The sequence below is a fragment of the Pseudomonas sp. HR96 genome (assembly GCF_034059295.1).
Classification (GTDB): Bacteria; Pseudomonadota; Gammaproteobacteria; order Pseudomonadales; family Pseudomonadaceae; genus Aquipseudomonas.
The window spans coordinates 112,276-169,335 of record NZ_CP139141.1; the positions used below are offsets into that span (position 1 = coordinate 112,276).

At 62.7% G+C, this 57,060-nt stretch carries 54 protein-coding genes (1 of these 54 only partly in view); 34 read left to right on the top strand and 20 right to left on the bottom strand.

The features are described 5' to 3' along the window. Both aroE and hemF read right to left on the bottom strand, forming a co-directional pair. Positions 1-237 carry the start of a shikimate dehydrogenase gene (gene aroE, locus SFA35_RS00535; RefSeq protein ID WP_320574055.1) on the bottom strand. Its footprint begins 585 nt before the window's first position, so 237 of the gene's 822 nt are visible here — the first part of the coding sequence; the start codon lies at positions 235-237; its stop codon lies beyond the left edge, outside the window. Positions 238-278: 41 nt separating this feature from the next. Further along, positions 279-1,193, bottom strand: coding sequence for an oxygen-dependent coproporphyrinogen oxidase (hemF, locus tag SFA35_RS00540; protein WP_320574056.1), 915 nt, complete (start codon positions 1,191-1,193; stop codon positions 279-281). A gap of 184 nt (positions 1,194-1,377) precedes the next feature. On the opposite strand from hemF, the gene SFA35_RS00545 reads away from it, so the two are divergent. Continuing rightward, a complete protein-coding gene (locus SFA35_RS00545; protein WP_320574057.1) occupies positions 1,378-2,352 on the top strand; it encodes an NADPH:quinone reductase in 975 nt (324 codons plus the stop codon). Here the strand turns inward: SFA35_RS00545 and SFA35_RS00550 are convergent. From SFA35_RS00550 to SFA35_RS00560, 3 genes are all read right to left on the bottom strand, one after another. Further along, a complete protein-coding gene (locus SFA35_RS00550; RefSeq protein ID WP_320574059.1) occupies positions 2,349-2,903 on the bottom strand; it encodes an L-threonylcarbamoyladenylate synthase in 555 nt (184 codons plus the stop codon). The genes SFA35_RS00545 and SFA35_RS00550 overlap by 4 nt on opposite strands. A 43-nt stretch (positions 2,904-2,946) precedes the next feature. After that, the gene (gene dprA, locus SFA35_RS00555; RefSeq protein ID WP_320574061.1) at positions 2,947-4,047 is read right to left on the bottom strand and encodes a DNA-processing protein DprA; all 1,101 of its coding nucleotides are present in this window, start codon (positions 4,045-4,047) and stop codon (positions 2,947-2,949) included. Positions 4,048-4,160: 113 nt separating this feature from the next. Further along, positions 4,161-5,189, bottom strand: coding sequence for a LysM domain-containing protein (locus SFA35_RS00560; protein ID WP_320574062.1), 1,029 nt, complete (start codon positions 5,187-5,189; stop codon positions 4,161-4,163). Between the two features lie 129 nt (positions 5,190-5,318). Between SFA35_RS00560 and def the strand changes: the two genes are divergently transcribed. The 3 genes from def (at position 5,319) to rsmB (ending at position 8,133) form a co-directional block, all read left to right on the top strand. After that, a complete protein-coding gene (gene def, locus SFA35_RS00565) occupies positions 5,319-5,822 on the top strand; it encodes a peptide deformylase (RefSeq protein WP_320574064.1) in 504 nt (167 codons plus the stop codon). A gap of 71 nt (positions 5,823-5,893) precedes the next feature. After that, complete coding sequence (gene fmt / locus SFA35_RS00570; protein WP_320574066.1) at positions 5,894-6,826, top strand: methionyl-tRNA formyltransferase; 933 nt, start codon at positions 5,894-5,896, stop codon at positions 6,824-6,826. Next, positions 6,823-8,133, top strand: coding sequence for a 16S rRNA (cytosine(967)-C(5))-methyltransferase RsmB (gene rsmB, locus SFA35_RS00575; protein WP_320574067.1), 1,311 nt, complete (start codon positions 6,823-6,825; stop codon positions 8,131-8,133). Before fmt ends, rsmB begins: the two co-directional genes overlap by 4 nt. Positions 8,134-8,166: 33 nt before the next feature. Here rsmB and SFA35_RS00580 read toward each other — a convergent pair whose 3' ends face one another. Both SFA35_RS00580 and SFA35_RS00585 read right to left on the bottom strand, forming a co-directional pair. Further along, positions 8,167-9,477: an LLM class flavin-dependent oxidoreductase gene (locus SFA35_RS00580; RefSeq protein WP_320574070.1), complete on the bottom strand. Its 1,311-nt coding sequence runs from the start codon at positions 9,475-9,477 to the stop codon at positions 8,167-8,169. After that, a complete protein-coding gene (locus SFA35_RS00585; protein ID WP_414058447.1) occupies positions 9,477-11,711 on the bottom strand; it encodes a TonB-dependent receptor in 2,235 nt (744 codons plus the stop codon). The genes SFA35_RS00580 and SFA35_RS00585 overlap by 1 nt, the downstream gene beginning before the upstream one ends. A gap of 238 nt (positions 11,712-11,949) precedes the next feature. On the opposite strand from SFA35_RS00585, the gene SFA35_RS00590 reads away from it, so the two are divergent. Continuing rightward, positions 11,950-12,996, top strand: a complete 1,047-nt coding sequence (locus tag SFA35_RS00590; RefSeq protein WP_320574072.1) for a LacI family DNA-binding transcriptional regulator — start codon at positions 11,950-11,952, stop codon at positions 12,994-12,996. A 109-nt stretch (positions 12,997-13,105) separates the two neighbouring features. Here SFA35_RS00590 and SFA35_RS00595 read toward each other — a convergent pair whose 3' ends face one another. Together SFA35_RS00595 and SFA35_RS00600 are read right to left on the bottom strand one after the other, a co-directional pair. Continuing rightward, the gene (locus SFA35_RS00595; protein ID WP_320574074.1) at positions 13,106-13,993 is read right to left on the bottom strand and encodes a lysophospholipid acyltransferase; all 888 of its coding nucleotides are present in this window, start codon (positions 13,991-13,993) and stop codon (positions 13,106-13,108) included. 39 nt (positions 13,994-14,032) lie between these two features. Beyond that, positions 14,033-14,584, bottom strand: a complete 552-nt coding sequence (locus tag SFA35_RS00600) for a DNA-3-methyladenine glycosylase I (RefSeq protein ID WP_320574076.1) — start codon at positions 14,582-14,584, stop codon at positions 14,033-14,035. A gap of 82 nt (positions 14,585-14,666) precedes the next feature. Between SFA35_RS00600 and glyQ the strand changes: the two genes are divergently transcribed. From glyQ to SFA35_RS00620, 4 genes are read left to right on the top strand one after another with little or no spacing between them, the layout of a single operon-like run. Further along, positions 14,667-15,614, top strand: a complete 948-nt coding sequence (gene glyQ, locus SFA35_RS00605; RefSeq protein WP_320574078.1) for a glycine--tRNA ligase subunit alpha — start codon at positions 14,667-14,669, stop codon at positions 15,612-15,614. Further along, on the top strand, positions 15,611-17,665 hold the full coding sequence (gene glyS / locus SFA35_RS00610; RefSeq protein WP_320574080.1) for a glycine--tRNA ligase subunit beta: 2,055 nt from the start codon (positions 15,611-15,613) through the stop codon (positions 17,663-17,665). Before glyQ ends, glyS begins: the two co-directional genes overlap by 4 nt. A gap of 3 nt (positions 17,666-17,668) precedes the next feature. Further along, a complete protein-coding gene (gene gmhB / locus SFA35_RS00615; protein ID WP_320574082.1) occupies positions 17,669-18,202 on the top strand; it encodes a D-glycero-beta-D-manno-heptose 1,7-bisphosphate 7-phosphatase in 534 nt (177 codons plus the stop codon). Between the two features lie 30 nt (positions 18,203-18,232). Beyond that, a complete protein-coding gene (locus SFA35_RS00620; protein ID WP_320579232.1) occupies positions 18,233-19,003 on the top strand; it encodes a lysophospholipid acyltransferase family protein in 771 nt (256 codons plus the stop codon). A 187-nt stretch (positions 19,004-19,190) separates the two neighbouring features. On the opposite strand, the gene SFA35_RS00625 is transcribed toward SFA35_RS00620, so the two are convergent. From SFA35_RS00625 to dnaA, 6 genes are all read right to left on the bottom strand, one after another. Then, complete coding sequence (locus SFA35_RS00625) at positions 19,191-20,813, bottom strand: MFS transporter (RefSeq protein ID WP_320574084.1); 1,623 nt, start codon at positions 20,811-20,813, stop codon at positions 19,191-19,193. Positions 20,814-20,933: 120 nt separating this feature from the next. Continuing rightward, the gene (locus SFA35_RS00630) at positions 20,934-22,607 is read right to left on the bottom strand and encodes a GMC family oxidoreductase (protein WP_320574086.1); all 1,674 of its coding nucleotides are present in this window, start codon (positions 22,605-22,607) and stop codon (positions 20,934-20,936) included. A 176-nt stretch (positions 22,608-22,783) separates the two neighbouring features. Then, positions 22,784-25,201, bottom strand: a complete 2,418-nt coding sequence (gene gyrB, locus SFA35_RS00635) for a DNA topoisomerase (ATP-hydrolyzing) subunit B (protein WP_320574088.1) — start codon at positions 25,199-25,201, stop codon at positions 22,784-22,786. A gap of 4 nt (positions 25,202-25,205) precedes the next feature. Then, a complete protein-coding gene (gene recF, locus SFA35_RS00640; RefSeq protein WP_320574090.1) occupies positions 25,206-26,309 on the bottom strand; it encodes a DNA replication/repair protein RecF in 1,104 nt (367 codons plus the stop codon). Between the two features lie 18 nt (positions 26,310-26,327). Then, positions 26,328-27,431, bottom strand: a complete 1,104-nt coding sequence (dnaN, locus tag SFA35_RS00645) for a DNA polymerase III subunit beta (RefSeq protein ID WP_320574092.1) — start codon at positions 27,429-27,431, stop codon at positions 26,328-26,330. A gap of 38 nt (positions 27,432-27,469) precedes the next feature. Then, positions 27,470-28,996 carry a chromosomal replication initiator protein DnaA gene (gene dnaA / locus SFA35_RS00650; RefSeq protein ID WP_320574098.1) on the bottom strand — a complete coding sequence of 509 codons (1,527 nt, stop codon included), beginning with the start codon at positions 28,994-28,996 and terminating at the stop codon, positions 27,470-27,472. A gap of 634 nt (positions 28,997-29,630) precedes the next feature. Between dnaA and rpmH the strand changes: the two genes are divergently transcribed. From rpmH to mnmE, 5 genes are all read left to right on the top strand, one after another. Then, positions 29,631-29,765 carry a 50S ribosomal protein L34 gene (gene rpmH / locus SFA35_RS00655; protein ID WP_043192020.1) on the top strand — a complete coding sequence of 45 codons (135 nt, stop codon included), beginning with the start codon at positions 29,631-29,633 and terminating at the stop codon, positions 29,763-29,765. A gap of 16 nt (positions 29,766-29,781) precedes the next feature. Beyond that, positions 29,782-30,183 (top strand): ribonuclease P protein component, encoded by a 402-nt coding sequence (gene rnpA / locus SFA35_RS00660; protein WP_320574115.1) that lies wholly within the window; start codon positions 29,782-29,784, stop codon positions 30,181-30,183. Beyond that, complete coding sequence (yidD, locus tag SFA35_RS00665; protein ID WP_320574116.1) at positions 30,176-30,421, top strand: membrane protein insertion efficiency factor YidD; 246 nt, start codon at positions 30,176-30,178, stop codon at positions 30,419-30,421. The genes rnpA and yidD overlap by 8 nt, the downstream gene beginning before the upstream one ends. A 2-nt stretch (positions 30,422-30,423) precedes the next feature. Then, on the top strand, positions 30,424-32,109 hold the full coding sequence (gene yidC / locus SFA35_RS00670) for a membrane protein insertase YidC (RefSeq protein WP_320574119.1): 1,686 nt from the start codon (positions 30,424-30,426) through the stop codon (positions 32,107-32,109). Positions 32,110-32,202: 93 nt separating this feature from the next. Beyond that, a complete protein-coding gene (gene mnmE, locus SFA35_RS00675; RefSeq protein WP_320574121.1) occupies positions 32,203-33,573 on the top strand; it encodes a tRNA uridine-5-carboxymethylaminomethyl(34) synthesis GTPase MnmE in 1,371 nt (456 codons plus the stop codon). 28 nt (positions 33,574-33,601) lie between these two features. Here mnmE and SFA35_RS00680 read toward each other — a convergent pair whose 3' ends face one another. Then, positions 33,602-35,059 (bottom strand): HAMP domain-containing sensor histidine kinase, encoded by a 1,458-nt coding sequence (locus tag SFA35_RS00680; protein WP_320574123.1) that lies wholly within the window; start codon positions 35,057-35,059, stop codon positions 33,602-33,604. Further along, entirely contained in the window at positions 35,056-35,778 is a 723-nt protein-coding gene (locus SFA35_RS00685; protein ID WP_320574124.1) for a response regulator transcription factor, read from the bottom strand. The genes SFA35_RS00680 and SFA35_RS00685 overlap by 4 nt, the downstream gene beginning before the upstream one ends. Before the next feature lie 166 nt (positions 35,779-35,944). Here SFA35_RS00685 and SFA35_RS00690 point away from each other — a divergent pair, with 166 nt between their 5' ends. The 19 genes from SFA35_RS00690 (at position 35,945) to SFA35_RS00780 (ending at position 54,084) form a co-directional block, all read left to right on the top strand. Continuing rightward, complete coding sequence (locus tag SFA35_RS00690; protein WP_320574127.1) at positions 35,945-36,205, top strand: pentapeptide MXKDX repeat protein; 261 nt, start codon at positions 35,945-35,947, stop codon at positions 36,203-36,205. 50 nt (positions 36,206-36,255) lie between these two features. After that, positions 36,256-36,942, top strand: coding sequence for a peptide-methionine (S)-S-oxide reductase MsrA (gene msrA, locus SFA35_RS00695; protein ID WP_414058448.1), 687 nt, complete (start codon positions 36,256-36,258; stop codon positions 36,940-36,942). 434 nt (positions 36,943-37,376) lie between these two features. After that, the gene (gene mnmG, locus SFA35_RS00700) at positions 37,377-39,275 is read left to right on the top strand and encodes a tRNA uridine-5-carboxymethylaminomethyl(34) synthesis enzyme MnmG (protein WP_320574129.1); all 1,899 of its coding nucleotides are present in this window, start codon (positions 37,377-37,379) and stop codon (positions 39,273-39,275) included. Next, on the top strand, positions 39,272-39,919 hold the full coding sequence (gene rsmG / locus SFA35_RS00705; RefSeq protein ID WP_320574131.1) for a 16S rRNA (guanine(527)-N(7))-methyltransferase RsmG: 648 nt from the start codon (positions 39,272-39,274) through the stop codon (positions 39,917-39,919). Before mnmG ends, rsmG begins: the two co-directional genes overlap by 4 nt. An 18-nt stretch (positions 39,920-39,937) precedes the next feature. Continuing rightward, positions 39,938-40,729 carry a ParA family protein gene (locus tag SFA35_RS00710; RefSeq protein ID WP_320574132.1) on the top strand — a complete coding sequence of 264 codons (792 nt, stop codon included), beginning with the start codon at positions 39,938-39,940 and terminating at the stop codon, positions 40,727-40,729. A gap of 8 nt (positions 40,730-40,737) precedes the next feature. Continuing rightward, on the top strand, positions 40,738-41,628 hold the full coding sequence (locus SFA35_RS00715; protein WP_320574134.1) for a ParB/RepB/Spo0J family partition protein: 891 nt from the start codon (positions 40,738-40,740) through the stop codon (positions 41,626-41,628). 158 nt (positions 41,629-41,786) lie between these two features. Further along, a complete protein-coding gene (locus SFA35_RS00720; protein WP_320574135.1) occupies positions 41,787-42,194 on the top strand; it encodes a F0F1 ATP synthase subunit I in 408 nt (135 codons plus the stop codon). Between the two features lie 16 nt (positions 42,195-42,210). Beyond that, positions 42,211-43,080, top strand: coding sequence for a F0F1 ATP synthase subunit A (gene atpB / locus SFA35_RS00725; protein ID WP_320574136.1), 870 nt, complete (start codon positions 42,211-42,213; stop codon positions 43,078-43,080). 140 nt (positions 43,081-43,220) lie between these two features. After that, positions 43,221-43,478 carry a F0F1 ATP synthase subunit C gene (atpE, locus tag SFA35_RS00730; RefSeq protein WP_002555987.1) on the top strand — a complete coding sequence of 86 codons (258 nt, stop codon included), beginning with the start codon at positions 43,221-43,223 and terminating at the stop codon, positions 43,476-43,478. A gap of 57 nt (positions 43,479-43,535) precedes the next feature. Continuing rightward, positions 43,536-44,006: a F0F1 ATP synthase subunit B gene (locus SFA35_RS00735; RefSeq protein WP_320574140.1), complete on the top strand. Its 471-nt coding sequence runs from the start codon at positions 43,536-43,538 to the stop codon at positions 44,004-44,006. A gap of 15 nt (positions 44,007-44,021) precedes the next feature. Beyond that, positions 44,022-44,558 carry a F0F1 ATP synthase subunit delta gene (locus SFA35_RS00740; protein ID WP_320574142.1) on the top strand — a complete coding sequence of 179 codons (537 nt, stop codon included), beginning with the start codon at positions 44,022-44,024 and terminating at the stop codon, positions 44,556-44,558. Positions 44,559-44,579: 21 nt separating this feature from the next. Continuing rightward, entirely contained in the window at positions 44,580-46,124 is a 1,545-nt protein-coding gene (gene atpA, locus SFA35_RS00745; protein ID WP_320574145.1) for a F0F1 ATP synthase subunit alpha, read from the top strand. 50 nt (positions 46,125-46,174) lie between these two features. After that, positions 46,175-47,035 carry a F0F1 ATP synthase subunit gamma gene (gene atpG / locus SFA35_RS00750; RefSeq protein WP_320574147.1) on the top strand — a complete coding sequence of 287 codons (861 nt, stop codon included), beginning with the start codon at positions 46,175-46,177 and terminating at the stop codon, positions 47,033-47,035. Between the two features lie 27 nt (positions 47,036-47,062). Next, the gene (gene atpD, locus SFA35_RS00755; protein ID WP_320574149.1) at positions 47,063-48,442 is read left to right on the top strand and encodes a F0F1 ATP synthase subunit beta; all 1,380 of its coding nucleotides are present in this window, start codon (positions 47,063-47,065) and stop codon (positions 48,440-48,442) included. A gap of 44 nt (positions 48,443-48,486) precedes the next feature. Further along, positions 48,487-48,912 (top strand): F0F1 ATP synthase subunit epsilon, encoded by a 426-nt coding sequence (locus SFA35_RS00760; protein WP_320574151.1) that lies wholly within the window; start codon positions 48,487-48,489, stop codon positions 48,910-48,912. Between the two features lie 129 nt (positions 48,913-49,041). Beyond that, positions 49,042-50,409: a bifunctional UDP-N-acetylglucosamine diphosphorylase/glucosamine-1-phosphate N-acetyltransferase GlmU gene (gene glmU, locus SFA35_RS00765; protein ID WP_320574153.1), complete on the top strand. Its 1,368-nt coding sequence runs from the start codon at positions 49,042-49,044 to the stop codon at positions 50,407-50,409. 63 nt (positions 50,410-50,472) lie between these two features. After that, complete coding sequence (locus SFA35_RS00770) at positions 50,473-51,249, top strand: DeoR/GlpR family DNA-binding transcription regulator (RefSeq protein WP_320574155.1); 777 nt, start codon at positions 50,473-50,475, stop codon at positions 51,247-51,249. A gap of 3 nt (positions 51,250-51,252) precedes the next feature. Further along, entirely contained in the window at positions 51,253-53,088 is a 1,836-nt protein-coding gene (gene glmS, locus SFA35_RS00775) for a glutamine--fructose-6-phosphate transaminase (isomerizing) (RefSeq protein ID WP_320574157.1), read from the top strand. A gap of 333 nt (positions 53,089-53,421) precedes the next feature. Then, entirely contained in the window at positions 53,422-54,084 is a 663-nt protein-coding gene (locus tag SFA35_RS00780) for a response regulator transcription factor (protein ID WP_320574159.1), read from the top strand. A 20-nt stretch (positions 54,085-54,104) separates the two neighbouring features. Here the strand turns inward: SFA35_RS00780 and SFA35_RS00785 are convergent, their stop codons facing one another. Together SFA35_RS00785 and cls are read right to left on the bottom strand one after the other, a co-directional pair. Then, complete coding sequence (locus SFA35_RS00785) at positions 54,105-54,404, bottom strand: hypothetical protein (RefSeq protein WP_320574161.1); 300 nt, start codon at positions 54,402-54,404, stop codon at positions 54,105-54,107. A gap of 145 nt (positions 54,405-54,549) precedes the next feature. Next, positions 54,550-55,989, bottom strand: coding sequence for a cardiolipin synthase (cls, locus tag SFA35_RS00790; RefSeq protein ID WP_320574162.1), 1,440 nt, complete (start codon positions 55,987-55,989; stop codon positions 54,550-54,552). Positions 55,990-56,129: 140 nt separating this feature from the next. On the opposite strand from cls, the gene SFA35_RS00795 reads away from it, so the two are divergent. Then, positions 56,130-56,663, top strand: coding sequence for a DUF3617 domain-containing protein (locus tag SFA35_RS00795; RefSeq protein WP_320574163.1), 534 nt, complete (start codon positions 56,130-56,132; stop codon positions 56,661-56,663). A gap of 29 nt (positions 56,664-56,692) precedes the next feature. Here the strand turns inward: SFA35_RS00795 and SFA35_RS00800 are convergent, their stop codons facing one another. Then, the gene (locus SFA35_RS00800) at positions 56,693-57,052 is read right to left on the bottom strand and encodes an NADH:ubiquinone oxidoreductase (protein ID WP_414058450.1); all 360 of its coding nucleotides are present in this window, start codon (positions 57,050-57,052) and stop codon (positions 56,693-56,695) included. Between the last annotated feature and the right edge of the window lie 8 nt (positions 57,053-57,060).

The window sequence follows — 57,060 nt, forward strand, 5'->3', positions numbered from 1 at the left end:
CTGGGCGCGCTCGGTCAGCCGGTCGGCGAGACGATAGGCCTCTTCCTTGAACGGTACGGTGACGTTGGCGCCCAGGCCGCTGGTGAAGAAGCCCAGGGCGCAGTTGTCGAAGTCTTCCAGCGGCGCGAGCAGGGTGGTGTAGCTCAGCTGCTCGCCGGTCTGCTCGGCGAACAGGCGGTGGATGACCGGCGACTTGCTGTGGCCGATGGGGTTGCCGAATACGACGTAGCTGTCCATTGAAGGCGGTTCCAGTGGTGAGTCTCTGTTGTGATCGGGGGTCAGACCAACCCCAACCAGTCGCGATCCTGCAGATAGTACTCGGTCAACCGTGCCTCTTCGCTGCCGGCCACCGGTTGCCAGTCGTAGCCCCAGCGCACCTGCGGCGGCAGCGACATGAGGATCGACTCGGTGCGCCCGCCCGATTGCAGGCCGAACAGGGTGCCGCGGTCGTAGACCAGGTTGAACTCCACGTAGCGGCCGCGGCGAAATTCCTGGAACTCCCGTTGCGCCGGTGTCCAGGGCAGGGCCTTGCGCCGTTGCACGATGGGCAGGTAGGCGTCGATGTAGGCGTCGCCGATGGCGCGCATGAAGGCGAAGCTGGTGTCGAAGTCCCACTCGTTGAGGTCGTCGAAGAACAGCCCGCCGATACCGCGCGGCTCGCCACGGTGCTTGAGGTGGAAGTAGCGATCGCACCAGGCCTTGTAGCGCGGATAGACCTCGGCGCCGAACGGCGCGCAGGCGCGTTCGGCCACGCGGTGCCAGTGCACGCAGTCTTCTTCGTTGCCGTAGTACGGGGTCAGGTCGAAGCCGCCGCCAAACCACCACACGGCCTCTTCACCCTCCTTTTCAGCGATGAAGAAGCGCACGTTGGCATGGGACGTGGGCACATGCGGGTTGTGCGGGTGAATCACCAGCGACACTCCCAGCGCCTCGAAGCCTCGCCCGGCCAGTTCCGGTCGGTGCGCGCTGGCCGAGGGCGGCAAGCCGCTGCCGAACACATGGGAGAAGTTCACCCCGCCTTTTTCGATGACCTGGCCGTTCTCGATCACCCGCGTGCGCCCACCGCCACCGGCCGGACGAGTCCAGGCGTCTTCGACGAAACGCGCACCGCCGTCCTCGCTTTCCAGCGCCTGGCAGATACGTTCTTGCAGGTCGAGCAGATAGGCCTTCACAGCCTCGGTGCGGGTACTCATGGGGTCACCTTCGTCACGGCGGTCACGCTCGCTCGGGGCGGCGGCACCGGCCCGGCGGCAAATTCGGCGCACAGCATAGCACCCGGCGCCCCCTATCCACAGTTGAGGCAGCGCCACAGTTGACGCAGGGCAAGCAAAGGCGTCCGATAGAGCTTTTTCCAGCCAGGATCCAGGGAGAGTGCAGATGGCAAAGCGTATCCAGTTCAGCAGCAACGGCGGCCCCGAAGTGCTCGAGTTCGTCGACTACACCCCGGCCGAACCCGGCCCGCAGCAAGTCCGCGTGCGTAACGAGGCGATCGGCCTGAACTACATCGACACCTATTTCCGCAGCGGGCTGTACCCGGCGCCGTCGTTGCCCTCGGGGCTCGGCACAGAGGGCGCCGGCGTTGTCGACGCGGTGGGCAGCGAGGTCAGCGGCTTCAAGGTGGGTGATCGCGTGGCCTACGCCGGCGGCCCGTTGGGCGCCTACAGCCAGCTGCATGTGCTGCCGGCGTCCAACCTGGTGCACCTGCCCGAGGCGGTCAGCTTCGAACAGGCGGCGGCGGTGATGCTCAAGGGCCTGACCGTGCAGTACCTGTTTCGCCAGACCTACGAGTTGCAGGCCGATGAAATCATTCTGTTCCACGCCGCCGCCGGCGGGGTCGGCTCGCTGGCCTGCCAGTGGGCGCGCGCGCTTGGCGTGCGGTTGATCGGCACGGTCAGTTCGCCGGAGAAGGCCGCACGGGCCAAGCAGCTGGGCGCCTGGGAAACCATCGACTACAGCCATGAGAATGTCGCCCAGCGGGTGCTGGAACTGACCGCCGGGAAGAAATGCCCGGTGGTCTACGACGGCGTGGGCAAGGACACCTGGGAGACCTCGCTGGACTGCGTCGAACCGCGCGGCCTGCTGGTCAGCTTCGGCAATGCCTCGGGCGCGGTCAGCGGGGTCAATCTCGGGGTGCTCGCGCAGAAAGGTTCGCTGTACGTGACCCGCCCTACATTGGCCACCTACGCAGTAGGGCCGGCGTTGCAGGCCATGGCTGACGAAGTGTTCGAGATGATCGCCAGCGGCAAGCTGGTGGTGGACATCAGCCAGCGTTATCCGCTGGCCGATGCGGCCAAGGCGCACACCGAGCTGTCCGGGCGCAGGACCGTGGGCTCGACGGTGTTGGTGCCTTAAGGCCGGATCACTTCCCCGGTCACCAGGTCGCGAATGACGCTCGGGCTCTTGCGCCCGCCCAGCGCACCGCCCAGCACCACGTCCAACTGGCCGCGGAAGTACTGTTCGATGCGCAGGCGCGAGCGCGCCGGGGGGCGGCCCTGGGGGTTGGCCGAGGTGGAAATCAGCGGCCCGACCAGCGCGCACAGTTCTCGCACCTGGGGGTGGTCGCTGACCCGCACTGCCACGGTGTCGTGCTCGCCAGTGACCCACTCCGGCAACAAACCCTGGTGGGGCACCAGCCAGGTGTTGGGCCCCGGCCAGGTGGCAGCCATGCGGTCGAGCCACAGCTCGGGAAAGTCCTCGAACAGGAAATCGAACTGGCGGATGTTGTCGGCCACCAGAATCAGGCCCTTGTGCACCGGCCGCGACTTGATCGCCAGCAGGCGATCGACCGCTTCTTCGTTCCACGGGTCGCAACCCAGCCCCCAGACCGCCTCGGTTGGGTAGGCAATCACCGCGCCCGCGCGGATCTCGCGCGCCGCTTGTTGCACTCGCCAACTGTTCACCATCGTTGTCACTCCACATACTCATGAGGGCATGCACGCAGTGTACTTACGTGACCCGCGCAAACCAACGCCCAGCCTCGTTGACCACACGACTTTGCAGTTCCAGTTCGGTCAATTCGCTCAGCACCCGAGTGATTTCCCAACCGCTGGCGCGCGCCAGCGCTTCGCTGCTCTGTGGCGCGGCCAGCAGCAGGGCGAACAATGGGTGTGCATCTGCCGCAGTGGCCGTGCCGAGCGACGGCTGCTGCCAGCCGCGCAGTGCCTGCATGATGTGCTCGATGCTCTCGACCAGCACTGCGCCGTCGCGGATCAGCTGGTGACAGCCCTTGGCCCCGGGATGATGGATGGAGCCGGGAATGGCGTACACCTCGCGGCCCTGCTCGGCGGCCAGCCGCGCGGTGATCAGCGAGCCGCTGGCCAGGCTGGCTTCGACCACCAGCACGCCGAGCGACAGGCCGCTGATGATGCGGTTGCGTCGGGGGAAGTTGGAAGGCCCTGGCGGGGTGTGCAGCGGAAACTCGGAAAGCACCGCGCCGCCGCCGGCGATCATGTCCTCTGCCAGGCGCTTGTGGCGCTGTGGATAAAAGTTTTCAAGGCCGGTGCCCAGCACCCCCACGGTCAGCCCGCCGACTGCCAGCGCGCCGGCATGCGCCGCGCCGTCGACCCCGAGAGCGAGGCCGCTGGTGACGACGAAACCACCCCCGGCGAGGCTGCGGGCGAAGGCTGCGGCGGTGTCCATGCCCGGGCGCGAAGCGCGGCGGCTGCCGACGATGGCCAGCTGTGGCCGTTCGAGAATGCCGGGGTCGCCGGCCACGAACAGCAGCGGCGGTGCGGCGTCTGTCTGCGCCAGCAACGCCGGGTAGGCAGGGCTGTCGAGCATCAGCAAATGCTGGCCGGGATGCTCTAGCCAGCGCATCGTGGCGTCTACCCGGGCCTCGATGGCGGGGTCACTCAGGCCGCCATGGGCGCCTGCGCGCACCCCCGCTGCGCGCCACGCCTGGGCCGAGGCACGGCAAGCCTGCTCGGCGCTGCCGAAGGCCTGGAGCAGACGCTGGTAATGTTGTGGGCCGACATCGGGCAGCTGATGCAGGCGCAGACGGGCTTGCAGCTCGGCGCTGCCAAGGGTGGGACTGAGCGGTAGGGGCATCGGATCTTCCTTGATCGATGGGGCTCCCCGGGCAGCGGAACAAGCTGTGGATAACTCTGTTGACAAGTTGCCTGGCAGTTGCTTCGCCAACTAACCTTTTCAGCGGCGCAATCTCAGGGATTGCGCACCTTGTCGAGCACCGCCAGGGAGCGATTGGCGTTGAGCACCAAACCATAGCTGAGCTTTTCGTAGGTGCGGAAAATCATTAGTAACCCGGAGCGTACGTCGGGGATTTTCACCTGCTCGCCGGTGACTCGGTCGCGCACTGTCTCGCCGGTCTTGTAGATCGCCAGGACGTTGCCTTCGGCCAGTCCGTCGCGGCGGCCACGGTCGACGGTGACCACGTCATACTTGCCGATCTGGGTAACACCGCGTGGCACATCGATGATAGTGCCCTTGATGGGCGAGGCCGGCGCGCTGGGCAGGTAGGTAGAATTGACCGCGCGCTCCTCGCTGATGAACAGGCGATCGCCCAGGCGCACTTCCTCGCGCGAGCGCTGCAGGTTGACCGTGGCGATGTCGCCTTCCAGCGCGGTGATTTCACCGGCGCCCATGGCGTCGCCGTTGATGCCGAGAAACTCGTGGGTGACCGGGTCGGTGTAGGTCTTGCCCTGGCGGAAGATGCCGTAGGTGGTGTTCAGCGGGCCGAACCGGCCACGGGCGTAGATCACGTCGCCTCGGCCGCTGAGCACGCGCTCGGCGTTGCCGGCGACGATGTACGGCGCGGCGTCGAAATCCTCGGGGTGGTCGATGATGCGGTTGTTGAGCAGAAAGGCGTTGATCGACTCCAGCGGAATGCTCGGAATGGCGTTGGCCACCGGCGTGCTGCGGATACGCGGCGAGAGCTTGATGGTGCCGCGCGAGGCGCCGCGTTCCAGGGTGATCTGCGGCTGGCCGTCAGGGCCGTAGCCGAGCACCAGCGAGTCACCGGGGTAGATCAGGTCGGGGTTGGCCACCTGCGGGTTGGCATGCCAGATGTGCGGCCACTCCCACGGCTGGTCGAGGAATTTGCCGGCAATGTCCCACAGCGTGTCGCCCTGCACCACGGTGTAACGCTGCGGCGAGCCGTCCCTGAGCTGCACTTGCGCCTGCGCCAGGCCGGCGCATGCCAGCAGCAGCAGGGCGAGTAGTGATTTCCTCATACTGCGAATCCCTTTATCATGTGAGCTCACGTGTAACGCCGCCATGCCTCTGCGCCACGCAGGGCGCTCCCCGCGCCGCTGCGGCGACCGCTACCTTTGACTTTACCTCACAGTGCAGTACATACGCATATGGCTATTTTAAACATTCTCGAATTTCCTGATCCGCGCCTGCGTACCCTCGCCAAACCGGTTGCGGTGGTGGACGACGAGGTCCGCCGGTTGGTCGACGACATGTTTGAAACCATGTACGACGCGCCTGGTATCGGCCTGGCCGCGACCCAGGTGAACGTGCACAAGCGCATCGTGGTCATGGACCTTTCCGAAGATCGTAGCGAGCCGCGGGTGTTCATCAACCCCGAGTTCGAGTCGCTGACCGACGAGATGGGCCAGTACCAGGAGGGCTGCCTGTCGGTGCCCGGCTTCTACGAGAACGTCGACCGCCCGCAACAGGTCAAGGTCAAGGCCCTGGACCGCGACGGCAAGCCCTACGAGCTGATTGCCGAAGGCCTGCTGGCGGTGTGCATCCAGCACGAATGCGATCACCTGAACGGCAAGCTGTTCGTCGATTACCTGTCTACGCTCAAGCGCGACCGGATCAAGAAGAAGCTCGAGAAGCTTCATCGCCAGGCCTGATCGGCCCATGCTTGCAAGGCTTGCTCCGGCAAGCCTTTTTATTTCCAAGCGATTCATAGCGAGACCACTGCATGCGCATCGTTTTTGCGGGTACGCCCGAGTTTGCCGCCGAACACCTCAAGGCGCTGCTGGCCAGCGAGCATGAAGTGATCGCCGTCTACACCCAACCGGACCGCCCGGCCGGGCGTGGCCAGAAACTGATGCCCAGCCCGGTCAAGCAGCTGGCCCTGGACGCCGGCATCCCGGTGTTGCAACCGCCGACCCTGCGCGCCGCCGAGGCCCAGGCCGAACTGGCCGCCCTGCAGCCCGAGCTGATGGTGGTGGTGGCGTACGGCCTGATCCTGCCCCAGGCGGTGCTCGACATCCCGCGCCTGGGCTGCATCAACAGCCATGCCTCGCTGCTGCCACGCTGGCGTGGCGCGGCGCCGATCCAGCGCGCGGTGGAGGCTGGCGACGCCGAGAGCGGCGTCACCGTGATGCGCATGGAGGCAGGGCTCGACACCGGGCCGATGCTGCTCAAGGCCCGCACGCCGATCAGCGCCAGCGACACCGGCGGCAGCCTGCACGACCGCCTCGCCGAGCTCGGCCCGCCGGCGGTGTTGCAAGCCATCGCCGGCCTGGCTGCCGGCTCCTTGCCCGGTGAGGTGCAGGACGACAGCCTGGCCACTTATGCGCACAAGCTGAACAAGGACGAAGCGCGCCTGGACTGGACCCGCCCGGCCGTCGAGCTGGAGCGGCAGATCCGCGCGTTCTTCCCCTGGCCGGTCAGCCACAGCCTGCTGGGCGGCGAAGCGCTCAAGGTGCTCGGCGCCGAACTGGCCGAAGGCCAAGGTGCCCCGGGCACCGTTCTGGCCGCCAGCAAGGACGGCCTGCTGGTCGCCTGCGGCCAGCAGGCGCTGCGCCTGACCCGCCTGCAATTGCCGGGCGGCAAGCCGCTGGGCTTCGCCGACCTGTTCAACAGCCGACGTGAGAAGTTTGCCCTCGGCACGGTGCTCGGCCAATGAACCCTCGCCTCGCTGCCGCCCGCGCCCTGGCCGCCGTCCTCAATGGCAAGGCCTCGCTGAACAGCTCCCTGCCGCGCGAGATGGAAAAGGTCGAGAGCCGCGACCGCGGCCTGACCCAGGACCTCGCCTTCGGCACCGCGCGCTGGCAGCCACGCCTGGCGGCGTTGGCCGAACGCCTGCTGCAAAAGCCGTTCAAGGCGGCGGACGCCGACGTCGAGGCCTTGCTGCTGGTGGGCCTCTATCAACTGCTATACACGCGCATCCCGGCCCACGCCGCCATCGGCGAAACCGTGGGCTGCGCCGACAAGCTCAAGAAGCCCTGGGCCAAAGCCCTGCTCAATGCCGTGCTGCGGCGAGCCCAGCGTGAAAGCGAGGCGATCTTCGCCGAACTGGAGCGTGATCCAGTGGTGCGCACCGCCCACCCGCGCTGGTTGCAAAAGGCCCTGAAAGCCTTCTGGCCCGAGCAGTGGGAAGCCATCTGCGCGGCCAACAACGCCCACCCGCCGATGATTCTGCGGGTCAACCGCCGTCACCACTCCCGTGACGCCTACCTTGCCCTGCTGCACGAGCAAGGCATCGCGAGCGCTGCGACGGTCTACAGCCGCGACGGTATCGTGCTCGAGCAGGCGATGGATGTGCGTGAACTGCCGGGCTTCGCCCAAGGCTGGATCAGCGTGCAGGACGAGGCCGCGCAACTGGCCGCCGACCTGCTCGACCTGGCCCCCGGGCAGCGCGTGCTGGACGCCTGCTGTGCCCCCGGCGGCAAAACCTGCCACCTGCTCGAAGCCGAGCCTGCTTTGAAGCAGCTGGTGGCCGTGGACCTGGAAGCCAAGCGCCTGCTGCGCGTGCGTGAGAACCTGGACCGCCTGGGCCTCGACGCGCAACTGATCGCCGCCGACGGGCGCGACACCGCCAGCTGGTGGGACGGCCAGGCGTTCGCGCGGATCCTGCTCGACGCGCCGTGTTCGGCCACCGGGGTGATCCGCCGCCACCCGGACATCAAGCTGACTCGCCAGCCCGACGACATCCAGGCCCTGGCCACCTTGCAGGGCGAACTGCTCGATGCGCTGTGGCCGACGCTGGAAGTCGGCGGCGTGCTGCTCTACGCCACCTGCTCGACCTTGCCGACGGAGAACACAGACGTCATCGCCGCCTTTCTCGCACGCACCTCGGGCGCTCGCGAGCTGGATCTGGCCACCAGCGCCGGAATCAGGCAGCCCCATGGCCGCCAGCTGCTGGCGCAGGAGGGCGGGCATGATGGGTTCTATTACGCCAAGCTGATCAAGATCGCTGCCAGTCGGGGATGATTGACATACCTGCCAATCGGCATTGATGCCTATCTACGGCACCGGCAATCCCAGATGCTCGCGCAACGTGCTCCCCGCGTACTCACGGCGAAACAGCCCGCGGCGCTGCAGCTCGGGCACCACCTGGTAAGCCACATCCTCCAGCCCACCGGGCAGATGCGGCACCAGGATATTGAAACCATCGGCTGCCTCACCCTCGAACCATGCCTGCATCTGGTCGGCGACGTCGCCCGCAGTGCCGATCACGCTGAAGTGCCCGCGGCCACCGGCAATCCGCCGGCCCAATTGCGCCAGCGTCAGGTTCTCTTCGCGCGACAGCTGCGTCAGCAGGCGCTGCCGGCTCTGCTGGCCGCTGTCGGTCAGCGGCAGCTCGGGCAACGGCTGGTCCTGCGGATAACCCGACAGATCGAAATTGCCGAGCATGCGGCCCAACAGGGCGATGCCCACCTCGGGGAGCACCAGGTCCTGGAATTCGGCGAACTTGTCCTCGGCCTCGGCTCTGCTGGCGCCCACCACCACGAACAGCCCGGGCATGATCTTCAGCGCCTCGGGCGCGCGGCCCAAGCGCGCCGCACGGTTTTTCAGGTCGCGGTAGAAAGCTTGGGCATCGGCCAGAGAGGTCTGCGCGGTAAACACCACTTCAGCGGTTTCGGCGGCCAGTTCGCGGCCTGTTTCGGATGAGCCCGCCTGCACGATCACCGGATACCCCTGGGGCGACCGGGCGACGTTGAGCGGCCCCTTGACCTGGAAGTGCTCACCGTGATGATCCAGCACCTGGCATTTGCCCGGTTCGAAATAACGCCCGCTGGCCTTGTCGCGCACGAAGGCATCGGGCGACCAGCTGTTCCACAGGCCGCGCACCACCTGCTCGAACTCCCGCGCACGGCTGTAGCGTTCGGCATGCCCCAGATGGGCCTCGCGGCCGAAATTCAAGGCCTCGGCGGCGGCATCCGAGGTCACCAGATTCCAGCCGGCGCGGCCGCCGCTCAAATGGTCCAGCGAGGCGAACTTGCGCGCCACGTGGTACGGCTCGTTGTAGCTGGTGGTGGCTGTGGCGATCAGGCCGATGCGGTCGGTCACCGCGCTCAGCGCCGCGAGCAGGGTCAAAGGCTCGAAGTGATCGGAGCGGGCCATGCGACTGGCCTGCTCGCCAGTGGCTGCGGCAACGCTGTCGGCGACGAACAGCGCGTCGAATCTGGCCGCCTCGGCCACCTGCGCCAGGTGTTTGTAATGCTGGAAATCCAGCCCGGCGTCGGCGGGCACGTCCGGGTGGCGCCAGGCCGCCACATGATGCCCGGTGGCCATGAGGAACGCGCCCAGCTTGAGTTGGCGAGGAGCGCTCATCAGAAGTCCTTGCGCAGCTGGATGCCGACATAGCGCTGATCGTCACGCGGCACGGTGCGGTAGATATAGCCCGTGCCGCTGGCCAGCAGTGGCGAATAGGACTTGTCGGTAAGGTTCTTGGCCAGCAGGCCGACGCGCCAGCCGTTGCTGTAGTCGGCCAGGGCCACGCTCGCGTTCCAGATGCCGTAGGCGCCTTGCTTGGTGTCGGGGTTCTGGCTGATGTCGTACTGCACTTCGCTCTGCCAGTTGTAATCGGTGCTCAGCTCTACATCCAGGCCGTTGTCCAGCGGGATGTCGTAATCGGCCCGCACGTAGCTTTTCCAGTCCGGGCTGAACGGCAGGGTCTTGCCGTTGACGTCGCAGGAGGCCGCCGCGCCCGCCGGGCAGTTGAACTGATCGATGCGCGCGCGGGTGTAGGCCAGGGCGCCGGAGAACTTCAGGTTGCGCGTGGCTTGCAGCGCGTAATCGGCCTCGACACCTTCGGTGCTGACGGTGCCGGCGTTGATCAGGCGGGTCACCACTTGCCCGGCGACGGTGTCATAGAAGTTGGCCTGGTAGTTGTCGTACTCGCTGTGGAACAGCGCCAGGTTGGTGGTCAGGCGGTTGTCCAGGCTGCTGGCCTTGAGGCCCAGCTCCCAGTTGTTGGAGGTTTCCGGCTTGAGCGCTTCGGTGTCGCGCGGCTGCATGTTGAAGAACACGTTGTAGGCCGGGCCCTTGTAGCCACGCGAATAGGTCAGGTAGGCCATGACGTTGTCGGTCAGGTCGTACTGCAGGCCCAGGCGGCCGGAGCGGCCGACGGCGTCGGTGGAGCCGGAGCTGCTGGTGCCCGGCTGGATGCCGCTGACCGTGGTCGCCGAAGTGGAAACGCGGTCGTGATCGTATTCCAGGCTGTCGTGGGTCCAGCGCAGGCCGACGATGCCGCGCAGCCGCGAAGTGAAGTTGAGGGTGGTCTCGCCGAAGGCCGAGTAGCTGTCGCTGGTGGTGCTGTAGTCGGCGATGCCACGGGCGGCCGAGGTGGGCGTGGTCAGGGTGCGCTGGTAGCTCTCCTGGTCCTTGCCATGCATGTAGAACAAGCCGCCGACATACTCGAGGAACTGGCCCTTGGGCGAAGCCAGACGCAGCTCCTGGGAGTACTGGTCGTATTGCAGGTCGCCCTTGTCGGCCGTGCCGGGGAAGGCCGCGCTGACCGTGGCCAGGCGATCGCCGTCCTGCCACTGGGTGTTGTCCCAGCCGCGCCAGGCGGTGATCGAAGTCAGGGTGTAATCGCCCAGGTTCCAGTCCAGCTGCGCCGACAGGCCCTTGTTGATGTCGTCGACGTGGGTGCGGTAGTCACTCTCGATATCACGGTTGTCGCTGCTGGCATGCACCGGTGCCAGGGCATTGGCGAAGCCCGGGGTCAGGCTCTGGCTGACCACGCCGTTGGGCGCGTCGCTGCTGTTGTGCATGTAGTCGGCGATCAACGTCAGCTTGACGTCGCTGTTGGGGGTGAACTCCAGCTTGCCGCGCGCGCCCTGGCGGTCGTAGCCATTGAGTTCCTGGCCATTGGCCTTGTTGTGTACGTTGCCGTCGTAGTTGCCGAACAGCGTGGTCAGCGAGCCCTTGAGGGTGTCCGGGACCAGGGTGCCGCCGATGCCGAAGCGGGTGCGCGACTCGTTGCCGGTGTACCACGACTGGTCGATGTAGCCGTGGGTTTCGGCGCTCGGCTCCTTGGTCACGATGTTGAGCACGCCGGCCGAGGCGTTCTTGCCGAACAGCGTGCCCTGCGGGCCGCGCAGCACTTCGATGCGCTCCAGGTCGAGCAGGTCGAGGGTGGCCTGGCCGGGGCGGCCATAGACCACGCCGTCGACCACGGTGGCCACAGTCGGCTCGACGCCGGGCGAGGTGGAAATGGTGCCGACACCACGAATGAACAGCGAGCTGTCCTTGTTCGACGCGCCGGGGCGGAAATTCAGGGTCGGCACCTGCTGGGCAATGGCCGACACGTCGGTGCGGTTGTCGCGCTCCAGTTGCTCACCGTTGATGACGCTGACCGCCACCGGCACCTTCTGCAAGGGTTCGGCACGGCGGGTGGCGGTCACGGTGACGGCCTGCAGGGTCGGGGCGGCGCTGCTGTCGGCGGATTGCACATCTCCCGCATAGGCAGCGGCGCCGCTCAGGGCACAGGCAGCTGCGACCGCCTGGGCCAGGCGAGTGGGGCGAGTCGGGAGCAGGAAGCTGGCGATGATGGAATGCATGTCGAGGCTCGTTGGGTGAATGCCGGAGCTGCCAGGCTTCTGCGACCTTTGCAGCGGATCGTTGCGCGGAGTGTCGGGGCATTCGCTCATGCGAGTAGCTGATGAAACACTGCTTCGAGGGCTTTCGTTAGCGCTAACACTGCAAGTATCATCAAGCCGTGCATAGATCGTCAAATACTCAAAAATTTGCTGGTTATATCTTTTATCACCAGTCGCCAAGCCTTCAGGAGTCTTGCCCTTGAGCAGCAGCAAAGCACCCCCGCGCAAACGCCGCTCGGCCGGGCGCACCACCCTGACGGCAGTGGCCGCCCACGTCGGCGTGTCGACCATGATGATCTCCCGATATTTCAACCAGCCCGATCAGGTATCACCCGAGCATCGGCAGAAAATTGCTGCCGCAGTGGCCGAACTGGGCTATGTGCCCAACCTGGTGGCTGGCGGCCTGGCCTCGGCGCGGGGGCGCATCGTCGGCATGGTGGTGCCGAACATCTCCGGGCCGATCTTCGCCCACACCTTGCAGGCCTTCAGCGACACCCTCGGCGAATATGGCTACCAGACCTTGCTGGCCTCCAGCTATTTCGATACGGCCAAGGAAGAGAGCGCCGTGCGCGCCTTCCTGGGCTGGTCGCCGGCAGCCCTGGTAGTCACCAGCCGCTTCCACAGCGCGGCCACCGAGAAAATGCTCGCCCAGGCGGATATCCCATTGATCGAAACCTGGGATTACCAACCCGAGCGCGAGCCGATCCAGATCGGTTTCTCGCATCATCAGGTCGGTATGCAGAGCGCTCGGTATCTGCTCGACAGAGGCCATCGCCGCATCGCCTACGTGCTCAACAGCGCCCCGGGTGACCTCAGCGCCGTGGAGCGCTGCGACGGCTATCGCGCGGTTCTCGCCGAGCTCGGCCTGGCGCCCCAGGTGTACACCCCGGACGCCAGCCTGGCCCCGTTCGAGGCGGGCAAGGCGGCAATGCACTGGCTGATGAACAGCGCCGAGCCGCCCCAGGCGATCATCTTCGCCAACGACAACCTGGCCGCCGGCGGCCTGCTGGCCGGGCAACGGGCCGGGCTGCGGATCCCCGAGGACTGCGCGGTGCTGGGGTTCGGCGACTTTCCCTTCGCGCAAATGCTCCTGCCGAGCCTGAGCACCTTCAAACCGCCGGCCCGGGAGATCGGCGAGTTGGCAGCGCTGAGGGTGCTGGAGAGCCTGGGAGTGGTGCACATAGAGGGGGAGGTGCAGCGCTTGAATCTGTTGCAGTGTGAATTGCGGGTGCGGGAGAGTGGCTGAGGGCACAGTTCACACCGTGGGAGGGGGCGAAGACCCCGAGAGGCCGTCAGGCCGGTTTGATCTTCCTGGCACCTGACGACATGTTCAATATGGATTGAATTACAAAACCTCAATACCAGCGCTTCTCACCCTCGGGCCGTTTCTTGAAGCGCTTCATGCTCCACATGTACTGGCTCGGATAGGCTCGCACGTAACGTTCGATCACGCCGCTCATGGCGGCGACCGAGGTGGCGGTGTCGGTGCTGTACATGGCTTCGGGGGCCGCTTCGAGGATGACTCGGTAGCCTGAGCCGTCGGGCAGGCGCAGGGCATGCAGGAACACGCCCACGGCCTTGCCGCCGGCAAGCATGTTGGGCACGAACTTGCTGGTCAGTGCGGTGGTGCCGAGGAAGGGCACGAAGACCCCGGCCGATTCTGCCGGCTCGGGGTCGGCGGGGATGCCCACCTGGCCGCCCTTGCGCACTTCCTTGATGATGCTGAGGATGCCTTCCTTGGTCGATGCGGCCACCCGGTTGCCCAGCTGCACGCGCTGCTTGCGCAACAGGTCGTCGACTGCCTTGAGCTTGGGTGGGCGGTAGAAGATGATCGGTTTGCACTGGTTGCAATAGAAGTGATTGAGCACTTCCCAGTTGCCCAGGTGGCTGGTGATGCCGACCACACCCTTGCCCGAGGCCAGTGCCTGGTGCAGCACTTCCAGGCCCTGCACCTCGCGCACCAGGTCGAGGGAGCGCTGGGCCGGCCAGATCCACGCACAGGCGCTCTCGGTGAACGAGCGACCAATGTCCATCAGCGATTGCCCGGTGAGGCGTTGCAGCGCCGCTTCGTCCAGCTCCGGAAAGCACTTGCCGAGGTTGATCCGAACGATCTCCCGGGAACGGTTCGGCAGCTTCCACATCAGCCAGCCGATGGCGCCGCCCACCCCTTGCACGGCCCGCCAGGGCAGCAGGGCGAACAACCGCAATGCGCCGACCATCAGCGCGCCTTTGAACTTATCCACAGAGAATTCCTTGTTGGCCCAAGCCGGCCATTGTAACCGTCACGGCCGCAATGCAGCATAGCGATCGCAGTCGCGAGTGTGGTCCATGACCATGCCCGAGGCCTGCATGAAGGCGTAGCAGATGGTCGGCCCGACGAAGGTGAAGCCGGCCTTCTGCAACGCCTTGCTCATGGCCTGGGCCTCGGCGGTGACGGCAGGCACCTGGCTGCGATCGGCAAAGTCGTTGACCTTGGGTTGCCCGCCCACGAACGACCAGAGAAAACCCACCGGGTCGTCGAGCTTGAGCCAGGCCTGAGCGTTGCGCCGCGCAGCGTTGAGTTTGAGGCGGTTGCGCACAATGCCAGGGTCCTGCATGAGCTGTTCGAGATACTCATCGCTCATCGCCGCCAGCGCCTGCGGGTCGAAAGCGAACAGCACTTGGCGATAGCGCTCGCGTTTCCTGAGGATGGTGAACCACGACAAACCGGCCTGGAACCCTTCGAGCACAAGCAACTCGAACAACGCGTCCGCCTCGCGCAGCGGCACGCCCCATTCCTTGTCGTGGTAGTCCTGGTAGAGGGGGTCTTGAGTGCACCAAAAGCAGCGAGGCATAGGGCTCCATGGGTAGAGGCGCCGCGGAATCGCGGTATACTCCCGCTCTTTATATTCGCAGCCCCAGATACAGGTGAATTTCGTGAGCCAGCCTACGCCAGCCGTGCGTACCTTCCAAGACTTGATCCTCGCCCTGCAGCAATACTGGGCCGAGCAAGGTTGCGTGGTACTTCAGCCCTACGATATGGAAGTAGGCGCCGGCACTTTCCACACCGCTACTTTCCTGCGCGCCGTCGGCCCGGAAACCTGGAACGCCGCCTACGTGCAGCCCAGCCGTCGTCCGGCTGACGGCCGCTACGGCGAGAACCCCAACCGTCTGCAGCATTACTATCAGTTTCAAGTGGTGCTCAAGCCCAACCCGGAAAACTTCCAGGAGCTGTACCTGGGCTCGCTCAAGCGCATCGGCCTGGACCCGCTGGTCCACGACATCCGCTTCGTCGAAGACAACTGGGAATCGCCTACCCTGGGCGCCTGGGGCCTGGGTTGGGAGATATGGCTCAACGGCATGGAAGTGACGCAATTCACCTACTTCCAGCAGGTCGGCGGTATCGAGTGCTACCCGGTCACCGGCGAGATCACCTACGGCCTGGAGCGCCTGGCCATGTACCTGCAGGGCGTGGACTCGGTGTACGACCTGGTCTGGACCGACGGCCCGTTCGGCAAGGTCACCTACGGTGACGTGTTCCACCAGAACGAGGTGGAGCAGTCGACCTACAACTTCGAACACGCCAACGTCGACAAGCTGTTCGAGCTGTTCGATTTCTACGAAAGCGAAGCCAACCGCCTGATCGAGCTGGAGCTGCCGCTGCCGACCTATGAAATGGTCCTCAAGGCTTCGCACACCTTCAACCTGCTGGACGCCCGCCGGGCCATCTCGGTGACCGCGCGCCAGCAGTACATCCTGCGCGTGCGCGCCCTGGCGCGCGCCGTCGCACAAAGTTATCTACAGGCCCGCGCCAAGCTGGGCTTCCCAATGGCGGCCCCTGATCTGCGTGATGAAGTGTTGGCCAAGCTGGAGGCGGCACAATGAGTGCGCAAGATTTCCTGGTTGAACTGGGCACCGAAGAGCTGCCTCCCAAGGCGCTGAACAGCCTCGGCGAAGCCTTCCTGGCCGGCATTGAAAAAGGCCTGCAGGCCGCCGGCCTGAACTTCACCACCAAGCGCTACTTTGCCGCGCCACGCCGCCTGGCCGTGCTGATCACCTCGCTGGACACCCAGCAGCCGGACCGCAGCATCAACCTCGACGGCCCGCCAGTACAGGCCGCGTTCGATGCCGAAGGCAAACCGACCCAGGCCGCCCTCGGCTTTGCCAAGAAGTGCGGGGTTGACCTCAGCGAGATCGACCAGAGCGGCCCCAAGCTGCGCTACAGCCAGAGCATCAAGGGCAAGCCGACCGCCAGCCTGCTGCCGACCATCGTCGAGGATTCGCTCAACGACCTGCCGATCCCCAAGCGCATGCGCTGGGGCTCGCGCAAGGTCGAGTTCGTGCGCCCGACCCAATGGCTGGTCATGCTGCTGGGCGATCAGGTGGTCGACTGCACCATCCTCGCCCAGAACGCCGGCCGTGAATCGCGCGGTCACCGCTTCCACCACCCGGAAGCGGTGCGCATCAGCTCGCCAGCCAACTATCAGGAAGACCTGCGCAAGGCCTACGTGCTGGCCGACTTCGAGGAGCGCCGGCTGCTGATCAGCAAGCGCATCGCGGAGCTTGCGCTGCAACAGGAAGGCACCGCGATCGTGCCGGCCAACCTGCTCGACGAAGTGACCGCGCTGGTCGAGTGGCCGGTGCCGCTGGTGTGCTCGTTCGAGGAACGTTTTCTGGAAGTGCCGCAGGAAGCGCTGATCACCACCATGCAGGACAACCAGAAGTATTTCTGCCTGCTGGACGCCGAGGGCAAGCTGCTGCCGCGCTTCATCACTGTGGCCAACGTCGAGAGCAAGGACCCCAGCCAGATCGTCCAGGGCAACGAGAAAGTCGTGCGCCCACGCCTGACCGACGCCGAATTCTTCTTCAAGCAGGACAAGAAGCAGCCACTGGAAAGCTTCAACGAGCGCCTGAAGAACGTGGTGTTCCAGGAAAAACTCGGCAGCGTCTACGACAAGGCCGTGCGCGTTTCGCGCCTGGCCGCGTTCATCGCCCCGCGCATCGGCGGCGACGCCCAGCGTGCGGCGCGTGCCGGCCTGCTGTCCAAGTGCGACCTGGCCACCGAGATGGTCGGCGAGTTCCCCGAGATGCAAGGCGTGGCCGGCTACTACTACGCAGTCAACGACGGTGAGGCCCAAGACGTCGCCCTGGCCCTCAACGAGCAGTACATGCCGCGCGGCGCCGGCGCCGAACTGCCGACCTCGCTGACCGGCGCGGCAGTGGCCATCGCCGACAAGCTCGACACCCTGGTCGGGATCTTCGGTATCGGCATGCTGCCGACCGGCAGCCGTGACCCCTATGCCCTGCGCCGCGCGGCACTGGGTGTACTGCGGATTCTGATCGAGAAGGGCCTGGACCTCGACCTGACCCAGGCCGTGGCCTTCGCTGTGTCCGAGTTCGGCACCCAGGTCAAGGCTCCAGGCCTGGCCGACCAGGTGCTGGAGTTCATCTTCGACCGCCTGCGCGCCCGTTACGAAGACGAGGGCACCGACGTCGCCACCTACCTCTCGGTGCGCGCCCTCAAGCCGGGCTCGGCGCTCGACTTCGACCAGCGCGTGCAGGCCGTGCAGGCCTTCCGCAGGCTGCCTGAAGCTTCGGCCCTGGCCGCGGTGAACAAGCGCGTGTCGAACCTGCTGAGCAAGGCCGATGGCCAGGTGGCACACACCGTGGAGCCGAAGTACTTCGACAACGCCAACGAGTTCTCGCTGTATTCGGCGATCCAGCAGGCCGACCAGGCCGTGCAGCCGCTGGCTGCCGAACGCCGTTACGCCGAGACCCTGGCCCGCCTGGCTGCCTTGCGCGAGCCGGTCGATGCCTTCTTCGAGGCGGTGATGGTCAATGCCGAGGACGCCAAGGTGCGCGCCAACCGCTACGCGCTGCTGGCGCGCCTGCGCGGCCTGTTCCTCGGCGTCGCCGACATCTCGTTGCTGGGGTAAGCCTTGAAGCTGCTGATACTGGACCGCGACGGGGTCATCAACGAAGACTCCGACGCCTACATCAAGTCGGTGCAGGAATGGATTCCCATCCCCGGCTCGGTCGCCGCTATCGCAGCGTTGAGCCGTGCTGGCTGGACGGTGGCCGTGGCCACCAACCAGTCCGGCATTGCCCGCGGTTACTACGACCTGGCCACCCTTGACGCCATGCACCAACGCCTGCGCGCGCTGGTGGCGGCCGAGGGCGGCGAGGTCGGCCTGATCGTCTACTGCCCGCATGGCCCGGATGCCGCCTGCGACTGCCGCAAACCCAAGCCGGGAATGCTGCAGACCATCGCCCGGCATTACGCCTGCGGATTGGCGGGTGTATGGTTTGTCGGCGATAGTCTGGGTGACCTGGAGGCCGCCGTGGCCGTCGACTGTCAGCCCGTTCTGGTAAAAACCGGAAAGGGCCCGCGTACCCTGGGCAAGACTCTGCCCGCCGGTACATTGATTTTCGAGGACCTGGCAGCCATCGCCAGAGAACTTATCCACAATTAGGACGTTCTGTCCGTCATGGTAAAAGCCACTATGTCGACCCTGCAGGCCCTCAGGATTTTTTTCTTTTACCTGCTCCTGGGCACCAGCTCCTTGCTCTGGTGCACCCTGAGCTTTTTTATCGCGCCCTTTCTCAGCTTTCCAGCGCGCTATCGGTTCATCAACGTCTACTGGTGCCGCTGCGCGCTGTGGCTGACCCGCCACATCCTCAACATTCAGGTCAAGATCACCGGCGCCGAACATGTGCCCAGTCAGCCTTGCGTGATCCTGTCCAACCACCAGAGCACGTGGGAGACCTTTTTCCTCTCGGCGTACTTCCAGCCGCTGAGCCAGGTACTGAAGAAAGAACTGCTGTACGTGCCGTTCTTCGGCTGGGCCATGGCCATGCTGCGGCCTATCGCCATTGATCGCGACAACCCCAAGGCTGCGTTGAAGGAAGTGGCTGCCAAGGGCGACCGGCTGCTCAAGGACGGCGTCTGGGTGCTGATCTTTCCCGAAGGCACCCGCGTGCCCTTCGGCCAGATCGGCAAGTTCACCCGCAGCGGCTCGGCGCTGGCGGTGAATGCCGAACTGCCGGTGCTGCCGATCGCCCACAACGCCGGCAAGTACTGGCCCAAGGAAGGCTGGGGCAAACGGGCAGGGGTGATTGAGGTCATCATCGGCGAGCCGATGTATGCCGAGGGAAGCGGGCCACGCGCTATCGCCGCTCTGAACGACCGCTACGCCAAGTGGAACGAGGACATGCAGCGCAGCATGGGCTCACTACCTGTAACGGCACATGTCGACACCGAAAGCGTGGCCTGATTCTGTGGATAACTTGTGTATTGTTTTTCCTGACGCTTCTTGAATACCTCCGTAAATATATGATTAACAAAGAGAATTTTTTTTGTTTTGAGCACCTTTAAAACGTGCATAAGTTTTTCAGGTTCACAAAAAACCGGCGCTTTCAGGCGCCGGTTTTTGTTGTCCGCATAATCTTCCTGGCTCCGCTTCACACCGTGTCCAGATCCACCTGACGGGTTTCCTTCAGGCACAGCAGCCCGACGATCAGGCTGCCCCCGGTGACCAGCACCGGGTACCAGAGCCCATAGAAGATATCGCCGGTATACACCACCAGTGCGAACGACACCGTCGGCAGGAAACCGCCAAACCAGCCGTTGCCAATGTGGTAAGGCAGCGACATCGAGGTGTAGCGGATGCGGGTCGGGAACAGCTCGACCATCACCGCCGCCAGTGGACCATAGGTCATGGTGGCAATAAGGATCAGGGCGAAGATCACCGCGACCACCATCGGCTGGTTGACGCTCGCCGGGTCAGCCTTGGTCGGGTAGCCCGCCTGAGCCACGGCTGCGCGCAGTGCCGACTCGTCGTAGCCGGTAATCTTCGTCTCACCGACGCTGACCACCACATCGCTACCAGCGACCTGGGAGGCCGAGCTGTAAGGGACGCCCTGCTTGACCAGCAGGGTCTTGACCTTGTCGCAGGGGCTGTCGAATTTGGCTTTGCCTACCGGGTCGAACTGGAAGGTGCAGGCCTTGGGATCGGCCATCACCACAACGGGCGCCTGGCTGCTGGCCTGGGAGATCTGCGGGTTGGCGTAGTGGCTCAGCGCCTTGAACAGCGGAAAGTAGAACACCGTGGCCAGCAGCAGCCCGGCCATGATGATCGGCTTGCGGCCAATGCGATCGGACAACCAGCCGAAGAACACGAAGAACGGCGCGCCGAGCACCACGCTGATGATCAGCAAGGTATTGGCCTGAGCCGGGTCCATCTTGAGGATCTGGGTGAGGAAGAACAGCACGTAGAACTGCGCGGTATAGAAGGTCACCGCCTGGCCACCATTGATGCTGAACAGCGCAATCAGCACGATCTTGAGGTTTTCCCAGTTGCCAAACGACTCGCGGATCGGCGACTTGCTGACCTTGCCCTGGGCCTTCATCTTCACGAAGGACGGCGACTCGTGCAGGCTCATGCGAATCCAGGTGGAGATCGCCAGCAGCACGATCGACAACAGAAATGGAATGCGCCAACCCCAGACTTCGAACTGATCACCGGTCAAATAGCGCGTGGCCAACACCACCAGCAGCGACAGCAGCAGCCCCAGGGTTGCGGTGGACTGAATCCAGCCGGTATGGGCGCCACGCTTGTCCGCTGGCGCATGTTCAGCCACGTAGGTGGCCGCGCCGCCGTACTCACCACCGAGTGCCAGGCCCTGCAGCATGCGCAGGCAGATAAGGATCACCGGCGCTGCGAGGCCGATGCTGGCATAGGTTGGCAGTAGCCCAACGCCGAAGGTGGACAGCCCCATCAGCACGATGGTCATGAGGAAGGTGTATTTGCGGCCGATCATGTCGCCCAGCCGGCCGAATACCAGCGCGCCGAACGGGCGCACCAGAAAGCCTGCGGCAAAGGCCATCAGCGCGAAGATAAACGCCGTGGTGTCGTTGACCCCAGCGAAGAACTGCTTGCTGATCACGGCAGCCAAGGCGCCGTACAAGAAAAAGTCATACCACTCGAACACCGTCCCGAGGGATGACGCGAAGATGATCTTGCGGTCTTCCTTGGCGGAAGACCCCAGGGTAACAGGGGAGTGCGGATGGATCACGTCGGTCATCGCTGTAGTCCTTGGGCCCTGCGGGCACAGTGATTATTGTTGTTGTTCCACTGTCGGCCGTGCCTGACTGCCTGCACGGCCCCTTGCTTGCTCTGTCCTGTCCTGCGCCCTGACGTCTCCTCAGGCTGCGGGCAGGGCCGGCTCGCGGGCCGGTGCCTGCTCCCTGCTCGACGCCGGCGCCAGGCTGTCACGAATGAACTGCGCGGCCATCTCGCCAATCATCAAGGTCGGCGAACAGGTGTTGCCCGAGGTGATGGTGGGCATGATCGAGGCGTCTGCCACGCGCAGGCCGTCGATACCGTGCACCCGCAGCCGCGCGTCCACCACCGCCAGCCCATCGCTGCCCATGCGGCAGGTGCCTACCGGGTGGAAGATCGTGGTACCGATACGCCCGGCGGCTTCGCGCAGCTGCTCTTCGGTTTGCATGGCGTCCCCCGGCAGATACTCCACGGGCGAGAACTGCTGCAGGGCTGGAGCGGAAAGAATCTTGCGGGTGATACGGATCGACTGTGCAGCGATGCGCAGGTCCTCCGGATCGCTCAGGTAGTTGGGGTCGATGATGGGCGGCTGGTCAGGATCTGCCGAGCGGATGTCCACACGTCCGCGGCTGCGCGGACGCAGGTTGCACACCGAGGCGGTGAAGGCCGGAAAGCGGTGCAGAGGCTCGCCGAACTTGTCCAGGGACAGCGGCTGCACATGGTATTCGAGATTGGCGCTGGCCTGCTCCGGCTCGGACCTGACGAACGCTCCCAGTTGGCTGGGCGCCATTGCCAAAGGTCCGCTGCGATCATAGAGGTAGCGCACGCCCATGCCGAACTTGCCCCACAGGCTGTTGGCGACGACATTCAAGGTGCGCGTATTGGTGACCTGATAGATCAGCCGCAGCTGCAGGTGGTCCTGCAAATTGCCTCCGACCCCCGCCAGCTCGTGCTCGACGGTGATCCCAAGGCGCTCCAGCAGGGGCCTTGGGCCTATGCCGCTGCGCTGAAGGATACTCGGCGAACCAATGGCCCCAGCGCACAGAATGATCTCCCGGTGTGCCTGGAATTCCCGCTCCTGGCCCTGCCAACGACCCTTGACCGCCACCGCGCGCTTGTTCTGCAACAGCACCCGGTCGACCCGCACATCGGTGAGCACGGTGAGGTTGGCGCGATGCAGCACCGGCTTGAGAAACGCCTTGGCCGAGTTCCAGCGCACTCCGGCACGCTGGTTGACCTGAAAGTAGCCGCAGCCTTCGTTGTCGCCGCCGTTGAAGTCATCCACCGAGGCGATGCCACTCTGCGCCGCAGCGTCACGAAAGGCGTCGAGGATCGGCCAGCGATACCGCTGCAACTCGACCCGCCATTCGCCATCGCCTCCGTGCACCTCGCCGTTGCCGGAAAAGTGCAGCTGGCTACGCTTGAACATCGGCAGTACCTGCTTCCAACCCCAGCCAGGGTTGCCCATGGCTTCCCAACCGTCGTAGTCGGCAGCCTGGCCGCGCATATAGATCATGCCATTGATCGACGAGCAGCCGCCCAGCACCTTGCCGCGCGGGTAGTTGAGGCTGCGGCCTTGCAGGGCGGGTTGTGATTCAGTCTTGAAGCACCAGTCGGTGCGGGGGTTGCCGATGCAGTAGAGGTAACCGACCGGGATGTGAATCCAGGCATAGTTGTCGCGGCCACCGGCTTCGAGCAACAGCACGCGTACAGCGGGGTCCGTGGACAGGCGGTTGGCCAGCAGGCAGCCGGCGGGCCCGGCACCGACGATGACGTAGTCGTAGGGAGAGGATTCGCAGGGTTGAGCGGAGGACATGGAGCACCTCGCGTCTATTTATTATTTTTGTCCTGCAGACATGGTAGTGCCAATTGGCGCGAGGAGGAGGGGTGTTTTTACTTGTGGGGTGTGCGTTTTTGCAGACTTGGATTGCATAAAGCAGAAACCCCAGCGGTAGGCTGGGGTTTCTGCTGGCAACGCGGACCGTTCGACCGTCAGAAGTCGAGGTTCGACACCGCCAACGCATTGCTTTCGATGAACTCGCGACGCGGTTCGACTGCATCACCCATCAAGGTGTTGAAGATCTGGTCGGCGCCGATGGCGTCCTCGATGGTCACCTTGAGCATGCGCCGCACGGCCGGGTCCATAGTGGTTTCCCACAGCTGGTCGGGGTTCATTTCGCCCAGCCCCTTGTAGCGCTGAATGGTGTGGCGCTTGGTGCTTTCAGCCATCAGCCAGTCCAGCGCTTCCTTGAACTCGACCACGGCCTTCTTGCGCTCGCCACGCTTGATGTAGGCGCCTTCGTCGAGCAGGCTGGTCAGTTGCGCGCCCAGGGCAGTCACGGTCTTGTAGTCATTGCTGCCGAAGAAGTCGCGGTTGAAGGTCACGTAGCTCGCCAGGCCGTGGGAGGTGATTTCCACTTCTGGCAGCCACACATTGCGCTCGCGGTCTTCACGCAGGCTGGCCTTGTACACCAGGCCGGACTTCTCGGTGTTGCGCAGGCGAGCGTCGAACTTCTCCAGCCAGCCCTGCATCACGGCGTGGTCCGACAGCTGCTCGAGGGACACGGCCGGCAGGTACACGAAGTGCTCGGTGAGCTCCTGCGGGTACAGGCGCGACAGGCGCTTGAGGGTTTTCATGACCATGCGGAAGTCATTCACCAAGCGCTCGAGCGCCTCACCGGAGATGCCCGGGGCCGACTCGTTGAGGTGCAGGCTGGCATCTTCGAGGGCCGACTGAGTCATGTATTCTTCCATGGCCTCGTCGTCCTTGATGTACTGCTCCTGCTTGCCTTTCTTGACCTTGTACAGCGGCGGCTGGGCGATGTAGATGTAGCCGCGCTCGATCAGCTCAGGCAGCTGGCGGAAGAAGAAGGTCAGCAGCAAGGTACGGATGTGCGAACCGTCGACGTCAGCATCGGTCATGATGATGATGTTGTGGTAGCGCAGCTTGTCGATGTTGTATTCCTCACGACCGATGCCGCAACCCAGCGCGGTGATCAGCGTGCCGACTTCCTGGGAGGAAATCATCTTGTCGAAGCGCGCCTTCTCGACGTTGAGGATCTTGCCCTTGAGCGGCAGGATCGCCTGCGTGCGGCGGTTGCGACCTTGCTTGGCCGAACCGCCGGCGGAGTCACCTTCCACCAGGTACAGTTCGGAGAGGGCAGGGTCCTTTTCCTGGCAGTCGGCCAGTTTGCCCGGCAGGCCGGCGATGTCCAGTGCGCCTTTGCGGCGAGTCATCTCGCGTGCCTTGCGCGCGGCTTCGCGGGCACGGGCGGCGTCGATCATCTTGCCGACAACGGCCTTGGCTTCGTTTGGGTTTTCCAGCAGGAAGTCGGAGAAATATTTGCCCATCTCCTGTTCCACGGCGGTTTTCACTTCCGAGGACACCAGCTTGTCCTTGGTCTGCGAGCTGAACTTAGGATCAGGCACCTTCACCGAAATAATCGCGGTGAGGCCTTCGCGGGCGTCGTCACCAGTGGTCGCGACCTTGTGTTTCTTGGCCAGACCTTCCTGCTCGATGTAGGTGTTGAGGTTACGCGTCAGAGCCGAGCGGAAGCCCACCAGGTGCGTACCACCATCGCGCTGTGGAATATTGTTGGTGAAGCACAGCAGGTTTTCGTTGAAGCTGTCGTTCCACTGCAGGGCGATTTCCACACCCACGCCATCGTCGCGCTGGACGTTGAAGTGGAACACTTCGTTCACCGGCGTCTTGTTGGTGTTCAGGTATTCGACGAATGCGCGCAGGCCGCCTTCGTATTTGAACAGCTCTTCCTTGCCCGAGCGTTCGTCCTTGAGCAGGATGCCGACGCCGGAGTTAAGGAACGACAGTTCACGAATCCGCTTGGCCAGGATGTCCCAGCTGAAGTGGATGTTCTTGAAGGTGTCGGCCGATGGCTTGAAGTGGATCTGCGTACCGGTATGGTCGCTTTCGCCGATGATGGCCATGGGTGCCTGGGGCACGCCGTGCACGTAGGTCTGTTCCCACAGTTTGCCGCTGCGGCGAACGGTCAGCACCAGCGACTCGGAGAGCGCGTTGACCACCGAGACACCCACGCCGTGCAGGCCGCCAGAAACCTTGTAGGAGTTGTCGTCGAACTTACCGCCAGCGTGCAGCACGGTCATGATGACCTCGGCTGCGGAAACGCCTTCTTCCTTGTGCACGTCGACCGGAATACCACGGCCGTTGTCCCGAACGGTGATGGATTCATCCGGGTGGATAACGATGGTGATGTCGTCGCAATGACCGGCCAAGGCTTCGTCGATGGAGTTGTCGACTACCTCGAACACCATGTGGTGCAAGCCGCTACCATCGTCGGTGTCGCCAATGTACATACCGGGACGTTTGCGTACGGCATCCAGCCCTTTCAGCACCTTGATGCTGGAAGAATCGTACGTTTGATTTTCGCTCATGCCTTCACTCCCGATGGTCGTGGGTCTGGGTAATACGCCCTTGTTCCACGTGGAACAAGGCGACCGGCGTTTCCGTCTGCCAGCATTCCCGCAACAATTCATGATCTACACAGGTGATGAATACCTGGCAGCGTAATTCTTCCAATAAACGGCAAAGAGATCGGCGATGCTGTTCGTCCAGCTCGGACGGTAGGTCGTCGACCAGGTAGATACACTGGCCACGCTTTGCCTGGCTGACCAGATGGCCCTGGGCAATTCTCAGGGCACAGACCACCAGCTTCTGCTGGCCGCGAGAGAGGATGTCAGCGGCGTTGTTGGCGCCCATGCGCAGGCGCAAATCGGCACGCTGGGGGCCGGCTTGCGTGTGGCCCATCTGCTGATCTCGGAGCAACGACGACGCGAGCACTTCAGAAAGCTCGCGGTCCTTGTCCCAACCTCGGTAATAGCTGAGGGTCAAACCCTCCAACTGCACCAACTCGCTGAGCGTCTGCTCGAACACCGGCTTCAACGCCTTGATGTACGCGCGACGAAACTCATCGATCTCTGCACTGGCCAGGGTGAGTTCCCGATCCCATGCCGCTTGTGAAGCGACGTCCAGTGTACCATGCCGCAGCCATGAGTTCCGCTGCTTGAGGGCCTTCTGCAGGCGCTGCCAGGTGGCCATGAAGCGAGGTTCCACGTGGAACACGCCCCAGTCAAGGAACTGCCTGCGTACCTTGGGCGCCCCTTCGAGCAAGCGGAAACTGTCTGGGTTGATCAACTGCAACGGCAGTATTTCAGCCAGCTGAGCCGCACTGCGAGCGTTTTGCCCGTCAATGCGGATGGTGAACTCGCTTTGCCGGTCCCGGGAAACGCCCAGGCTGCTGTGACCGCCTTCGGCCAGTTCCACTTGGCCGAACACGGTGCACGCCGGCTGCTCGTACTGGATCACCGGCAACAGCCGGGCGCTGCGAAACGAGCGCGCGAGGCCGAGCAGGTGCACGGCCTCCAGCACACTGGTTTTACCGCTGCCGTTGGCGCCGTAGAGGATGTTGATACGGGGAGAAGGTGAGAAGGTCACCGGGTGCAGGTTACGCACCGCGGTGACGGCAACACGACTGAGGGACATCGAGACTCTGCTGGTCGGTTACAGACGCATCGGCATGACGACGTAGGCCGAATCGTCGTTATCCGACTCCTGGACCAGGGCGCTGCTGTTGGAATCGGATAGAATCAGGCGCACCTGCTCGGTGGTCATCACACCCAGCACGTCGAGCAGATAGCTGACGTTGAAGCCGATCTCGAGATCGCCGCCGTTGTACTCGACGCCAATCTCTTCTTCGGCTTCTTCCTGCTCCGGGTTGTTCGCCTGAATCTTCAGCTGGCCAGCGGCCAATTGCAGGCGGATACCACGGTACTTCTCGTTGGACAGGATCGCGGTACGGCTGAATGCCTCGCGCAGCGCCTGGCGATCACCAAGCACCAACTTGTCACCGCCCTTGGGCAGCACGCGCTCGTAGTCGGGGAACTTGCCGTCGACGAGCTTGGAGGTGAAGGTGAATTCGCCGGTGGTGGCACGGATGTGGTGCTGACCCAGGACAATGCTGACCAGGCCATCCGGCTCGGTGAGCAAACGAGCAAGTTCGAGAATACCCTTGCGTGGCACGATGACCTGGTGGCGATCCGGCTGACCAATGTCGGCCTGCATCGAGCACATGGCCAGGCGATGACCGTCAGTGGCCACAGCGCGCATGATCCCGGCCGAAACTTCCAGCAGCATGCCGTTGAGGTAGTAGCGCACGTCCTGCTGTGCCATGGCAAAGCTGGTACGCTCGATCAGGCGACGCAGCTTGCTTTGCGCCAGGCTGCAGGTCAGCGACCCCGGACCTTCTTCGACGGTGGGGAAATCATTGGCGGGCAGGGTCGACAAGGTAAAGCGACTGCGACCGGCCTTGACCACCAGCTTGGCGTCATCGACCTTGATGTCGATCAGCGCGTCATTGGGCAGGCTCTTGCAGATGTCCATCAGCTTGCGCGCAGGCACCGTAATTTCACCGGGCTCGGCGGCGTCTTCCAGTTGAACGCGGCCTACCAGCTCGACTTCCAGGTCGGTGCCGGTGAGGGAAAGTTGCTGGCCTTCAACCACCAGCAGGACGTTGGACAACACCGGCAGGGTCTGGCGGCGCTCGACGACGCCGGCGACCAGCTGCAGTGGTTTCAACAGGGCTTCGCGTTGAATGGTGAAATGCATGGTCTAGTCCCTTGCCTTGATAAGCTGCATCGACATCATCAGGTGGTCAACGTACGCAGCAGGTTCTTGTAGTCCTCGCGGATATCCGCATCGGATTCTTTCAATTCATTGATCTTTCGGCAGGCGTGCAAAACAGTCGTATGGTCGCGGCCACCGAACACATCGCCGATTTCCGGCAAGCTGTGGTTAGTGAGCTCCTTGGACAACGCCATGGCAACCTGCCGCGGACGAGCGACCGAGCGCGAACGGCGCTTGGACAGCAGATCGGAGATCTTGATTTTGTAGTACTCGGCCACGGTGCGCTGGATGTTATCCACACTCACCAACTTGTCCTGCAGGGCCAGCAGATCCTTGAGCGACTCGCGAATCAGCTCGATGGTGATATCGCGACCCATGAAGTGCGAGTGGGCGATGACTCGCTTCAGCGCGCCTTCCAGTTCACGCACGTTGGAACGAATGCGCTGGGCGATGAAAAATGCCGCGTCGTGGGGCAGCTCGACTTTCGCCTGGTCGGCCTTTTTCATCAAGATGGCGACCCGGGTTTCCAGTTCCGGCGGCTCCACGGCCACCGTCAAGCCCCAGCCGAAGCGAGACTTGAGGCGCTCCTCGAGCCCTTCGATTTCCTTGGGGTAGCGGTCACTGGTGAGGATGACCTGCTGGCCGCCTTCGAGTAGCGCGTTGAAGGTGTGGAAAAACTCCTCCTGGGAACGCTCTTTGCGGGCGAAGAACTGGATGTCGTCGATCAGCAACGCATCCACCGAGCGGTAGAAACGCTTGAACTCGTTGATGGCGTTCAACTGCAGCGCCTTGACCATATCGGCCACGAAGCGCTCGGAATGCAGGTACACCACCTTGGCGTTCGGATTCTTCTTTAATAGATGGTTACCCACAGCGTGCATCAAGTGGGTTTTACCCAGACCGACGCCGCCATACAGGAACAGCGGGTTGTAGCCGTGCTTGGGGTTGTCGGCGACCTGCCAGGCCGCAGCGCGTGCCAGCTGGTTGGACTTGCCCTCGACGAAGTTCTCGAAGGTAAAGGTGCGGTTGAGATAGCTGGTGTGCTTGAGCGCACCTTCGACCTGCACGTTGCGCTGCTCAGCCCGCACAGGGGCTGGCTGCGAGCTGGCCCCGGCCATGGAATCGAAGCTGTCGCGCGACGGCTCATCCTGCGCCGGGGCCTGGCTGGGCGTGGCGGTGGCGCTGCTCGGGTTGATGGCCGGCTCGGCCACAGGTGCCGGGGCTGGCGCGGCCACCTGCAATTGCGAGGCTGCCGCCGCTGCAGCCAACGGCGCATTGGGCGCAGCACGAGGCGCGGAGCTGCGCCGGCTGCCAATCAACAAGGACAGCGCCGGGGCCAGGCCGCCGCCGTGCTCGCCCAGCAGTTCCAGCAACCGGCTCAGGTATTTCTCGTTGACCCAATCCAGGACGAACCGGTTAGGTGCATAGACACGCAACTCGTCGCCTTCGGCTTCGACCTGTAGCGGACGGATCCAGGTGTTGAATTGCTGGGCAGGCAGTTCATCGCGCAGGAGTTCCACGCACTGCTGCCAAAGTTCCACTGACACGGAGTTCCCCTGATATTGGAAGCCGGGATATTGAAAGCCGGGACGTTGAAGACCGGAGGGCAAAAACAGCGCCCATTGTAACGGCGCTTGCCCTACTTATCCACATGAAGAGCGCCCGCCAGAGGTGGAAAAAGCGCCGTTTTTGGTTTTCTCGGCACTTCCCAGGCTGGGGATAAGCCCTGTGGATAAACCGCCGTGAGACTTCTGCACAACTGGGGGTCAAAGCCTGTGCATAACTAGCCTGTTGATAACTACCCATTCCATACACAGGTTTTCCGAGGGCTCCACACAGCCGCAGCACGGCTTCTGGACAAGCTACCGATCCTCTGTACATCACGTGGAATAAGGGGTTGAGCAGCTTATCCACAGAAAGGTCGTCGCTTAAGATCTATAAGCTCTACAAAAAAGCTTTAAAAAAGGATCTTCCTTAATTTTATGTTGAGCCCTGGCGTCAGCGGTACTCCAAGACAAAAAATGGACACGTCTGTCAGCAGGGTTAAACAGACGGACGGTCAACCCGCGTCAAAGTAATAGGTGGCTGGAAATTGACCTGCGGCTTTGCATTCACTAGAATCGCCGGTCTCTTAAAACGGGGGCCATTCCGGCCCGTTGTGGACGAACCAGGTAACACGCCATGAAACGTACTTTCCAACCCAGCACCATCAAGCGCGCTCGCACCCACGGTTTCCGTGCTCGCATGGCCACCAAGAACGGCCGTACCGTCCTGTCGCGTCGTCGCGCCAAGGGCCGTAAGCGTCTGGCAGTTTGATCATTCGGCACAGGGGGTGAGTCAGGACTTCAGTCGGGAAAAGCGTCTACTGACCGCCCGGCACTTCAAAGCAGTCTTTGACTCCCCATCCGGCAAGGTTCCAGGGAAAAACCTGCTGCTCCTTGCGCGCGAAAACGGTCTCGATCATCCCCGTCTCGGGCTGGTCATCGGGAAAAAAAGCGTAAAGCTTGCCGTTCAGCGCAATCGTCTGAAACGCCTGATGCGTGACTCGTTTCGGCTTCACCAGGACATTCTGGTGGGTTGGGATATCGTCATTGTCGCGCGCAAGGGTTTGGGCGACGTTGAAAATCCGGAGTTGCACCAGCATTTTGGCAAACTCTGGAAACGCCTCGCACGCAGTCGGCCCGTTCCGACGGCCAATGCCGTACCTGAAGGGGTAGACCGCCAAGATGCGTAAGCTGGTCATCGTTCCGATCCAGTTCTATCGCTACGCCATCAGCCCACTGATGGCCGATCGCTGTCGTTTTTACCCGTCCTGCTCCTGCTACGCGTTGGAAGCCATCGAACATCATGGCATTCTGCGCGGCGGCTGGCTGACCCTGCGTCGCATCGGTCGTTGCCATCCATGGAATGCCGGTGGCTACGATCCGGTTCCGACAGCCCCATCACCCAGTATTTCTTCGATAGCCGAGTAATCATGGATATTAAACGCACGATCCTGATCGTCGCCCTGGCAATCGTGGCCTACGTCATGGTCCTGAAATGGAACCAGGACTACGGTCAGGCAGCCTTGCCGACTCAGAATGTGGCCAGCAATTCCTCGTCCTCCGCGGACGTCCCGGGCAGCAACTCCGCCACGCCGGCCAACGCCGACATTCCCAGCGTCAATGCCGAGCCCAATGCCGCCGCCGTGCCAGCACCGGCCGCCGTCAGCAAGGACCTGATCCGGGTCAAGACCGACGTGATCGACCTGGCTATCGACCCTGTCGGTGGTGACATCGTGCAGCTGACGCTGCCCGAATACCCGCGCCGCCAGGATCATCCGGATGTGCCATTCCAGCTGTTCGACAACGGTGGCGAGCGCACTTATGTGGCGCAAAGCGGCCTGATCGGCAGCAATGGCCCGGATTCGCGCAGCACCGGCCGCCCTCTGTTCAGCTCCGCGCAGAAGAACTACCAGCTCAGCGATGGTCAGGACCAATTGGTCGTCGACCTGAAGTTCAGCGATGCCGGCGTCAACTACATCAAGCGTTTCAGCTTCAAGCGTGGCGAGTACGACCTGGTCGTTTCCTACCTGATCGACAACCAGAGCGCCCAGCCGTGGTCGGGCAACCTGTTCGCCCAGCTCAAGCGTGATGCCAGTGCCGATCCATCGGCCAGCACCGCCACCAGCACCGCCACCTACCTGGGTGCGGCGATGTGGACCAGTTCCGAGCCGTACAAGAAAGTGTCCATGAAGGATATGGACAAGGGCAACGTCAAGGACACCGTGCAAGGTGGCTGGGTTGCCTGGCTGCAGCACTACTTCGTGACCGCGTGGATCCCGGCGAGCACCGACAGCAACACTGTGTCGACCCGCAAGGACAGCCATGGTGACTACATCATCGGCTACACCGGCCCGACACTGACCGCCGCGCCAGGTGCCAAGGTCGAAACCAGCAGCACCCTGTACGCCGGGCCGAAGATCCAGGACAAGCTCAAGGCTTTGTCGCCGGGTCTGGAGTTGACCGTCGACTACGGCATTCTCTGGTTCATCGCCCAACCGATCTTCTGGCTGCTCAAGCACATTCACGCGATCCTCGGTAACTGGGGCTTCTCGATCATCTGCCTGACCATCCTGATCAAGTTGCTATTCTTCCCATTGTCGGCTGCCAGCTACAAGTCGATGGCGCGTATGCGTGCCGTGGCGCCAAAACTGGCGATCCTCAAGGAACAACACGGCGATGACCGGCAGAAAATGTCGCAGGCGATGATGGAGCTGTACAAGAAGGAGAAGATCAACCCGCTGGGTGGCTGCCTGCCGATCGTGGTGCAGATGCCGGTCTTCCTGTCGCTGTACTGGGTGCTGCTGGAAAGCGTGGAAATGCGCCAGGCACCGTGGCTGCTGTGGATCACCGACCTGTCGATCAAGGACCCGTTCTTCATCCTGCCGATCATCATGGGCGCGACCATGTTCATCCAGCAGCGTCTGAACCCGACTCCGCCGGATCCGATGCAGGCCAAGGTGATGAAGCTGATGCCGATCGTGTTCACCTTCTTCTTCCTGTGGTTCCCTGCAGGTCTGGTGATGTACTGGGTGACCAACAACACCTTGTCGATCCTGCAGCAGTGGTACATCACTCGCAGCATCGAAAAGGCCAACGCGAACAAAGCCGCCGCCTGATCCGCACCGCCAAGCCTGTGAACAAGACGCCCCCTCGTGGGGCGTTTTGCTTGCTGATGTTTCATACTGCCCAATCCCAGCCGAGGACTTGCCATGACCCCCGTTCGCGACACCATCGCTGCAATCGCCACCGCCCAGGGACGTGGCGGCGTCGGTATCGTTCGCCTGTCCGGGCCGTTGGCCAGCCAGGCAGCCATAGCGATCGCCGGTCGTGAGTTGAAGCCGCGGCATGCCCACTACGGCGCGATGAAAGCGGCGGATGGCAGTGTCCTCGATGAGGGATTGGCGCTGTACTTCCCCGGGCCGCATTCCTTTACCGGCGAAGATGTCCTCGAATTGCAGGGGCATGGTGGGCCGGTGGTGCTCGACATGCTGCTGCAGCGTTGCGTCGAGCTGGGCTGCCGACTGGCGCGCCCCGGGGAATTCAGCGAACGGGCCTTTCTCAACGACAAGCTCGACCTGGCCCAGGCCGAAGCCATCGCCGACCTGATCGAAGCCAGTTCTGCACAGGCGGCGCGCAATGCCCTGCGCTCCCTGCAGGGGGCGTTTTCCCACCGTGTGCATAACTTGACCGAGCAGTTGATCGGCCTGCGCATCTACGTTGAGGCCGCTATCGACTTCCCCGAGGAAGAAATCGACTTCCTGGCCGACGGCAAGGTGTTGAGCATGCTTGACCAGGTCCGCGCAGACTTATCCACAGTGCAGCGCGAAGCCGGGCAGGGCGCCTTGCTGCGCGATGGCATGACGGTGGTCATTGCCGGCCGGCCCAACGCAGGCAAATCCAGCCTGCTCAACCTGCTGGCCGGGCGCGAAGCGGCGATCGTCACTGATGTCGCCGGGACTACACGGGACGTCCTGCGTGAACATATCCACATCGACGGCATGCCGTTGCACGTGGTCGACACTGCAGGCTTGCGTGATACCGAGGATCAGGTGGAGAAAATCGGCGTCGAACGCGCCTTGAAAGCCATCGAAGAAGCCGATCGGGTGCTGCTGGTGGTCGATGCCAGCGCCCCCGAGGCTGCTGACCCCTTCGCCTTGTGGCCAGAGTTTCTCGAGCAACGCCCGGCGCCGGGCAAAGTCACGCTGATTCGCAACAAGGCCGACCTCACGGGGGAACCCGTCAGCCTGCTGCAGAGCAGCGACGGCCATGTGACCATCAGCCTCAGCGCCAAGGCAGCGGGCGATGGCCTGGAGCTGCTGCGCGAGCATCTGAAGGAGTGCATGGGTTATCAACAGACCGCAGAAAGCAGTTTCAGCGCCCGACGTCGGCATCTTGATGCGCTTGAGCGAGCCTGTGCATATCTTCAGCATGGCCGCGATCAGCTGACATTGGCCGGGGCAGGCGAGCTGCTCGCCGAGGATTTGCGCATGGCGCAGCAGGCACTGGGGGAAATCACCGGGGCGTTCAGCTCTGATGATCTACTGGGACGGATTTTCTCGAGTTTTTGTATCGGGAAGTGACTAGGAATTCGCCGCTCCGGCAGCGAAGTTATGCACAGTCCAGTAAAAATTCGAATGCAGTGCCAGGTTTATCCACATCCACCAGGCAAATCTCGCTGCCGTGCAACTGCAGCATCCGCTGCACAATCACCAACCCCAGCCCGCCGCTGTCTGTGGATGAAACCCGGCGCAGGGCGGTAAGGCGGGTGAACAGACCCTCGCGCAGTTGCTGGGGAATGCCCGCGCCGTTATCGCTGACCCGCACGCTCACCTTGTCGCCGGTACGGCGCAATTGCAGGCCAATGTCTGTCCCCGCAGGATTATGCCGGATGGCATTGTCGAGCAGATTGGTCAACACCCGCTCGATCATGCCCAGATCACCGCGCACGGCTGGCAAGCCTTCAGAGATATCCACAAGCAGCCTCTGCTGACGCGATTCACTGGCCAGCTCGAATTTTTGCAATACGTCCTGAATCAGGTCCGCCAAGGAAAAATCTTCGGACTCGGGTTGCACCAGCCCCGATTCCAAGCGCGCCAGTTCGAACAATTCCTGGGCCAGGCGGCCGACCTTGCGGCTCTGCCCGAGGGCTACGTCCAGGTAATGCCGGCGCTCCTCGCCTGTGAGTAACTGGTCCTTGAGGCGCAGGGTTTCCAGATAGCCATGCAACGAGGTCAATGGCGTGCGCAGGTCATGGGAGATGTTGGCCAGCATGTCGCGACGCTGCTGGTCCTGGCGGGTCAACTCGGCCCACTGCTCGGCGATGCGCAGGCGCATCTGCGCGAAGGCGCTGCGCAGGGTGGCGATTTCGTCCCCACGCTGGCGTTCGTGAACCGCCGCGCTCACCGGCTGGCCATCGGCGCCCAGAGCGCGCACTTCTGCGGTCAAGCCGCGCAGGGGCCGGGTAATCAGGCGAAAGGCAATCAGGCCCATGACCAGGCTGAACGCCGCCATCAGCCCCATGGCCCATAGCGTCGGCTGCAACAGGGAGTGGCTGGAGAGGTGGGCCGCCAGCGCGTCACGGTCCTGCCCCTGGAGGATGACGTAGACGAAGCCGCCGTCGTGACCGTTGACCTGCACCGGCGCCGCGCTGAAGACCTTTTGCCCGGACAGGCTGCGCGGATCGTCGCCGAGTATCGGTAGCGATCCGCCCTCGAGCAGGCGGCGGATGGGCGCGAGGTCGACCTGCTGGCGCTTGATTCGCCCTTCGGGCGCGGCGTTGCCCACGACCTGGCCATCCCTGGACAGCAAATAGACCTCCACCGCCGGGTTGACGGCCATCAACTGGTTGAACAAGGCATGCACGGCGTCCGGGCGCCAGCCGGCGCTGTCCATCAACTGCGAGGTATTGGCGATGTGCCCGGCCAGGCCGGCCGACAAAGCCTGCACCGTGACCTGGTCGTGGCGGTTGCTGGCGTCGACCTGCAGCCACACCGAAACGCCACTGCAGGCCAGGAGCAGCACCGCGAACACCGCCGACAGGCGCTGGCTAAGGGTAAATGGTTTCAAGCGTCTGCCTCCGCGGCCATGGCGGTGAATTTGTAGCCCCGGCCCCACACCGTCAGGATGCGCCGCGGCGCGGCCGGGTCGTCTTCGATCTTGGTGCGCAGGCGGTTGATATGGGTATTGACCGTGTGTTCATAGCCGTCGTGTTGATAACCCCAGACCTCGTTGAGCAGGTCCATGCGCGAGAACACCTGATCGGGGTGGCGTGCGAAGAAATACAGCAGGTCGAATTCGCGCGGGGTCAGCCCCAGCGGCTTGCCCAGCAGGCTGGCCTCGCGCGCCAGCGGATCGATGGCCAGGCCGTTGATCGCCAAATGCCCGGCGTCCATCCGGGCACTGCGCGCCAGCGCATCGGTACGCCGCAACAGCGCCCGTACCCGAGCCACCAGTTCCAGCATCGAGAAGGGCTTGGCCAGGTAATCGTCGGCTCCCAGTTCCAGCCCAAGAATACGGTGCACCTCGCTGGAGCGGGCACTGGTGATGATGATCGGCGTGTACTGGGCCATGGCCCGGGCCCGCTTGCAGATCTCCAGGCCATCGACGCCGGGCAGCATCAGGTCCAGCACCAGCGCGTCCCAATGACCCTGCTCGAGCAGGCGCACGCCTTCGTTGCCATCGGCGGCATGCTCGACCGCATAGCCTTCATCGCGCAGGTGCAGGCGCAGCAGTTCAGCGATGTGGGCGTCATCTTCGACGATAAGTACGCGTTTGAGCCGATCCATCAAGGGTATCCCGGGGCTGATCGTTGTCCGCCATTGTCGCTAATCCGCGGGGTGGGAGTTATCACATTTAATTTAACTCTGCGTGAGGACTTGGCGACTGGGCGGCTCGAATAATGACCGTCACCCGCCGCTTTGGCGGTCCCTAATACACTCAAGGAGATACCTCATGAAAGCGCTATCCACAGCAGTTCTGTCCATGGCCCTGGCCTGCGGCGTCGGCAGTGTCTGGGCCGCCGACAGCACCGGCAACGACGGCATGAGCAATGGCAGCATGAAGCAGGGCACGATGTCCAAGGACGCAATGAGCAAGGACAGCATGATGAAAAAGGACACTGGCAGCATGAGCAAGGACTCGATGAGCAGCGGCGCCATGAAGAAGGATTCGATGTCGAACGACAGCATGCAAAAGGGCGACACGTCCAAGTGACGACCGTACCGGGGGCAACCCGCCTGCACCCATTGATCGCGAGGTAGACCATGTTCCAGAACAGACTGACCGGCCCGCTGCTCGCCTTGGCGCTGGCCATGACGACCGGTTGTGCACAGGCCGCCGGCGAAGTATTCGTCATACCGGCGCCCGCTGTGGATGAAACCGCCACTGGCAGCCACAGTGAAACGGCAGTATTCGCCGGCGGCTGCTTCTGGGGCGTGCAGGGTGTGTATCAGCACGTGAAAGGGGTGACCCAGGCGGTGTCGGGGTACACCGGTGGCCAGGCGCAGACTGCCCATTACGAACAGGTCAGCGACGGCGATACCGGCCATGCCGAATCGGTGCAGGTGACGTTCGACCCTACCCAGGTCAGCTACGGCCAGCTGTTGCAGATCTACTTCTCGGTGGTCCATGACCCGACCGAGCTCAACCGCCAGGGCCCTGACAGCGGCACACAGTACCGCTCCACGGTCTTCGCGCAGACCCCTGAGCAACACAAGGTGGCCCAGGCCTACATCGCCCAACTCGATGGCGCCGGGGTGTGGTCTGCGAAGCTGGCGACCACCATCGAAGACCACAAGACGTTCTATCCGGCCGAGGGTTATCACCAGAATTACCTGACCCTGCACCCGGAAAGCCCCTACATCGCCATCAATGATCAGCCGAAAGTGGCGAATCTGGCCAAGGTTTTCGCCGATCGCTATAAGGCCGAGCCGGTACTGGTCACTCAATGAGCATCCAGCCTGTGGATTAAGCCCTGTGGATAAACCACCTTCAGCTCGGTTGATAACCGGGCTTGTAAGCTGGCGATAAACCCGTCTGTGCATAACAGATGGTTTCATCCACAGGCTCAATGCGGTTATCCCAAGCGCTCCGACCCACATGAGCACAACGTTTAATTCCTCTGTACATCACGTAAAACGTGGCCTGTAGCGATCTATCCACAGAAATGGGCGTGTATAGATATAAACATAAAAACAAAGCTTTAATAAATTTCTCTCTTTTTTATTTCTTTATCCCCAGGCCGTTTTCCGGCGTACAGGCTCGAACAGGTGCACCCGTCTACCCGGCTGGCTATTTTTTGTGCAGACGGTTTCTTTCAGGGGGCACAAGTCCCTATACTTGTCGGCTATCCAATTAATCCCTATCAACAGGCACGAGGTGCGTGGTGGATTACCCTTCCCGTTTTGAAGTGATCGTCATCGGCGGCGGCCATGCCGGTACCGAGGCTGCGCTAGCGTCGGCACGCATGGGCGCCAAGACCCTGCTGCTGACCCACAACGTGGAAACCCTCGGCCAGATGAGCTGCAACCCGGCCATCGGTGGCATCGGCAAGAGCCATCTGGTCAAGGAAATCGACGCCTTGGGCGGCGCCATGGCCTTGGCCACTGATCTGGGCGGGATTCAGTTTCGCGTGTTGAACAACCGCAAGGGCCCGGCCGTGCGCGCCACTCGCGCCCAGGCCGACCGCATCCTGTACAAAGCGGCGATCCGCGAAATCCTGGAAAACCAGCCCAACCTGTGGATATTTCAGCAGGCCTGCGACGACCTGATCGTCGAACAGGACCAGGTGCGGGGTGTAGTCACCCAGATGGGCCTGCGCTTCATGGCCGACTCGGTGGTATTGACCACTGGGACCTTTCTCGGTGGACTTATCCACATCGGTTTGCAGAACTATTCCGGTGGCCGCGCCGGCGATCCGCCGTCGATTGCCCTGGCACGCCGTCTGCGGGAACTGCCGGTGCGCGTAGGCCGCTTGAAAACCGGTACGCCGCCGCGCATCGATGGCAAGTCGGTGGATTTCTCGCAGATGACCGAGCAGCCGGGCGATACGCCGATCCCGGTAATGTCGTTCATGGGCTCCAAGGCGCTGCACCCCCGTCAGGTCAGCTGCTGGATCACCCACACCAACGCCCGCACCCACGAAATCATCGCGGCCAACCTCGATCGCTCGCCGATGTATTCGGCTGCTGGTGAAATCGAAGGCGTTGGCCCACGCTATTGCCCGTCGATCGAAGACAAGATCCACCGCTTTGCCGACAAGGAAAGCCACCAGGTGTTCATCGAGCCGGAAGGCCTGACCACCCACGAGCTGTACCCCAATGGCATTTCCACTTCGCTGCCCTTCGACGTGCAGTTGCAGATCGTGCGTTCGATCCGCGGCATGGAAAACGCCCACATCGTGCGTCCGGGCTATGCCATCGAATACGACTATTTCGACCCGCGCGACCTCAAGTACAGTCTGGAAACCAAAGTCATCGCCGGCCTGTTCTTCGCCGGCCAGATCAACGGCACCACCGGCTACGAAGAGGCGGGTGCGCAAGGTCTGCTGGCCGGGGCGAACGCCGCGTTGCGCGCCCAGGGCCGTGATAGTTGGTGCCCGCGCCGCGACGAGGCGTACATCGGCGTGCTGGTCGATGACCTGATTACCCTGGGCACCCAGGAGCCGTATCGCATGTTCACCTCGCGCGCCGAATACCGGCTGATCCTGCGCGAAGACAACGCCGACCTGCGCCTGACCGAGAAAGGGCGAGAGTTGGGCCTGGTCGATGACCAGCGCTGGGCGGCGTTCTGCATCAAGCGCGACGCCATTGCGGCCGAAGAGCAGCGGCTGAAAAGCACATGGGTGCGCCCGGGTACTGAGCAGGGCACGGCCATCGGCGAGAAATTCGGCACACCGTTGACTCACGAGTACAGCCTGATGAGCCTGCTCAGCCGTCCGGAAATCGACTATGCCGGGCTGGTGGCGGTGACCGGTGAGGGCGCCACTGATCCACAGGTGGCCGAGCAGGTGGAAATCAAGACCAAGTACGCGGGCTACATCGATCGTCAGCAGGACGAGATCGCCCGTCTGCGCGCCAGTGAGAACACCGCGCTGCCGGTGGATATCGACTACCTGGGGATAACTGGGTTATCCAAGGAAATCCAGGGCAAGCTCAGCGCCACTCGTCCGCAGACCCTGGGCCAGGCCTCGCGCATCCCGGGTGTCACGCCGGCGGCGATTTCGCTGTTGATGATTCATCTGAAAAAACGCGGCGCAGGCCGTGAGTTGGAGCAAAGCGCTTGAGTTCGTTGGTCACTTCGCAACACGCCGAGGAATTGCGCGAGGGCGCAGCACAGCTGGGGATAACTTTGAGCGAGCAGCAGCAGGCCGGGCTGCTCGCTTACCTCGCGTTGTTGATCAAATGGAACAAGGCCTACAACCTCACGGCGGTGCGCAACGCCGACGAGATGGTTTCACGTCACCTGCTCGACAGCCTGAGCATCGTTCCCTACATCGGCGAGGCCGACAGCTGGCTGGACGTGGGCAGCGGCGGCGGCATGCCGGGCATTCCCCTGGCGATCCTGTTTCCCGAGAAGCGCATCACCACGCTGGACAGCAACGGTAAGAAGACGCGCTTCCAGACCCAAGTGAAGCTGGAGCTCAAGCTGGACAACCTGCAAGTTATCCACAGCCGGGTCGAAGGCTTTCAGCCCGAGCAGCCATTTGCTGGTATCGTGTCCCGCGCTTTCAGCAGTCTGGAAGATTTCGCCAACTGGACGCGCCACCTCGGCGGACCGCAAACGCGCTGGTTGGCCATGAAAGGGCTGCATCCTGCCGACGAACTGGTAGCATTGCCGGCAGATTTTCACCTCGACAGCGCGCAGGCCCTGGCCGTCCCCGGTTGCCAAGGCCAACGGCATCTGCTGATACTGCGCCGCACGGCATGATTGGGAACACAGGCAAGAATGGCTAAGGTATTCGCGATAGCGAACCAGAAAGGCGGCGTTGGCAAGACGACCACCTGCATCAACCTCGCGGCATCGCTGGTTGCCACCAAGCGGCGCGTGCTGCTGATCGATCTCGATCCACAGGGCAACGCCACCATGGGCAGCGGTGTGGATAAACATGCCCTGGAAAACTCGATCTACGACGTTTTGATCGGCGAATGCGACCTCGGCCAGGCCATGCACTTCTCCGAACACGGCGGCTACCAGCTGCTGCCGGCCAACCGCGACCTGACCGCCGCCGAAGTGGTGCTGCTGGAAATGCAGATGAAGGAAAGCCGTCTGCGCAGCGCGCTTGAGCCAATTCGCGAGAACTACGACTACATCCTCATCGACTGCCCGCCGTCGTTGTCGATGCTGACCTTGAACGCGCTGGTGGCCGCCGACGGCGTGATTATCCCCATGCAGTGCGAATACTTTGCCCTCGAAGGGCTCAGCGACCTTGTGGATAACATCAAGCGCATCGCCGAGTTGCTCAACCCCAAGCTGCGCATCGAAGGTCTGCTGCGCACCATGTACGACCCGCGCCTGAGCCTGATCAACGACGTGTCGGCGCAGCTCAAGGAGCATTTCGGTGATCAGCTGTACGACACGGTGATCCCGCGTAACATCCGCCTGGCCGAGGCGCCCAGTTTCGGCATGCCCGCGCTGGCCTATGACAAGCAATCGCGCGGCGCCCTGGCCTACCTGGCGCTGGCCGGCGAAATGGTTCGACGTCAACGTCGTCAACTCCGCACCGCAGCAGTAACTTAAGGAATCCCATGGCCGTCAAGAAACGAGGTCTCGGACGCGGACTCGACGCTTTGCTCAGCGGGCCCACCGGCAGCGCCCTGGAAACCGTCAGCGCGCTGCAGGAGCAGGCCACCCAGCTCGACCAGAGCGAACTGCAGCATTTGCCGCTGGACGTGATCCAGCGCGGCAAGTACCAGCCGCGCCGCGACATGGACCCTCAGGCGCTGGAAGAACTGGCGCACTCGATCAAGAGCCAAGGGGTCATGCAGCCCATCGTGGTGCGACCGATCGCCAACCAGCGCTTCGAGATCATCGCCGGTGAACGCCGCTGGCGCGCGTCGCAGCAAGCCGGGTTGGAGACGATTCCGGCCATGGTCCGCGACGTGCCGGACGAGACCGCCATCGCCATGGCGCTGATCGAGAACATCCAGCGCGAAGACCTCAACCCGGTGGAAGAAGCCGTGGCCCTGCAGCGTCTGCAGCAGGAGTTCCAGCTCACCCAGCAACAGGTCGCCGACGCCGTGGGCAAGTCGCGGGTGACGGTGGCCAACCTGCTGCGCCTGATCGCGCTGCCGGAAGTGATCAAGACCATGCTCAGCCATGGCGACCTGGAGATGGGCCACGCTCGTGCGTTGCTCGGTCTGCCGGATGAGCAACAGGTGGAAGGGGCGCGTCATGTTGTCGCACGCGGCCTGACCGTGCGCCAGACTGAGGCACTGGTCAGGCAATGGTTGAGTGGCAAGCCCGAAGCGGCGGAGCCGGTCAAGGCCGATCCGGACATCACCCGGCTTGAGCAGCGCCTGGCAGAGCGGCTGGGCTCGGCCGTGCAGATTCGCCATGGGCAGAAGGGCAAGGGCCAATTGGTAATTCGTTACAATTCTCTTGATGAGCTGCAAGGTGTGCTCGCGCACATTCGTTGAAACAATCCAATTGTAGCGGACAGTCGGAAATAACTAGCCAGCAGTTGAATAGGGGCTTAACCGCCCCTATACTCTGCGCGCATTTTGTCGGCACAAATTATGCCAAGTTAATGGCCAAGTCATTGCTTGCTGCGTGTCGATATTGAGGAGTCATCGCGATGGAAACCCGCACGCCAAACCGCTTGCCGTTCCATCGCCTGGCGGTATTTCCGGTACTGCTGGCGCAATTGATCGTGTTATTGCTGGCAGCGCTCGTGCTGTGGCAATGGCGCGGAGCGGTAGTCGGATATTCAAGCCTCTGCGGAGGATTGATTGCTTTGCTACCTAATGTTTATTTCGCGCATCGAGCGTTCCGATTTAGCGGTGCTCGTGCAGCACAAGCCATTGTCCGGTCGTTCTATGCCGGCGAGGCAGGCAAGTTGATTTTGACGGCAGTGCTGTTTGCACTGACGTTTGCAGGTGTGAAGCCGCTGGCACCGCTGGCGGTGTTTGCGGTTTTCCTGCTGACCCAGTCGGTCAGCTGGTTCGCACCCCTGCTTATGAGAACAAGACTTTCGAGACCTTAGGGCGTTTGAGGCAACCATGGCAGCAGAAACCGCTTCGGGCTATATCCAGCACCACTTGCAGAACTTGACCTTCGGTCAACTACCTGACGGCGGCTGGGGCTTTGCCCACTCCGCAGCAGAGGCCAAGGCAATGGGCTTTTGGGCTTTCCACGTCGACACCCTGGGCTGGTCCGTTGCCCTGGGCCTGATCTTCGTGCTGATTTTCCGCATGGCAGGCAAGGCGGCCACTTCCGGCGTGCCAGGTCCGTTGCAGAATTTCGTCGAAGTGCTGGTCGAGTTCATCGACGGCAGCGTCAAGGACAGCTTCCACGGCCGTAGCGCCGTGATCGCGCCCCTGGCCCTGACCATCTTTGTCTGGGTGTTCATGATGAACGCCATCGACCTGGTGCCCGTCGACTGGATTCCCCAGCTGGCGGCGAAAATCTCCGGCGATCACGAGATTCCGTTCCGTGCGGTGTCCACCACCGACCCGAATGCGACCCTGGCCATGGCCTTCTGCGTGTTCGCCCTGATCATTTTCTACAGCATCAAGATCAAGGGCCTGGGCGGCTTCATCGGCGAGCTGACCCTGCATCCGTTCGGCAGCAAGAACATTTTCGTGCAGATCCTGCTGATCCCGGTCAACTTCCTGCTCGAGTTCGTGACCCTGATTGCGAAACCGATCTCCCTGGCCCTGCGACTGTTCGGCAACATGTACGCCGGCGAGCTGGTGTTCATCCTGATCGCGGTGATGTTCGGCAGCGGTCTGCTCTGGCTCAGCGGCCTGGGTGTGGTGCTGCAATGGGCGTGGGCGGTGTTCCACATCCTGATCATCACCCTGCAGGCATTCATCTTCATGATGCTGACCATCGTCTACCTGTCGATGGCGCACGAAGACAATCATTAAGGTCTGCCCCCGGGCGTATCTGATGCCCCGGTTGCTTCGGCAGCCGGGAGAGGCCTTCGCGGGCCAAGGCAACGATTTGTTGTACCGCTTTAAAATCTAAGAAAACCTAACCAATACGACGTAAAAAGTCGGGAGGAAAGATGGAAACTGTAGTTGGTCTAACCGCTATCGCTGTTGCACTGCTGATCGGCCTGGGTGCTCTGGGTACCGCCATTGGTTTCGGCCTGCTGGGCGGCAAATTCCTGGAAGGCGCTGCGCGTCAGCCAGAAATGGTTCCGATGCTGCAAGTGAAAATGTTCATCGTCGCCGGTCTGCTCGACGCCGTGACCATGATCGGTGTTGGTATCGCTCTGTTCTTCACCTTCGCGAACCCCTTCGTTGGCCAACTCGCTGGCTGATCACTCGACTTTTCGAGTGGTCGGGTGTGATGGACAAAGAACGAGCGAGGTGTTGGCGTGAACATTAATGCAACCCTGATTGGCCAGTCCGTTGCGTTCTTCATTTTTGTACTGTTTTGCATGAAGTTCGTGTGGCCTCCGGTCATCGCGGCTTTGCACGAACGTCAGAAGAAGATCGCGGACGGATTGGACGCTGCCAGCCGAGCGGCTCGCGACCTGGAGTTGGCCCAAGATAAAGTGGGTCAACAACTGCGCGATGCCAAGACTCAGGCAGCCGAGATCATCGAGCAGGCCAAGAAGCGCGGCGCGCAGATCGTTGACGAGGCCCGTGAACAGGCCCGTCTCGAAGCTGACCGGGTGAAGGCTCAGGCTCAGGCCGAGATCGAACAGGAACTGAACGGCGTCAAGGACGCGCTGCGGGCCCAAGTGGGCTTGCTGGCCGTAGGCGGTGCCGAGAAGATTCTGGGCGCCACTATCGATCAAAACGCGCACGCGGAGCTGGTTAACAAACTGGCAGCCGAAATTTAAGCGAGGGCGACGATCATGGCAGAACTGACCACGTTGGCCCGACCTTATGCGAAGGCGGCCTTCGAGCTTGCACAGGCCCACCAGCAACTGGCCGGTTGGTCAGCCATGCTCGGCCTGGCTGCAGCGGTGTCGCAGGACGACACCATGCAGCGCATGCTCAAGGCCCCGCGACTGACGAGCGCACAAAAGGCCGCCACTTTCATCGAAGTGTGCGGTGACCAGTTTGACGCACAGGCACAGAATTTCATTCGCGTTGCCGCGGAAAACGATCGTCTCCTGCTGTTGCCGGAGATATCGACTCTGTTCGAGCTATACAAGGCCGAGCAAGAGAAATCCGTGGACGTGGAAGTCACCAGTGCCTTCGCGTTGAACCAAGAACAGCAAGACAAACTCGCCAAGGTTCTCAGTGCACGGCTCGGCCGGGAAGTGCGCCTGCACGCTGCGGAGGACGCCGCCCTGATCGGGGGTGTCGTCATTCGCGCCGGCGACCTGGTTATCGATGGCTCAGTACGCGGCAAACTCGCGTCACTGGCCGAAGCATTGAAATCTTGAGTTTGAAGGGGCAGCAGAGCAATGCAGCAACTCAATCCTTCCGAAATAAGTGAAATCATCAAGGGCCGCATCGAAAAACTCGATGTGACCTCTCAAGCCCGCAACGAAGGCACCGTCGTCAGCGTTTCCGACGGTATCGTGCGGATTCACGGTCTGGCCGACGTCATGTACGGCGAAATGATCGAGTTTCCCGGTAGCGTCTTCGGCATGGCTCTCAACCTGGAGCAGGACTCCGTAGGCGCCGTTGTACTGGGCTCCTACCAGTCGCTGGCCGAAGGCATGAGCGCCAAGTGCACCGGCCGCATCCTCGAAGTTCCGGTGGGTAAGGAACTGCTGGGTCGCGTCGTCGACGCACTGGGCAATCCTGTCGATGGCAAGGGTCCACTGGGCAACACCGAGACCGACGCGGTCGAGAAGGTTGCACCGGGCGTGATCTGGCGTAAATCGGTAGACCAGCCAGTACAGACCGGCTACAAGGCCGTTGACGCCATGATCCCGGTAGGCCGTGGCCAGCGCGAGCTGATCATCGGTGACCGCCAGATCGGCAAGACCGCCATGGCGATCGACGCCATCATCAACCAGAAGAACTCCGGTATCTTCTGCGTCTACGTGGCTATCGGTCAGAAGCAATCGACCATCGCCAACGTGGTACGCAAGCTCGAAGAGAACGGCGCTCTGGCCAACACCATCGTGGTCGCTGCCAGCGCCTCGGAATCGGCTGCACTGCAGTTCCTGGCTCCGTACTCGGGTTGCACCATGGGCGAGTTCTTCCGCGACCGCGGTGAAGACGCGCTGATCGTCTATGACGATCTGTCCAAGCAGGCTGTGGCTTACCGCCAGATCTCCTTGCTGCTGCGTCGTCCACCAGGCCGTGAAGCCTACCCAGGTGACGTGTTCTATCTCCACTCCCGTCTGCTGGAGCGTGCTTCGCGCGTTTCCGAAGAGTACGTAGAGAAGTTCACCAACGGCGCAGTGACTGGCAAGACCGGTTCGCTGACCGCACTGCCGATCATCGAAACCCAGGCTGGCGACGTGTCCGCGTTCGTTCCGACCAACGTGATTTCCATCACCGACGGTCAGATCTTCCTGGAATCGGCCATGTTCAACTCCGGCATCCGCCCGGCAGTGAACGCCGGTGTTTCGGTATCCCGTGTGGGTGGTGCCGCTCAGACCAAGATCATCAAGAAGCTGTCCGGTGGTATCCGTACCGCCCTGGCTCAGTACCGTGAACTGGCCGCATTCGCCCAGTTCGCTTCTGACCTGGACGAAGCGACCCGCAAGCAGCTCGAGCATGGTCAGCGCGTTACCGAGCTGATGAAGCAGAAGCAATACGCGCCAATGTCGATCGCCGACATGGCCCTGTCGCTGTACGCCGCCGAGCGTGGGTTCCTGACCGACGTCGAGATTCCGAAGATCGGCAGCTTCGAGCAGGCCCTGATTGCTTACTTCAACCGCGATCACGCCGATTTGATGGCGAAGATCAACGTGAAGGGTGACTTCAATGACGACATCGACAAAGGCATGAAAGCCGGCATCGAGAAGTTCAAGGCCACCCAAACCTGGTAAGCCGCAGTGGGAGCCGCGAGGCTCCCGCTTGCTAACCCGATAGGTGTTACATGGCAGGCGCAAAAGAGATTCGCAGCAAGATTGCGAGCATCAAAAGCACGCAAAAGATTACCAGCGCCATGGAAAAAGTGGCGGTCAGCAAGATGCGCAAGGCACAAATGCGCATGGCAGCCAGCCGTCCCTACGCCGAGCGTATCCGTCAGGTGATCGGTCATCTGGCCAACGCCAACCCGGAATACCGCCACCCGTTCATGATCGACCGCGACGTCAAGCGCGCCGGTTACATCGTGGTGAGCAGTGACCGTGGTCTGTGCGGCGGCTTGAACACCAACCTGTTCAAGGCTCTGGTCAAGGACATGGCGGCAAACCGTGAGCGCGGCGTCGAGATCGACGTGTGCGTGATCGGCAGCAAAGGCGCGGCATTTTTCCGCAGCTTCGGCGGCAACGTCGTGGCCGCGATCAGCCACCTGGGCGAAGCGCCATCGATCAACGATCTGATCGGCAGCGTCAAGGTGATGCTGGATGCCTACCTGGAAGGCCGTATCGACCGCCTGTCCGTGGTGTCCAACAAGTTCGTCAACACGATGACGCAAAAGCCGACGGTAGAGCAGTTGATTCCGTTGGTGGCGACACAGGAACAGGAACTCAAGCACCACTGGGACTATGTCTACGAACCCGACGCCAAAGAGCTGCTGGACGGCCTGATGGTGCGTTACGTGGAATCGCAGGTGTACCAGGCGGTGGTCGAGAACAACGCAGCCGAACAAGCTGCGCGGATGATCGCAATGAAGAATGCAACCGACAACGCCGGCGACCTGATCAGCGATTTGCAGCTGATCTACAACAAGGCACGCCAGGCTGCGATCACCCAAGAGATCTCGGAAATCGTCGGCGGCGCTGCCGCGGTTTAACGGTTCAAATATTCAGAGGATCCAGCTATGAGTAGCGGACGTATCGTTCAAATCATCGGCGCCGTCATCGACGTGGAATTTCCACGCGACGGCGTACCGAGCATCTACAACGCGCTGCAAGTGAACAGCGCGGCCGGCACCACCCTGGAAGTTCAGCAGCAGCTGGGCGACGGCGTGGTCCGCACCATTGCGATGGGTTCCACCGAAGGCCTCAAGCGCGGTCTGGAAGTCACCGACTCCGGCGCTGCCATCTCCGTACCGGTCGGCAAAGCGACCCTGGGCCGGATCATGGACGTACTGGGCAACCCGATCGACGAAGCCGGTCCTATCGAGACCGAAGAGCGCTGGGGCATTCACCGTCCTGCGCCGACCTTCGCCGAGCAAGCGGGCGGCAACGACCTGCTGGAAACCGGCATCAAGGTCATCGACCTGGTCTGCCCGTTCGCCAAGGGCGGTAAAGTCGGTCTGTTCGGTGGTGCCGGTGTCGGCAAGACCGTGAACATGATGGAACTGATCCGTAACATCGCCATCGAGCACAGCGGTTATTCCGTGTTCGCCGGTGTGGGTGAGCGTACTCGTGAGGGTAACGACTTCTACCACGAGATGAAGGACTCCAACGTTCTCGACAAGGTAGCGCTGGTCTACGGTCAGATGAACGAGCCACCGGGAAACCGTCTGCGCGTAGCGCTGACCGGCCTGACCATGGCCGAGAAATTCCGTGACGAAGGCAACGACGTTCTGCTGTTCGTCGACAACATCTATCGTTACACCCTGGCCGGTACCGAAGTGTCGGCACTGCTGGGTCGTATGCCATCGGCGGTAGGTTACCAGCCGACCCTGGCTGAAGAGATGGGCGTGCTGCAAGAGCGCATCACTTCGACCAAGCAAGGTTCGATCACCTCGATCCAGGCCGTCTACGTTCCTGCGGACGACTTGACCGACCCGTCGCCGGCGACCACCTTCGCCCACCTGGACGCTACCGTCGTACTGTCCCGTGACATCGCTTCGCTGGGTATCTACCCAGCGGTCGATCCACTGGACTCGACTTCGCGCCAGCTGGACCCGAACGTGATCGGCAACGAGCACTACGACACCGCTCGCGGCGTACAGTACGTGCTGCAGCGCTACAAGGAACTGAAGGACATCATCGCGATCCTGGGTATGGACGAGCTGTCGGAGACCGACAAGCAGTTGGTATCCCGCGCGCGTAAAATCCAGCGCTTCCTGTCCCAGCCGTTCTTCGTGGCTGAAGTCTTCACCGGTGCCTCGGGTAAATACGTTTCCCTGAAAGACACCATTGCCGGCTTCAAGGGCATCCTCAACGGTGACTACGACCACCTGCCAGAACAAGCGTTCTACATGGTCGGCGGCATCGAAGAAGCGATCGAGAAAGCCAAGAAACTGTAATCCCGGCGCCCGGCAACGGGCGCTAATCAGGTTGAGGCAAGCAGATGGCTATGACAGTCCATTGCGATATCGTCAGCGCGGAAGGAGAGATCTTCTCCGGTCTGGTCGAGATGGTGATTGCGCACGGTAACCTGGGTGATCTTGGTATCGCCCCGGGGCACGCGCCGCTGATCACCGACTTGAAGCCGGGTCCGATCCGCCTGATCAAACAGGGTGGGGACGCCGAGGTGTTTTACATCTCCGGTGGTTTCCTCGAGGTTCAGCCGAACATGGTCAAGGTTCTTGCCGACACCGTGCAACGTGCTGCCGACCTGGACGAAGCCTCCGCTCAGCAGGCCGTCAAGGCTGCCGAGCAGGCCCTGAACGAACGCGGCGCGGATTTCGACTACGGTTCCGCCACCGCACGCCTGGCCGAGGCCGCAGCCCAGCTGCGCACCGTCCAGCAGATCCGCAAGAAGTTTGGCGGCTAAGCCGTCGGCTTCAAGCGATTGAGTTAAAGGGTAGCCTCGGCTACCCTTTTTCTTTTTCCGCTCCCCACCGCCCGAGGTCGCCGACGCCGACCGCTCAGGGCGCCCCGCACGTCAGCATTGGAAGCCCACATGTCTCTCGATATCGTCATTCTCGCCGCCGGCCAAGGTACGCGCATGCGCTCGGCACTGCCCAAGGTGCTCCATCCGGTCGCGGGCCGGTCGATGCTCGGCCATGTTATCCACAGCGCTCGGCAGCTCGATCCCCAGGGCATCCATGTCGTGATCGGGCATGGCGCCGAGACGGTGCGCGAGCGGCTCGCAGCCGGTGACCTGAGCTTCGTTCTGCAGGATCGCCAGTTGGGCACCGGCCACGCCGTGGCGCAGGCATTGCCGGGCTTGAGCGCCGACACCGTGCTGATTCTGTACGGCGATGTGCCGCTGATCGAGGTCGCTACCCTGCAACGCCTGCTGGCGCGGGTGACCCCCGACCAGCTGGGCCTGCTCACGGTCAACCTGGCCGACCCCAGCGGTTATGGCCGCATCGTCCGCGACGCCGCCGGCAAGGTCGCCGCCATCGTCGAGCACAAGGACGCCAGCGCCGAGCAGCGCGCCATCTGCGAAGGCAACACCGGCATCCTCGCGGTGCCCGGCAACCGCCTGGCCGAATGGCTGGGGCGGCTCTCCAACCACAACGCCCAGGGCGAGTACTACCTCACCGACGTGATCGCCATGGCCGTCGCCGATGGCCTAGTGGTAGATACCGAAACCGCCCTCGACCCATTGGAAGTGCAGGGTGCCAACGACCGCGCGCAGTTGGCCGAGCTGGAACGTCATTACCAGTGGCGCGAGGCGCGCCGGGTGATGGCCGCCGGCGTCACGCTGCGTGACCCCGCACGTTTCGACGTGCGTGGCGAGGTGACCGTCGGCCGTGATGTGACCATCGACGTCAACGTCATCCTCGAAGGCAAGGTGGTCATCGAGGACGACGTGGTCATCGGTCCCAACTGCTACATCAAGGACAGTACCCTGCGCCGGGGCGTGGTGCTCAAGGCCAATACGCACCTGGAAGGCGCGGTGATGGAGGAGAGCAGCGACGCCGGTCCCTTCGCTCGCCTGCGCCCCGGCACCGTGCTGGGTGCCAAGGCCCATGTGGGTAACTTTGTCGAGTTGAAGAACGCGCGCCTGGGCGAAGGGGCCAAGGCCGGGCATCTGGCTTATCTGGGCGACGCCAGCATCGGTGCGCGCAGCAACATCGGCGCGGGCACCATCACCTGCAACTACGACGGCGTGAACAAGCACCGTACCGTGATCGGCGAAGACGTCTTCATCGGCTCGAACAATTCGCTGGTGGCGCCTGTGGATATCTCCACCGCAGCGACCACGGCAGCGGGTTCGACCATCACCCAGGATGTGCCGGCCGAGCAGTTGGCTGTGGGCCGTGCTCGGCAACGCAACGTCGAGTGCTGGAAGCGGCCGGTGAAGATCGACAAGTCTTGACACAAACCTTCGTTTAAGTTTTGATTGGCGAAATTAAATTTCGAACCGAAACTTAACGTCGCCATGTCGAAACGAAACACGCCCCAGCGCCGACACAACATTCTGGCCCTGCTCGCCGAGCAGGGCGAGGTGAGTGTGGATGAGCTGGCCCGGCGCTTCATCACTTCCGAGGTCACCATCCGCAAGGACCTGGCCGCGCTGGAAAGCAACGGCCTGTTGCTGCGCCGCTACGGCGGAGCCATCAGCATGCCGCAGGAGCTGATCGGCGAAGCGGTGCAACCGGTATCGCCCTACAAGCAGGCCATCGCCCGAGCGGGCGTGGCGCGCATCAAGGAACACGCGCGGATCATCATCGACAGCGGCAGCACCACGGCCGCCATGATCCCGCAGCTGGGCGCGCAGCCCGGCCTGGTGGTGATGACCAACTCGCTGCACGTGGCCAATGCCCTGAGCGAACTGGAGCACGAACCGGTGTTGCTGATGACGGGCGGCACCTGGGACCCGCATTCCGAGTCGTTTCAGGGCCAGGTCGCCGAGCAGGTGTTGCGCTCCTACGACTTCGACCAGTTGTTCATCGGCGCCGACGGCATCGACCTGCAACGCGGCACCACCACCTTCAACGAGCTCCTGGGGCTCAGCCGAGTCATGGCCGAGGTGGCACGGGAAGTCATCGTCATGGTCGAGTCCGACAAGATCGGCCGCAAGATACCCAATCTGGAGCTGCCCTGGAGCAGCGTCCACACCCTCATTACCGATGATCGCCTGCCCATTGCGGTACGCGAACAGTTACAGGCGCGCCGCATCACGCTGGTTTGCGCGGCCCTCAATCAGGAGAATTGATCCATGTGTGGAATCGTTGGCGCCATTGCCGAACGCAACATTACAGCCATTCTGGTCGAGGGCCTCAAGCGCCTGGAATACCGCGGCTATGACAGTGCCGGCGTGGCAGTTGTGGATAACCAGGGGCAGGTGCTGCGTCGGCGCCGAGTCGGCAAGGTGGCTGAACTGGCCTCCTCGCTGCAGCAGGAGCCGCTGGCTGGCAAGTTGGGCATCGCCCATACACGTTGGGCCACCCATGGTGCTCCCACTGAAGCCAACGCGCACCCGCACTTTTCCGCCGAGCAGGTGGCCGTGGTGCACAACGGCATCATCGAGAACCACGAGGAGCTGCGCGAGCGCCTGATCGCCCTGGGCTACGTGTTCACCTCCCAGACCGACACCGAAGTGATTGCGCATCTGCTGCAACATACCCTCAAGGAGCTGCCGGACCTGGCCGACGCGCTCAAGGCCACCGTCAAGCAACTGCACGGTGCCTATGGCCTGGCTGCCATCCACAAGGCCCAGCCCGACCGTCTGGTCGCCGCCCGCAGCGGCAGCCCGCTGGTGATCGGCCTGGGCCTGGGGGAAAACTTCCTGGCGTCCGATCAACTGGCGCTACGTCAGGTCACCGACCGCTTCGTCTACCTTGAAGAAGGTGATATCGCCGAGATCCGCCGCGACAGCGTGCACATCTGGGACGCCAGCGGCGCTGCTGTGCAGCGCGAAACCGTGCAGTATCACGAAGGCGCCGAAGCGGCCGACAAGGGCACCTTCCGCCACTTCATGCTCAAGGAGATCCACGAGCAACCCAAAGTCGTCCAGCGCGCCCTGGAAGGTCGCCTGGGCCAGCAGCAGGTGCTGGTGCAGGCGTTCGGCCCGCAGGCGCGCGACCTGTTCGCCAAGGTGCGCAATGTGCAGATCGTCGCCTGTGGCACCAGCTACCACGCAGGCATGGTCGCCCGATACTGGCTCGAAGAACTGGCCGGCATCCCCTGCCAGGTCGAAGTCGCCAGTGAATTCCGCTACCGCAAGGTGGTGGTGCAGCCAGATACCCTGTTCGTCTCCATCTCGCAGTCCGGTGAGACCGCCGACACCCTGGCCGCCCTGCGCAACGCCAAGCAGCTGGGCTTTCTCGGCTCGCTGGCGATCTGCAACGTGGGCATCAGCTCCCTTGTGCGCGAGTCCGACCTGACCCTGCTGACCCAGGCCGGCCCGGAAATCGGCGTGGCCTCGACCAAGGCCTTCACCACCCAGCTGGTCGGCCTGATGCTGCTGACCCTGGCCCTCGGCCAGGTCCACGGCACGCTCGCCCCGGCGCGGGAAGCCGAATTGGTCGAAGAGCTGCGCCGCCTGCCGGTGCGCCTGGGTGAAGCGCTGGCCATGGACGACACCGTGGAGCGCATTTCCAACCTGTTCGTGGAGAAGCGCCACACGCTGTTCCTGGGTCGCGGCGCGCAGTACCCGGTCGCGATGGAGGGGGCGCTCAAGCTCAAGGAGATCTCCTACATCCACGCCGAAGCCTACCCCGCAGGTGAGCTCAAGCACGGCCCGCTGGCGCTGGTGGACAGCGACATGCCAGTGGTCACCGTGGCGCCGAACAACGAGCTGCTGGAAAAGCTCAAGTCCAACCTGCAGGAAGTGCGCGCCCGCGGCGGCGAGCTGATCGTCTTCGCCGACGCCCAGGCGCACTTCGCCGAAGAAGCCGGCGTGCACGTCGTGCACATGCCGCACATCATCGATGCACTGGCGCCGATCCTCTACACCATCCCGCTGCAGCTGCTCTCCTACTACGTGGCAGTGCTGCGTGGCACGGACGTGGATCAGCCGCGCAATCTGGCGAAGTCGGTGACGGTGGAGTAGGGCAGGCTACTCGCCCAGCAGCTATCTCAGCAGATGAACTGTTGCTGGAGATTGCAACTAGCGCAGGGGCTGGAGTGACCTTTTTGCGCAACGGCGCAGGTTCAATGGGGGTCAACAGTGTTGACCCCTTGAATCAAGGGCGCAGCAGCGGCTGATCGGTAGCTTCGCCCGACGTCATTCCAACGACTTGCGCGCTCACTGCGGGGAGCATGCCATCGGCCGGCGTTGAGGAAGATACCCGCTGCACCAAGGTTTTTTTATCTTCCCAAGCTCAACAGGGCTATCATTCCCCCTCCGGAACATCCGGCGCAGACCGTGACTTGAGGGAGCAATATGCACAGCGCGCTTATAGTTGACGATCATCCGTTCATCCGTTCCACGGTACGTTTTCTGCTGGCCGAGGCGGGAATAGCGGTGGTGGCGGAGACCGATAACGGCGTCGATGCGGTGCAGTTGGCGCGCGAGCATCGTCCTGCGTTGATCGTGCTGGATATCGCCCTGCCGCGCCTGGACGGCCTCAATGTCGTGCGCCGGCTGAGCCTGTCGAACTTGCCCACGCGTATCCTGATTCTGACTTCGCAGTCGGCCAACATCTATGCGCGGCGCTGCCGGCGGGTGGGTGCCCACGGATACCTGTGCAAGAGTGAGGAGATCGCCGAGTTGGGCACGGCCTGCGCCACGGTGCTGGAGGGTGGGCTCTACTTCCCGAGCATCAATCTGCAAGCCGCGCCGGTAGACCCGCTCACCGCCGTTGACGAACTTCAGGAGGCAGTGGCGCCCAATGAAATGCAGCAGCTGGCGGTGCTGTCCAACCGTGAGGTCATCGTGCTGCATGCGCTCGCCATGGGTCGTAGCAACAAGCAGATCGGCGAGCAGTTGATCATCAGCGCCAAGACCGTCAGCACCTACAAAAGCCGGCTCATGCACAAGCTCAAGCTGGCGTCGGTGGTGCAGCTGGCCGAGTTTGCCAGGCGCACCCAGCTGACCGAGTCCTGAGCGAGCCCCGACCGGCAGCGTCAGCGTGCCGGATCGATCAGCCAGGTCTGGAAGGGTGGGTGGTCGCTGCCTTCGAAATTGATATGTCGGCCACTGACATCGATGGTTCGTCCGTCTGTCTCGATGCTCAGGGTCTCACCGCTGATGAAGGTCAGCCGGTGGATCCGTCGACCGTCATGCTGCTGGATCTCATGGCTCTGCAAATCGAGCAGGTTGCCCAGCCCCAGCTGCAGATGGGCGAGGTTGAGGGTCAGGTGGCTGGCGCTGTCATCGGCCTGGCGGTATAGGCCAGCACGGTGCAACGTGCGAGTGCTTCGCATAAGAATTTCCTTGCAGGTACATCAAGGGTCGGCACGCAACGGTGTTAGTCCCTGAGTATTCGCATTTTCCTGGGGGCATTGCTATCAGAGCGTTCCTATAACCTTGTAGGACCCTTCCTGTTAGTCGTGAATGCGCCCGCCGGTGTTACAAGATTGGCGAAATCAGCCGCGCCACGCGCATGCCTACCTTGAGCAGACGGTTGGTGTCGCGGCTGTCTTCCACGGTGATTTCCCGGCTCAGCGCCAGGTCGGCTTCGAGCATGGCTTCGACCTGGGTGGCAAAGGCCGAGTCGACGGTCAGCAGCATGACCTCAAAATTCAGGCGGAAGGAACGGTTGTCCATGTTGGCGCTGCCAATGGCGCTGATCTCGCTGTCCACCAGCACCACCTTCTGGTGCAGGAAGCCGGGCGTGTAGCGGAACATGCGCACGCCGGCCTTGACCGCCTGGAAGGCGAACAGGCTGGAGGCGGCATACACCACCTTGTGATCCGGTCTTGAGGGCAGCAGGATGCGCACGTCGACGCCACGCAGCACCGCCAGGCGCAGGGCGGCGAACACCGCCTCGTCAGGTATGAAATACGGCGTGGTGATCCACACCCGCTGGTTGGCGGCGTGGATGGCTTCGACGAAGAACAGCGAGCAGGTCTCCTGGGCGTCGGCGGGGCCGGAAGCGAGCACCTGGCACAACACGCCTTCTTCTTCGTAGGTGTCTGGAAGCATCAGCGGCGGCAGTTCGCGGGATGCCCAGAACCAGTCTTCGGCGAAGGATTCCTGGAGGCAGGCAATGACCGGGCCGCGCACCTGCACATGGGTGTCACGCCACGGCGACAGCTTGGGCTCGCCGCCGAGGTATTCGTCGCCGACGTTGTGGCCACCGACGAAACCGACCAAGCCGTCGACCACCACGATCTTGCGGTGGTTGCGGAAATTCACCTGGAAACGGTTGAACAGCCCGCTGCGGGTGGCGAATGCACGGATGTGCACCCCCGCCTCGCGCAGCTTGTTGCTGTAGGCGCGGGGCAGGGAGTGGCTGCCGACACGGTCGTACAGCACATAGATCTGCACGCCCTGAGCGGCTTTTTCCATCAGCAGGGCCTGCAGCTGGCGGCCGATATGATCGTCATGGATGATGAAGAATTGCACGAGGATCACTTCCTTGGCTTCGCGAATCGCAGCGAAGATGGCCTCGAAAGTGGCCTTGCCATTGATCAGCAGGCTGACCTGGTTGTTGGCCAGGCACGGCATGCGGCCCAGCTTGGGCATGGCGCGCAAGGAGGCGTAGGACTGCGAGTTGCGCGCGGCCAGCGCTTCCTCGACCCAGGGCCGCCAGTTGAGGTCGGCGATGGCCGAGTGCATTTCGCGGTTGGCCTGGCGGCGCGCCTCGATATAGGCGTCGAAGGTGCGGCGGCCGAACACCAGGTAGGGGATCAAGGTCAGGTAGGGCACGAACAACAGCGACAGAGCCCAGGCGATGGACCCTTGCGCGGTGCGTACGGTCAATACGGCATGGATGGCGGCCACCAGCCCCAATAGATGCATCAGCCCGATAAAATAGCCAAGAAAATACGGACTGTGATAATCCATGCGCTGAGGTGCTCCTTTGGTAACCTGCATGCAACAGACCACGGCGCAAGGCAGGGGTTTCCGGGGATAGCTGCACAATCCCGGCACTGCGGCCAGCATCGTTCGTCCAATCGATACATCATTATGCTTCAGGAGTGGTTATGAAGATTCGCTTGTCGGCCTCGGTGCTGGCGCTGGCCTTGGGGGCTGTCTCTCTGGGCGCCCAGGCGCAAATGCTGCAACCTGGCCTGTGGGAGATGACCACCAGCAACATGCAGGTGGATGGCAATGCTATGCCCGACATGCAGGTGATGCTGGGCCAGCTCAAGCTGCTCGCTCCCGAGCAACGGGCAATGATGGAGCAGATGCTGGCCAAGCAGGGCATTACCGTGGGGGATAAAGGTATCCGCTCGTGTCTGACGCCAGCGCAGGTGCAGTCCAACGACATTCCTCTGCAGGACCCGCAGTCCGGTTGCACGCAGAAGATCACCGAGCGCAACGGCAATGTGTGGAAATTCCAGTTCAGCTGCCCTCGGGCCCAGGGCTCGGGTCAGGCGCAGTTTCTCAGTGACAAGGAGTTCCTGACCACGGTGAGCGGCACCTTCAATGCCTCCGGGACTCAGCAGAAGGGCAGCATGAATACTCGTGCAGTGTGGCTGGGACAGAACTGCGGCACGGTAAAACCCCGTAGCTGATTGTTTTCATTGAAGTTCCACGTGGAACATCACTGTGAGGCGGAGGGGACCTGCCATTGCCCCTGGCTCTTTTGCTCGCAAAAGGGCTTCAGGTAGGCTGTGTCGCTGGCGACTCCGTAGTAGTGGATATCCTGTCGGTAGGGCATGTTTTCCACCTGGGCGGAGTTGCACACGCCGAACGCGCCAGCAGGACATTGATCGACGAACTGGACCTCGACCTTTTGCCCTGGCAGGTTGGGCTGGCAGAAACCGTCGTGGAACAGTTTCTCCGGAATGTTGCGGTTCTGCTGGCACACCTGCACGTCGAGCCGCTCGCCCTGGCTGTGCACCACACAGGCCTGGGCCAAGGCATCGCTGCTGATGATCAGCAGAACCCATAAACTGCACATCCGCATCC

Bases quoted from the DNA above. Each gene is read 5' to 3' on its own strand.
- hemF (WP_320574056.1), bottom strand. From the start codon at position 1,193: ATGAGTACCCGCACCGAGGCTGTGAAGGCCTATCTGCTCGACCTGCAA.
- SFA35_RS00545 (WP_320574057.1), top strand. From the start codon at position 1,378: ATGGCAAAGCGTATCCAGTTCAGCAGCAACGGCGGCCCCGAAGTGCTC.
- SFA35_RS00550 (WP_320574059.1), bottom strand. From the start codon at position 2,903: ATGGTGAACAGTTGGCGAGTGCAACAAGCGGCGCGCGAGATCCGCGCG.
- dprA (WP_320574061.1), bottom strand. From the start codon at position 4,047: ATGCCCCTACCGCTCAGTCCCACCCTTGGCAGCGCCGAGCTGCAAGCC.
- SFA35_RS00560 (WP_320574062.1), bottom strand. From the start codon at position 5,189: ATGAGGAAATCACTACTCGCCCTGCTGCTGCTGGCATGCGCCGGCCTG.
- def (WP_320574064.1), top strand. From the start codon at position 5,319: ATGGCTATTTTAAACATTCTCGAATTTCCTGATCCGCGCCTGCGTACC.
- fmt (WP_320574066.1), top strand. From the start codon at position 5,894: ATGCGCATCGTTTTTGCGGGTACGCCCGAGTTTGCCGCCGAACACCTC.
- rsmB (WP_320574067.1), top strand. From the start codon at position 6,823: ATGAACCCTCGCCTCGCTGCCGCCCGCGCCCTGGCCGCCGTCCTCAAT.
- SFA35_RS00580 (WP_320574070.1), bottom strand. From the start codon at position 9,477: ATGAGCGCTCCTCGCCAACTCAAGCTGGGCGCGTTCCTCATGGCCACC.
- SFA35_RS00585 (WP_414058447.1), bottom strand. From the start codon at position 11,711: ATGCATTCCATCATCGCCAGCTTCCTGCTCCCGACTCGCCCCACTCGC.
- SFA35_RS00600 (WP_320574076.1), bottom strand. From the start codon at position 14,584: ATGCCTCGCTGCTTTTGGTGCACTCAAGACCCCCTCTACCAGGACTAC.
- glyS (WP_320574080.1), top strand. From the start codon at position 15,611: ATGAGTGCGCAAGATTTCCTGGTTGAACTGGGCACCGAAGAGCTGCCT.
- SFA35_RS00620 (WP_320579232.1), top strand. From the start codon at position 18,233: ATGTCGACCCTGCAGGCCCTCAGGATTTTTTTCTTTTACCTGCTCCTG.
- SFA35_RS00625 (WP_320574084.1), bottom strand. From the start codon at position 20,813: ATGACCGACGTGATCCATCCGCACTCCCCTGTTACCCTGGGGTCTTCC.
- SFA35_RS00630 (WP_320574086.1), bottom strand. From the start codon at position 22,607: ATGTCCTCCGCTCAACCCTGCGAATCCTCTCCCTACGACTACGTCATC.
- gyrB (WP_320574088.1), bottom strand. From the start codon at position 25,201: ATGAGCGAAAATCAAACGTACGATTCTTCCAGCATCAAGGTGCTGAAA.
- recF (WP_320574090.1), bottom strand. From the start codon at position 26,309: ATGTCCCTCAGTCGTGTTGCCGTCACCGCGGTGCGTAACCTGCACCCG.
- dnaN (WP_320574092.1), bottom strand. From the start codon at position 27,431: ATGCATTTCACCATTCAACGCGAAGCCCTGTTGAAACCACTGCAGCTG.
- rpmH (WP_043192020.1), top strand. From the start codon at position 29,631: ATGAAACGTACTTTCCAACCCAGCACCATCAAGCGCGCTCGCACCCAC.
- yidD (WP_320574116.1), top strand. From the start codon at position 30,176: ATGCGTAAGCTGGTCATCGTTCCGATCCAGTTCTATCGCTACGCCATC.
- yidC (WP_320574119.1), top strand. From the start codon at position 30,424: ATGGATATTAAACGCACGATCCTGATCGTCGCCCTGGCAATCGTGGCC.
- mnmE (WP_320574121.1), top strand. From the start codon at position 32,203: ATGACCCCCGTTCGCGACACCATCGCTGCAATCGCCACCGCCCAGGGA.
- SFA35_RS00685 (WP_320574124.1), bottom strand. From the start codon at position 35,778: ATGGATCGGCTCAAACGCGTACTTATCGTCGAAGATGACGCCCACATC.
- SFA35_RS00690 (WP_320574127.1), top strand. From the start codon at position 35,945: ATGAAAGCGCTATCCACAGCAGTTCTGTCCATGGCCCTGGCCTGCGGC.
- msrA (WP_414058448.1), top strand. From the start codon at position 36,256: ATGTTCCAGAACAGACTGACCGGCCCGCTGCTCGCCTTGGCGCTGGCC.
- SFA35_RS00710 (WP_320574132.1), top strand. From the start codon at position 39,938: ATGGCTAAGGTATTCGCGATAGCGAACCAGAAAGGCGGCGTTGGCAAG.
- SFA35_RS00715 (WP_320574134.1), top strand. From the start codon at position 40,738: ATGGCCGTCAAGAAACGAGGTCTCGGACGCGGACTCGACGCTTTGCTC.
- SFA35_RS00720 (WP_320574135.1), top strand. From the start codon at position 41,787: ATGGAAACCCGCACGCCAAACCGCTTGCCGTTCCATCGCCTGGCGGTA.
- atpB (WP_320574136.1), top strand. From the start codon at position 42,211: ATGGCAGCAGAAACCGCTTCGGGCTATATCCAGCACCACTTGCAGAAC.
- atpE (WP_002555987.1), top strand. From the start codon at position 43,221: ATGGAAACTGTAGTTGGTCTAACCGCTATCGCTGTTGCACTGCTGATC.
- SFA35_RS00740 (WP_320574142.1), top strand. From the start codon at position 44,022: ATGGCAGAACTGACCACGTTGGCCCGACCTTATGCGAAGGCGGCCTTC.
- atpA (WP_320574145.1), top strand. From the start codon at position 44,580: ATGCAGCAACTCAATCCTTCCGAAATAAGTGAAATCATCAAGGGCCGC.
- atpG (WP_320574147.1), top strand. From the start codon at position 46,175: ATGGCAGGCGCAAAAGAGATTCGCAGCAAGATTGCGAGCATCAAAAGC.
- atpD (WP_320574149.1), top strand. From the start codon at position 47,063: ATGAGTAGCGGACGTATCGTTCAAATCATCGGCGCCGTCATCGACGTG.
- SFA35_RS00760 (WP_320574151.1), top strand. From the start codon at position 48,487: ATGGCTATGACAGTCCATTGCGATATCGTCAGCGCGGAAGGAGAGATC.
- glmU (WP_320574153.1), top strand. From the start codon at position 49,042: ATGTCTCTCGATATCGTCATTCTCGCCGCCGGCCAAGGTACGCGCATG.
- SFA35_RS00770 (WP_320574155.1), top strand. From the start codon at position 50,473: ATGTCGAAACGAAACACGCCCCAGCGCCGACACAACATTCTGGCCCTG.
- glmS (WP_320574157.1), top strand. From the start codon at position 51,253: ATGTGTGGAATCGTTGGCGCCATTGCCGAACGCAACATTACAGCCATT.
- SFA35_RS00780 (WP_320574159.1), top strand. From the start codon at position 53,422: ATGCACAGCGCGCTTATAGTTGACGATCATCCGTTCATCCGTTCCACG.
- SFA35_RS00785 (WP_320574161.1), bottom strand. From the start codon at position 54,404: ATGCGAAGCACTCGCACGTTGCACCGTGCTGGCCTATACCGCCAGGCC.
- cls (WP_320574162.1), bottom strand. From the start codon at position 55,989: ATGGATTATCACAGTCCGTATTTTCTTGGCTATTTTATCGGGCTGATG.
- SFA35_RS00795 (WP_320574163.1), top strand. From the start codon at position 56,130: ATGAAGATTCGCTTGTCGGCCTCGGTGCTGGCGCTGGCCTTGGGGGCT.
- SFA35_RS00800 (WP_414058450.1), bottom strand. From the start codon at position 57,052: ATGTGCAGTTTATGGGTTCTGCTGATCATCAGCAGCGATGCCTTGGCC.